The following is a 57671-nucleotide window of genomic DNA, read 5'->3' on the forward strand; positions in this document are numbered from 1 at the left end:
AGATGTTTTTCTATTTAAAGACAAAATCTATATAAAAGTTTTAGAAATTCCATATTATAGTTGCTTTTATTCTATATATCTATATAATATATCAATACGATATATTATATAGATATATAGTGATAAAAACTAAAAAGGAATGATAAGAGTGATAAAATTTATGATTTTAGGTTTTCTAACCTATAAAGAGTCAACAGGATATGACATAAAGCAAGCAATGATTCAGAGTACTTCAAACTTTATGAATGCAAGTTTTGGAAGTATTTATCCTGCACTAAATAAATTAGAAAATGATGGATTAATAAGCTCAACAAAGGTTATAGAAAATGGGAAATACAAAAAGATATATACTATTAATGAAATTGGAGAGGATATATTTATTAAATGGCTAGAAGAGCCTATAGACTTTATGAGATCCTATGAAGATATCCTTGTTAAAATATTTTTTTATGAAAAACTTCCAAAGGAAAAGGCTTCAAAGCTTATAGAACAACTGATCGAAGATATTAATGGAAAATTAGAAGAACTCAGAAAACTTGAAACTGAAATTAAGCACAAAGCAGGGTATTTTGAGGTATCAACACTTTACTTTGGAATAGATCATCTAAAATTTATGGTTGGTTGGTACGAAAAATTTTTAGATGATTTAAATAAAGATGGGAGGTAGTTGTAAATGAAAGCATTAATACTTAACGGTGCATTAAAAGAAGACAAAAGCATGGCAACAATAAATAAATTTACTGAAGAGATACTTATTGAACAAGGCTATGAAGTAGAATCTATATTGCTCCATGAAAAGAAAATAGGAGAATGTATAGGCTGCTTTGGTTGTTGGATAAAATCTCCTGGAGTTTGTGTAATAGACGATTATGGACGGATACTTACAGAAACTATTATTAACAGAGATATTGTAATTTATCTTACTCCTGTCGTATATGGAGGATATTCATCTGAGTTGAAAAAAGCTGTAGATAGAATCATTCCCCTACTTCTTCCCTTTTTTAAAAAAATTAATGGAGAAGTACATCATAAAGAACGGTATAAAAGCTATCCAGATGTAATTGTATTAGGAATAATGCCACATGAAGATAATGAGATGGAAGAAATATTTAATAGTCTTATTAAGAGAAATAGCTTAAATTGGTACAATTCTTTTAGTGGAGGCACCATAAAGAATATTTTAGGAAAGGATATTAAATACCAATTAAAAGAAAAATTAAATGTTATGGAGGTAAGAACATGTTAAGGGAAAAAAAGGCTTTGCTATTGATAGGAAGCCCTAAATTAAAGAAAAGCGCCTCTGAATCCTTGGGAAGCTATTTGCTTGAAGGCTTATATAAAAATGGGTATAAATGTAACAAGCTCCATATAATTTCTATACTTAAAAATGATGTAGAAGAACTTTTTGATAATGTTAATGATGCTGATATACTTATAGTTTCTTCTCCTTTATATGTAGATAGTTTGCCATCACCATTAATTAAGGCTTTTGAGCTTATAGGTGACAATAGAAAGGAAAGGGAAAGTGTAAAAAAACAAAGTATGATATCTATTGTAAATAGTGGGTTCCCTGAATCTTTTCATAATGATACTGCCCTTAAGATATGTAAAAATTTTGCAGATAAAGCTGATTTTGATTGGCTTGGGGGACTTGCTATGGGAGGTGGTCCTGCAATAAATGGTATGCCCATTAAAGATTTAGGTGGTATGACTAGAAATATAGTGAAAGCCCTAGATATGACTATAGAATCAATAACTAATAATAAAAGCATCCCTTTGGAAGCTACTGATATGATGTCAAGTAAATTAATACCTATATGGCTATACACATTAATTGCCAATAGAAGTTGGAAAACTCAGGCTAAAAAATTTAATGTACATAAAAGCCTATACGCAAAGCCCTATATAAAGGGATAAAGAATATCACAGCTCTATTTTGATAGTTAAACCTTAAGTGTGTTACACTTCTTATACCAAGTCATATATTGACAGTGTTGCAGCTTTAATTATGGTATAATACTGTTGCCACTATAGATATATAAAGTATTATAGGTGATAAAGTTTGTGATATAAAAGAATATAAACTAAATTTTGATAGGGGGAAATGCATATGGTATGGTCTATTTTTCAGTATGAAAATAGTTTTATTACAACTACAAGGGAAGAAATTAATGGAGTTCCATGCTTAAAGTTTAGACCTAAGGGATATAAAGGTTTATTGCCAACAGTGATTTATTATCATGGATGGCATTCGAGTAAGGATTTTAAAAGATTTCAAGCATTAGTAATTGCTAGCCATGGATATCAAGTAATTGTACCTGACGCTCTATATCATGGAGATAGAGATCCTATAGACCATGATGATCCACAGAATTTAGATAGATATTTATGGGAAATAATATTTCAAAGTGTTAAGGAATCCAAGAGGTTTATCGAGCTAATTGTCAATAATCATGAAGCAGATCCCACAAGGATTGGAATTATAGGTAACTCAATGGGAGCAATTAGTGCTGGAGGAGTTTTTATTAATAATCCTGATTTGAAATGCCTTGTTGGACTTAATGGAACTTTTGCATGGCAAGAAGCTATTAAAAGAAATGATTTACCAACAACTAGCCAAGATAATAAAGAACTAATAGAATACTATGATCCTATGAACAACGGAGATAAAATAAAAGAAAGAGCTATTTTAATGTTACATGGTGATGATGATACTTCATTACCGATTGATAATCAAAGGTTATTTTTCAAAAAAATGCTTCCGCTATACATTAAAAATCCAAATAAATTTGAATTTATAGAAGTTCCTAAATTAAATCATTACACAACCACAGGAATGCTGGAAAAGGCAATAATATGGTTTAAAGAACATCTATAAACTTGGCTATTTATATAATTTTGTATAGATACAAAACAATAATAAAAAAGGGATTATAAGGATGAAGAAAACTGACTGAGGTTTTCGGCAAGACTCTGGGATGAGTCCGTAAGCCATCATTTCACTATCTATAGTATTTACAATGAGTATAGTATCTGGAAATTCACTTATGAAATAATTTTAAAGGAGTGAAATAAAGGATTATGAACAAGAAAAAGGGTAAAATTATTGGAATAACATTGGGTTGCATAGTGATTTTGTTAGGTGGAATCTTTTTGTATGGATATTATAACATGCCTCTTATTGAAGTACACAAACCTAAACCTTATCAGCCTAGTGGAGAAGTAATTTTAAGCAAAGAACTAAATGAGCTAGAGGTAAAGGCGGATGTAGAACAGATGATAGAAATTATGGAAAGTACACATCCGATTTTTTTAGAGGGAGAAACGGAAAAATATAAAGAAGCTAAAGATAGGTTTGTACATGAGACAAATAGAAATATGACAGTAGATGAATTTAGATTTTCTGTTAGCAGATACTTATCCTCCATCCAGGATGGACACACAGGACTGAGTTGGAGAGAAATGAAGTTTTTGGACATAAATTGGAGATATTTAGATGGTCAATTGATTCTATTTGATGATAATAATAAATCAACAAGTAAAATTGTAACAAAGATCAATGGTGTTGACATTCACAATATAATTAATACAGTAAAAGAACTTTTCCCTGCAGAAAACTATGTAGCTGAAAGCATAAATTATAGTATTTACTCAAAGAGCGAGGAAGTATTAGAATATTCAGGGGTTGATTGTACAAAAGATATAGTTGTAACCGTCATGAGTGGAACTTCCGAAGAAGATATACAAACAAAATTACACTATAGGGATAACATATATCCTATGGATTATGAAATCTCAAGTCAAAAAATAGATGATAATACTATATATGTAAAGTTTGAGATTTGTGAATTGAATGAAGATCTAAATAAGGTTACAGAAGATTTAAAACAGGCTATTGATGCTGGTATAGAAAATGTAATCATAGATGTAAGGGATAATCCGGGCGGAGCTTCAAGAGCGAGTAATATGCTTCTGGATTCGGTGAAAATAAAACCGGGTCACTTTGGATCTATAATAAGGTTTTCGCCATTAGCGCAGGAGCGATATGGTTACTTGAGAAAAAGCGGGTTTATATCATATGACAGGAGTAATGATGTAGTACGGAATGAAGATATAAATCTATATATACTTACAAACGAGCAAACTTTTAGCTCGGCTCAATGGCTTGCTACATGGGTGAAGGACGGAGAGCTAGGTACTATCGTAGGACGTCCCAGTAGAAATATGCCTTCTTCCTTTGGGGACGTGTTACAATTTCAATTAAAAAACTCAAAGTTGGATGGTCAAATTTCATATAAGAAATGGACTAGGCCGGATGAAACCAAAGATGGCGAACGAGTTTTAGAACCGGATGTCTATGTGGATTATTCAGAAGACGCATTAAGTAAAACCATAGAACTGATTAAATCAAAGTAGAAAAAATAAAAGAAATATTATAAGTGAATAAAGCTATGTTAAAATCCTCTATTGCAAATAATGTTAGCAATTTGCAATAGAGGATTTTACTATATTTACTATATTTTATATGCCAAATAGTATAATATAAAAATATAATAGTTACAAATTGTGAGGTGAAATTATGTACAAAATACTTATAGTGGAAGATGATGATGCCCTTTGTAGTAAAATAAAAGATAGAATTTTAAAATGGGGTTATCATACGATTTCGATTGGAAATTTTGAAAATATTTTAGAGGAATTCGCCAAATATAATCCTCATTTAGTGATTATGGACATAAATTTGCCCTATTTTGATGGATTTTATTGGTGTAACAAGATTAGAGCTATATCTAAAGTCCCTATTATATTTCTATCATCCAGAGATAACAATATGGATATAGTAATGGCGATTAATATGGGAGGAGATGACTTTGTTACAAAGCCATTTTCTATGGATGTTTTATTAGCAAAAATTCAGGCTATAGTTAGGAGAACCTATTCCTATGGAGAAAATGAAGGACAAATAATAGAATGTGAAGGAGCCATTTTAAATATAAACGATGGAACAATGACCTTTAATAATGAAAAAGTAGAGCTTACTAAAAATGAGTTTAGAATATTGTATTTGCTTATGAAAAATAGAGGAAAAATAATATCAAGGACGAGAATTATGAGGGTTTTGTGGGAAAATGAGTATTTTATAAGTGAGAACACATTAACAGTAAATGTAAATAGACTTAGGAAAAAACTTGAAGATATAGGATTAAAGAATTTCATAATCACTAAAAAATCTCAAGGATATATGATACAATGAGTTTTTTAAAATATATAAAAGATTTATTTTGGATAATCCTATATTTTTTAATAGTAGTTCTGATTATAGATTTAATACTTATAAGTAGTGTAAATATAAATAAATCTATAAGTGATATTTTATATATGAATATACTTATATTTTTTGTCTCCTTAATATTTTTATTGATAGGGTATGTAAAATGGAGAAAGGATTATAAGAATTTAAGAAACGCCATTTATAAGGGGGAATCTATTGATATATTAGATTGCCAAGGTGATAAACTAGAACAAGAACTTATACGAAATATAATAAACTTTAAAAATGAAGAAAAATTAAAAGAAGTAAAAAAGTTAAAGGAGGATTTAGAAGAGATCAATGATTATATAACAAAATGGGCCCATGAAATTAAAATACCTATATCTGTGTGTGATCTCATAGTTGATAAAATTGGGGAAGAAGAAGATTTATATAATATTTCAGAGGAGTTAAGACAGGAACTAGAAAGGATAAAATTTCTTACTAATCAAGTTCTATATATCAGCAGAGTTTCAAGTTATTCAGAGGATCTTACAATAGAAGAAGTAAATCTAAAGGCTTTAGTAACAAATGTGATTAAAAACAATATGAATTTTTTTATAAATAAAAATATAGAGTTAGAAATGCAGAATTTAGATTTTAATATATTAACGGATAAGAAATGGGCTTCCTATATATTAGAGCAAATAATAAATAATGCTTGTAAATACGTGGGTTTACAAGGTAAGATTCAAATTTATGCAGAGGAAAATGAAGAAAGTATAAGACTTTTTATAAAGGATAATGGAATGGGCATACCTCAAAAAGATGTAGGAAGAATTTTTGATAGAGGCTTTACAGGAGATAATGGACGGAAAACCACAAAATCTACGGGAATGGGCCTTTATATATGTAACAAAATAGCTTCAAAATTAAATCATAAAATAGAAGTATTTTCTAAGCAATCACAATATACAGAGTTTGTAATAACTTTTTATAATATATCAGATTATTTCAATGTGACAAATATGTAATATGAAGGTTCATATTGTCACCATAAGTGATGGAATATATATAATGAAAATATTAAAATAATAATAAGCAGTAAAGTTAAATTCTCTCTTAAACTAAGAGAGAATTTTTATTGTGAATACAACAAGGTTCCCGGGACCCATCAGCAATCTTTGATTGCGTTGATGGGTGGGTTTCTTATTATAATGTATAATTAAAAAACGGGGGTTATAATATGAATTTAGTACTTGAAACTAAAAACTTAAAAAAAGAATATGGTTCAAAGGGAATGGTTTTTACAGCTGTAGATAATATAGACCTTAATGTCTACAAAGGTGAATTTCTAGGGATTATGGGACCATCAGGAGCGGGGAAAACTACACTTTTAAATATGTTATCCACTATTGATAGACCTACCTCTGGAGAAATATATTATGAGGGTAGCAATATTGGACAGATGAAAAACAGAGAACTTTCTATATTTAGACGAAATAATGTAGGTTTTATATTTCAAGATTTCAATCTATTAGATAGCATGTCCGTTGAAGACAATATAGCACTACCCCTTGCTCTTTCAAAGGTCGATAGCAAAGAAATAAAAGATAAAGTAAAAGATTTGAGCAAGTTTTTTGGATTAGATGATCAGCTTAGGAAATATCCCTATCAATTGTCAGGAGGACAAAAACAAAGAGTAGCAGCGGCAAGGGCCCTTATAACTTCTCCATCTGTAGTATTTGCCGATGAGCCTACTGGAGCTTTAGATTCAAAGTCTTCTTCAGAGCTATTACGATGTTTTTCTAGGATGAATCAAGAATTTAATACAACTGTTATTATGGTAACTCATGATGCCTTTGCGGCAAGCTATTGTAAGAGGATTTTAGTAATAAAGGATGGAAAAATCCATGCCAAGTTAGATAAGGATGAAACAAGAAAAGAATTCTTTAAGAGGATTCTTGATCTGCTGGCATCTATGGGAGGTGGAGTGGATGAACTCATTTAAAATAATTTTTATGAATTTTAAGCAAAATATAAAGACTTCTCTACTATATTTATGTGCAATGATATTTTCTGTAGCCTCTTATTATAACTTTTTATCCATGCGGCACAATCCTCAATTTTTAGAAGCCCAGGAAGTATCGAGTTATGTGCAAAGTGCCTCCTTTAGTGCTTCTATGCTTATGGTAATGTTTTTAATATTTTTTATAGTATATTCCAGTAACTTTTTCTTAAATCAAAGAAAAAAAGAAATAGGCGTATATGCTTTTATGGGTATCGACAATTATAAAATAGCCTTTATATTTGCCTCAGAAGGATTATTGCTTGGTACATTATCAGTAATTATAGGTCTAGCTATCGGTATCGTATTTAGTAAATTATTTATGATGATGATTGCGAAAATAGCACTTTTAAATATTACTATTGAGTTTTTTATATCTAAAAAAGCTGTTTTTAGTACTATAATTGTCTATTCAGTTATTTTAGGTATTACCTTTTTAAAAGGATATTTTCAGGTCATCAGAACTAATTTAATAGATTTGTTAAACTCATTAAAAAAAGAAGAAGAATTGCCTAAGATTAATTACTTTAAGGGAATAGCATCAATAATTATAATCGGTATAGGATATTATATTGCAATAAATTATGAAATACTAGGTTTTGGTAATACATTAATGGTTACAATTCTTCTTACTATTTGGGGAACCTATTGGATGTTTAATTCTTTTTTCTCCATAGTTATAAGGTATTTTATAAATAAGAAAAGTTTTTTATATAGGGGCACAAACATTATAAGCATATCTAATATAGCTTTTAGAATAAAAAATAATTACAAAACCCTTGCGGCGGTAGCCATTTTAATTACAACAAGTATAACTTCCTTTGCCACAGTAAGCTCCCTTAGATACTTTGCAGATCATAATCATAAAGTAGAAGTCCCTTATACCGTCAGCTATGTTTCTGATGATGAAGATATTATAGAAAAGGTAGATAATATAATAGAAGCATCAAGTCATAATGTACAGCTTACGGAAAGGGTTAATTTTTTATATGTACCAATAACTGAAAACTTACAAAGTGCTGATCAGGTTGTAGTAGTAAAGCTATCGGATTTTCAAAATATAATATTGGATTTAGAAGTAGAAAATAAGGAAAAAATAATACCTAAATTTAATCTTTCAAAGGGTGAGGCAGGTTATGTGCATAAACCTGGGACAGCAATAAGTATCCTAGATCTAAATAATATTAGAATAGGAGATATGGATTTTAATATAAGAACTGATATTAAAGTTCCGCTTTTGGGCGCAGGAATACCTTATCCTTGTATAGTTGTTGATGATGATGATTACTTACAACTAAAATCCTCTTTTGAGGAGAAACAGTTTAATGGGATTATACTAGATAATGAAGAGAATACTAAGGATTTAACTATGGAATTAGCAAATGCAGTACATCCTGGGGAAATCAGCTTATATACTTATTATGTGGCCGGAGCAACATTTTATGATATGGTGGGGATTGTTTATTTTGTAGGAGGCTTTTTAGCCCTTGTATTTATATTTGCTACTGGAAGTATTATCTATTTTAAGATTTTAAGTGAGTCCTTTAGAGATAGAAACAAATACCAAATACTTAAAAAAGTAGGTACTACAGATTTAGAAATATCTAATTCAGTTTCAAAACAGGTTGGTATATTTTTTATATTACCTTTAATAATAGGCTCAATTCATAGTATAGTTGCTATTTCAGTATTGGGTAAAGTAATGGAGTATAGTTTTATTTTACCAACAGCTATAAGTATAGTTATATTTGCATTAGTATATGGAGTGTTTTATTTATTTACTACAAGGAAATTTATAACAGTAGTTAAGTAATATCTTAGAGAGTTATTTATATTTCCGTTTTTATAGTTTTGGGAGCATTTATAGATTTGTTTACATAGATCTATAAATGCTCCCAAAAATCTAGGTATTACATAATTTATATCTATTTTTCAAGTATATCCTTAAGCTCCATCAGATTAGAAATCTCATAGGTAGGTTTTATTCCAGTTTTATTTGCAATTTTATTAGGATTAAACCAGCAGGTATCTATACCAAAATTTATTCCACCTTGTATATCAGATGTTAAGCTGTCTCCTACCATCAATACCTTGCTCTTGTCAATATGCTTTATATTGTTTAAAGTGTGTTCAAATATTTTAGGATCTGGCTTTGATACTTCAACCTCCTCGGATACTACTATATCCTCAAAGAATTTTGCTATAATAGATTTTCTTATTCTATTATCCTGAACATCTGTAAGACCATTAGTAATTATAGTAAGCCTATAATCTTTATGCAGGCTTTCCACAAGATTTATAGTATCGTCATATAAAAAAGATGCATTAGATAAATGCTTCATATATGATTTTGCAAATGCAGTCTCATCAAATCCAGCATTTAATTTATCTGACAATCTTTTAAATCTTTCTACCTTTAATTTCTTCTGAGTAATAAGTCCATCCTCAAACTCCTTCCATATGGCCATATTTATATCCGTGTATATTTTTAAATGATGATTTTCATCATATTCTATATCAAATTCAAGCATAGTATTTTTAAAAGCATCTCTTTCAGATTTTTTAAAATCGAATAAAGTCTCATCTGCATCAAATATTATAATCTCGTACTTCATAATAATCTCCTCCATATAGCCAGTTTTTTAATTATAGCAAACAAACTTCTTTATAAGAAGGCTCTAGACTGTTGAATAATTCAACAAGTTTAGGCATTTTCGCTTAATTTAAGATTTTCTTATCTTTCTTTAACCTATTAACCGACATTCCAAACAATCCAAAATACTCTACCAAGCTAGATATTACAAGTTGGCTAAATAAACTTACCTCTATAGCAAGTATAATACCATTTATAAGAGCTAGGCTTTTATACGTATATAAATCTCTCCTATGCTTTACAATACTTTATAAATAAGATATTATATTTATATAAATTTGCACATGACATATGTCATGTTAAGGAGGATTTATGAAAAAAATTTTGAACAATGACCTTTTAAACCATTATATTGTTAAGCATAATATAGAAAACATATTTGATAAAGATATATTAGAATATGCACAACTTCATTTTTATCAAAAGAATGAATATATATTAGAGGCAGAGTCTAATCTTGAATACTACTATCTGCTTGTAGACGGGAAAATCAAAATTTCTTATCTTTTTGAAAACGGTAAATCAATGCTTTTAAAGTTTTATAAAGAATTTAATTCAATAGGAGATTTAGAGCTTTTAAAAAACATTCCTATACTCTGTAACATTGATGCAATAGAAGATACTTATTTGATAGCAATACCTTCAGATATACTTAGAACAAAATTTTTAGATAATCTAAAGTTTTTACACCATTTAATAGACTCTTTAAGCGAAAAGCTTTATGCAACCATTAATAATAGTTCATATAACTTTGTATATCCGCTTATAAATAGACTGTCCAGCTATTTAGTTGAGCATATAACAGATAAAAACTATATAATTTTAAGTTCATCATTCTTAGAAATTGCTCAATTCTTAGGAACAACCTATAGGCACTTAAATAGAACCTTTAAAGAGCTTGAATCAAAATCAATTATAAAATGCGACAATAAAACAATATATATATTAGATGAGAGTAGACTTCGAGAATTATCTAAAAACTTGTATATAAAATCCCTATAATGTTAGAACATCGTAAAAAATATGAGTAAACAATTTTACGAAGATGTAGTTGTAAACAATGACAAGATAGTATGTGAAGATGATATTTTTATAAATAGCATACGAAATTATATATAATAAATTGATTTATTAGTAAAGCAGCTGCCCGACTACCTGTAAAAGTTAGTCGGGCAGTTCTTATATACAGAGAGTCTTATCTACCTGAAAAGTATATAAAATGCAGTTGAAATTATTTAGATACTTATAATTCTTGTAAAAAGTTAATTTTTGAAAAAAGTTAACTCAATTATTTTGAGATTATAGAGTTATATTCCCGTAGTGAGTAAAATCTAATGTCACCATAGCTTCTCTAAAATGAATTTCATAAAGAGCTAACTGACTTCCAACTTGTTCTATTGTCATTTCATAATCAGGAATTTTTTTACCAAATTCATCTTTTAAATCATATATTGTTAAATTACTTTTTTGAATTATTGCCTCAGTAACTCGAACGTGTTCATTCCCCTTAGTCGGAACAGTAGTAAATGCTACTGTATTGTTTTTAGAAAATTCGCCTACCTTTGGATTATCTCCAAAGGTTGAAAAATACACTACCCCTTTCTTTCTAGTATCATAATAGAAATTTACAATCCTAACATTTGGGATATTGTCTATGCAAGTTGCTAAAGCTATCTCACCTTGCTCTACCATAATCCTATTAAATTCTCGTAAAAAATCCATTTTTGTTCCTCCTTATAAATTTATTATGTCATAGAATACATTTTGTAATTTTAATATAGCACACAAACCTTGACACCATTATGTCAAGGTTATAAAATGAATGCATAAATAATTTTAAGGAGCTATGCAATTGAAAATAGATAGATTAATGTCCATAATTATGGTGTTGCTGAATTGTGAAAAAATCAGTGCAACAAAACTTGCTGAAATGTTTGAGGTTACACCTAGAACTATATATAGGGATATAGAAACAATATCTTTAGCAGGTATACCAATTATTACTCACACTGGTGTTAATGGCGGTATTAGCATAACACCTGAATATAAAGTGGATAAAAAATTTTTTACTACTTCAGATATTTCAACACTTTTAATGGGACTTGGAAGTATTTCAACAACTCTATCTCATAAAGAAATTATAGGTACACTAGAAAAAGTAAAAAGCTTACTTCCAAAAGAACAATTTAGGGATGTTGAATTAAAATCAAACCAAATAACCATTGACCTTACCACATGGATGGGTAATAAGAATTTCCAACCAAATCTTGAAAAAATAAAAAAAGCTCTAAATGACAGTAAGTATCTATTATTTGAGTATTATGGTTGTGGCAGAGAAAAAAGCAATCGTTGCATCGAACCTTATAAATTGGTATTAAAAGAAGGAAATTGGTATTTACAAGGTTACTGCACTTTGAGGAAAGATTTTCGTGTTTTTAAACTATCTCGAATTTCAAATCTTGAAATCTTAGATTCTACATTTGTACCACGAGAATTTCACGCAAAACCGTTGGATGGAACCGGGTGGATAGATAAAAGACTTATCACAATTAAGCTTTTAGTTGATTGGTCTCTTAGAGAACAAATCGTTGAACGTTGTGGGGAAGAAAATATCCAGCCTTATGGGAGTAATCAATTTATGGTTGATTTTCCATTTGTAGAAGATGACTTAGGATACAATATTTTGCTGGGGTTTGGAGATAAATGTGAATGTTTAGCCCCTGAAAATGTACGTAGAGAGCTTATCCATCGTATTAAAAAATTATCGAACATTTATGATAAATAATATTTATAAAAGAATATAATAGAAACTTGAATTTCAAAATATAATAGATACATTGTATATGGGAAAGTCTATGATTTTTCATTTATAATATGGCGAAACGTATCATAAATAATGTTAGTTTTTATTTAGGCATTAATTTATCTGTACCTTAAGTTATAATTAAAAAACCGAGATTATCCTCGGCATTTTATTACTCAATTCAGATATAATCCATTAATTAGAGTTACAACACTGTTACTCTCTTTAATGAATATTTTTCAAACTCTTTATCTCTAACAATTTTTTCAAGAATTTCTACTAAATGATATGTCTCTTCGTAAGAAACATATAAGGCAACAGGAGCTAGACGAATAACATTTGGCTCCCGATAATCAGGAATTACTTTATTATCACGTAACGCTAGACTTATACGATAGGCTTCATCATGTTCTAAACAAATATGTCCCCCTCGACGATGATCCTCGCGAGGATTACCAATTGAGTATCCATATTTAGATAATTTATTATCGATTAAATACATTAAATATGCAGTAATATGCAATGATTTAGCACGTATATTTTCTATTCCAACTTCATTAAAGATATTTAGAACTCCATCTAATGGTGCCATTGAAAACATATTATGAGTTCCTAGTAACCATCCATTAGCATCTTTGTCTTGATCGAAATCATGACTTAGAAGAAATTGACTTTCATCCTTATTTCCAAACCAGCCCTTAAGGCCAGCACTTTTATTAAAGTGCTTTCTATTTATATACATGCCAGCAGTTGCTCCAGGTCCAGCATTTAGATATTTATATGAACACCACACTGCGAAATCAGGATCAATTTTTTTAAAGTCATGGGGAACAGATCCGATTGAATGGGCCAAATCCCATCCAATAATAATTCCATGTTTATGGGCCTCTCTAGTAAGTAGTTCCATATCTAAAAGCTGTGCACTACGGTATAGAACTGATGGCAATAAGATTAATGCAACATCATCATCCATTTTTGATATAATATCTTCTTCAGAAATAGTACGCCCATCTCTGCTTTTGATTTCAATTAATACATCTTCAACCTTGTAACCTTTCAGCTCAATAATACTCTTAGTAGCATAAATATCTGTAGGAAAATTTAATTCATCAACAATAATTTTACATTTTTCTTTTATAGGTTTATAAAAAGTAGCCAGCGCTTGATGGATATTTGTAGTAATACTTCCCATTATTATGATTTCATCCACATCTGCATTAATTAAATTTTTTAATTTTTCTGAAATATTTTTTGAGAAATTAAAATAACGGCCATTTTCAACTCCCCAGATTTTGATTGCTTCCTTACGCCAAACATTAAAGACATTCAATAAAGCTTTCTCAGCTTCTTTAGAGCTTAACCCTAGAGAGTTCCCATCCATGTAGATTTCACCTTCGTTTAGATAAAAATATTCTCGGACATGATGTAGCTTATCTAATTTATCCAGTTGTTTAGCAAATTCTAATCCATCCTTAAACTCATATCCCATAACATACTCCTCCTTAATATATTTTTATTTTATACAAAAATACTAACATAGATGAGTAAATTTAAATATAGAGATTTGAACTAGTTTACAGTACATTTCCTTCAAAAAGCAGGTATTTTTTGTTGATAATCTCCAACATGGAGGAATACAGAATTATAGGAGAAGTGACTGTATGAGTACTAAGTCAAAATTCAAGTAGAAATTCTAGTAATACATAGGTTCTATAGCTTTAGTCTAAAGAGGCTTTATTGGTCTACAAGTTAAAGGTGAATGCAAAATTATTGATGTAACAACTTGACTATATTTCATTAGCTCAGACAAAAACTGGTTCATCATTTCTATACTTGGCATGGACGCTCGAACAATATAATTAATATTACCAGTTACACAATGAACTTCAGTTACATATTCATTTGAAAGAAGAATATTAACTATTTTATCGCAAGAAACCTTTAAATCACTAATCTCCATAAAGAAGCTAACCTCATGACCAACTGTATGGGCAGGAACAGATGCTGTAAATTTCGCTAAAATACCTTTTTCAACTAATCTTGTGATTCTTTCACTAACGCTTGGTCTAGAAAGATTAATTAACTTTCCAATGTCCGTAATTGAAATACGAGAGTTATCTTGTAATAATTCAACAATCTTTTTATCTATTTCATCCATAATAAAATCATCCTTTACAGTTGTTTATTAATTATTATTTTAATATAAAAATTTTAAAATAGATAGAATATTCCTCTAGCGTGTAAAACATATTAAGTTACTATTGTATATATTAGATCATATATTTTATAATATAAATAAAAGACCGACTAGTCGTTTTTTATAATAGAACATAAACTTAAAGTCCGACATAAGTTTATACATGAGTATCAAACCAGTTTTTAGGAGGATTATATGCCAAAAATCAGTAAAGAAGCGGCGGAAGCCAGAAAAAATAAAATAATTCAGTGTGCATTTGAAGTTTTTGCAGAAAATGGCTATGCCCAGACCACAATAGATGATATTGTAACCGCATCTGGAATTAGTAAAGGGGGAATCTATAATTATTTTAAGAGTAAGGAGGAGATTTTTTTAGAGATTGCTGAAAGTAGATTTGAACAAAGACATAGATTAATTAAAAGTTTTCCGAAAGATATGTCTAATAGAGATAAAATAATTAATTATATTCATTGGGCTTTAATAGGTTTATTTGAAGATAAGCTTCAGAGAATGGCTCGATTTACATTTGAGTTTTGGTCTGTACTTGCTAGAAATCCTAATATGTCTGATAAGGCAAAGAAAAGATATCATCTCTTTTATGACGATCTATCCAAAATATTAAAACAAGGAGTTGATCATGGTGAATTCCAAGAGGATATTGATATACCATCGATGGTTTATATTATATTATCAACAATGGATGGAATCGGATTTACTAGCTGTATAATGGGAATTGAAATAACCTATGAAGTAGTTGAGAACTATACAGACATGATTTTGAGAAAAATAGAAAAGGGGGATTAATATGATAACATATAATTGCTGTAGTACTGTAGAGTTTGAGAACATATATAATGCATTTCAAATAGGTTTTTCTGATTACATTATAAAAATAGAGATGTCTAAGGAGATATTTCTAAACCGTTTTTTTGGACCTGAAGGTAATCAACTAGAATACTCATATATTGCATTTGATCAAGGTATGCCAATTGGAGTGATTTTAGGAGGGATTAAAAATTATGAAGGTGTCAAAACCCTTCGCTGTGGTGCCCTTTCTATTCATCCTGACTATCGAGGTAAAGGTGTAAGTAAAAAGCTTTTTGAATTACATAGGCAGGTAGCTATGGATAATAATTGTAAACAGATGTTTTTGGAAGTAATTGTAGGAAATGATAGAGCCATAAACTTTTATAGAAATCTAGGCTACGAAAAAATTTACGATATTAATTACTATACATGTCAAAATAATAAAGATATAAATAAAGAGATAGACGATTTAATAGAAATTAAAAATATTTCTTTTAATGCTACTAAGAGCTTATCAAATCAATTAAAGGACACACATATTAATTGGCAAAATGATTTTGATTATATTGAGAGACTGGATGGCTTAGTTCATTATGGAGTTTACAAAGATTCAGAGATTATAGGAGCTTTAAGCTTAAGCACAAATGGGAAAATCTATTTTATTTGGACAAAACCTTCAGAAAGACATAAAGGAATTGCAAGGAATATGATTATAAAAGCATTAATAGAGCTTAATCTAAAGCAGTTAAGTATTAGCTTTTCTAATAACGCTAACTTAGCTGGGTTTGTAAAGCGCAATAATTTTAAAAAAGAAGAAATATCTCAATATGAGATGTATCTAACTCTCTAGAATAATTAGAGTTAAATAGTATTTAAAGGTACTAGAATCAATTATAATATATTATTTTTTATATAAATAACAATAAAGAAGCAGAAACTCTTTTCATATATAGTAAGAAAAGTTCCTGCTTTTTTATAGTTTAAGAACGTATGGTTCTTACAATAAGCTTAAAAATCTCATTAATCCAAATAACAGATGAGGCCATAAGTATTATTTTTGCCCAGAGAATCCAATCTATAGGGACCGTATTGAAAAAATTATTATACAATTCCATAAGTACAATTTGTGCACATCCAGTACCTAGTATGATTTTTATAGCTATACTGTTCTTTGTAAGATTGGGTATTATACTGTTTAACCCAAATTCTCTACAATTAAGAGCATTAAATAATACACTAAATACAAATAGGGCAAACAAAGTAGTTTGCATTTCATTAGCTACAAATTTTCCATTCCTACTAAAGACGCTTGTTGATACACCTAATGGATTAAAAAACATTTGTATTAATAATAGACAAGTAATTAAGCTTGCATTTACAATCATAGTCTTAAGCATAGTTTTTGTTATTATACTGCTATCTCTTTTAATAGGTTTTCTTTTCAATACATTTTTTCTAACGGGTTCTAGACCTAAAGATAGGGCTGGTGGACCGTCCATTATTATATTTACCCATAATAACTGAATAGTAGTAAAGGGCATTTCTTTTCCTAATATCTGTGATAATATTGCGACTAAAAAGGCAACAATATTGACTGTAATCTGAAATTGAATAAACCTTTGAAAGTTTTCATATATTCCTCTTCCCCACTGGATTCCCCTCACTATAGTACTGAAACTATCATCAGCTAAAATTATACTGGCAGCCTTTTTTGCCACCTCTGTACCTGCAATGCCCATGGATATACCAACATCTGCCTTGGATAGTGCTGGAGCATCATTTATACCATCTCCGGTTACAGCTACAACCTCTCCATTATCTTGAAGGGCTTGAACTATTCTCATCTTTGTTTCTGGCTTTGATCTAGCAACTATTGATATTGTCTCTAATTCTTCCCTTAATTGGCTATAGGACAGCGCATCTATAAAGCTAGATTCAACAGCCCTATGATTATTATCCAATAATCCTAGCTCATTTCCTATAGCTACAGCAGTATTAATATTGTCACCAGTTAGCATTTTAGTGGTAATGCCTGCTTCTTTAGCAATATCAATAGCTTCTTTAACATCTGGTCTTAGAGGATCTTTAATACCTACAAATCCAGTGAATATTAGACTTTTTTCAAAGTTATATCCATCGACTGTTACAGCTATTTGTTCATAGACATTGGAGCTTATGGCTACTTCTCTATGTACACTACTCATATTTTTATAGGCAAAACCTAATACTCTCATAGATTGAGTTTGAAGCTTTTTAATCTGCTGAGTAATAAATTCCTTCCTTTTACTCGTAAGCCTTAGTATTTGCCCATCAATATATTCATAATCACAGGATTCTAAAATAACTTCTGGAGCCCCCTTAGACAAAAGCACATGGTTTCTGCCATCTTGAATAATTGTATCCATTCTCTTTGCCTTTGATGTGAAGGGAATTTGATGTAGTATGGATTTTGTTTTGCGGTATTTGTAGTATTGCTTGTCCTTTAAATAAAGCAACAATGCACACTCAGTAGCACTTCCCATGTAATTCCATTGATTGTTTTCGTAGGTTATATCTGCGGTTGAATTTATAATACAGTTATCTACAAAGTAACTTTCATTCCTATCGTATTTTTCAACAAATACTCCATTTATAAATACCTTTTCTACAGCCATTTTATTTTGAGTTAATGTTCCTGTTTTGTCTGAACAAATAACTGAAACCGAACCTATAGTTTCACAAGCTTCTTTTTTTGTAACTAGCGCATTTATTTTAGCCATTTTTTGCATTGTAATTGCAAGGGTCATATTTATCATTGTTGGTAATCCTTCGGGAACAGCTGCAACCATAAGGGCAACGCAAACTACAAAGGCGCCTTTAACAGGTTCTATAGACTTCAAAAAAGGTAATATACCCGATATATCTAAATGTAGCGATTTACTTATTATCATTTTGAAGATCATGAATATAAATAATATACCTGCTATTGAACCGGATATTTTAGCGATTTGTTCACCTAAGTGTCCTAACTTTATTTGTAATGGAGTTTCATTATTGTCATTATCATATAGACTTTGGCCAATTTTACCCATTTGAGTTGAATCTCCAATTGATGTTACCACCATTTTTCCTCTACCATATGCAATTAAAGTACCGCCAAATACCATATTAATTTGTTTTGCAGGTACAGGTTCTTGTATTATCACATTCCCATGGGAATCGATTCTTTCTATTTCTATGACTGTATCCCCACACTTGTTAACATCATCAGACTCACCAGTTAGCATGTCCTCTCTAACCTTAAGTTCTATGGATTCCAAGAGTCTTCCATCAGCGGGAACCATGCTTCCTGTCTCAAGCAATACTATATCTCCTGGAACTAAATTATTTTTTAATACCAGCTTTACTTCCCCATTCCGTATACATTTAACAGTAATGTTATCTGTAATCTTGGACAATGCTTCTGCCGCTTTTTTAGATCTATCCTCTGTTATTATCCCTATTGTAGTACTTAATACTATGGCAAACATTATACCAATTGCATCTATATATTCACCAACCAATGCACTAATAATGGCAGAAATTAAAAGTATAATCATCATAGGATCAAAAAAGCCATCCCATGGAGATCTTTTCTTACCCTTTGAAAATTCGTTAAAACCATACCTTCCTTGTCTTATCTTAACTTCACTTTCATTTAATCCTTGGTTTTCATCGGTCATAAGTCTCTTTAGAACTTCTGATTTTTCTTCATTGAAATACATCATCAAGCCTCCTAATCTTTAATAGTAAACTAATACATGAGATATCGCTTAACTATACAAGGAATTATAATTATATTGAGTAATTATTAAATACTAAAGTCATAAAAGGTTGTCCTTCTTGTAAGTTTTTTTAATAAAGTTTTCTCTATCAACTCTATGTTTGAATCTATATTTTTATGAGTAATTTTTAGTTATAAATAAAAAAAACCACCTTTTTATTGGTGGTTTTATCTTTTGGTATTCCATCAGGGATTCGAACCCTGGACCCCCTGATTAAGAGTCAGGTGCTCTAGCCAGCTGAGCTAATGGAACATAGTATATGTTAACGATTTGACTTTTTGTTAGTGATTTAACTCTTTTATTTTATCATAGGCTGTAATATGAGTAAATAAATATAGAAACATTCTATAATTGGACATCAATATATAGAATGCTTCTATGACAATAGATTAAATAGGAGCAGCAGTTTGATTCGTTTGGGTAAGTTAACTCTTTAATACAAATACTATAGTAAAAACTAAGTTTAAAAAGGAGTTTGAACTGACATGAAAGCTATAGTATATGAGGGAATAAAAAATGTAAGAGTAAGGGATGTTGAGGAGCCTAAAATAGAAAAAAGAGATGATATAATAGTAAGAGTTACTTCTACAGCTATTTGCGGCTCTGATCTACATTTAATTCATGGGTTTGTTCCTAATTTACCTAAGGGATTTGTATTGGGACATGAAACCATGGGCGTAGTTGAGGAAGTCGGAAAAGAAGTAACAAAAGTAAAAAAAGGAGATAGAGTTATAGTTCCTTTCCCAGTTTCTTGTGGGCACTGCTGGTATTGTGAACATGATCTATCAAGTCAATGCGACAACTCAAATGAGAATGGTGAAGCTGGAGGAATGTTTGGATATAGTAATACTTTTGGAGGATATGATGGTGGACAGGCAGAGTTTTTAAGAGTGCCATATGCAAATGTAGGTCCAACCGTTATACCGGAGGATTTAACTGATGAACAAGTACTATTTTTAACAGACATTCTACCTACTTCATTATGGGGAGTAGAAAAGGCCAATGTAAAACCTGGGGACACAGTTATAGTACTAGGATCTGGTCCAGTTGGACTTTTGGCACAAAAATGGGCAATACATAAGGGAGCTAGCAGAGTAATAGCTGTGGATCGTTTAGATTACAGACTAAATCATGCAAAGGATTATAATCAAGTTGAAGTAGTTAATTTCGAAAAGTATGATAATACAGGAGAGTATTTGAAAGAAATTACTAGAGGGGGAGCAGATTCAGTTATAGATTGTGTTGGCATGGATGGAAAGATGTCTAATATAGAAAAGATAGAAAGTATGCTAAAATTACAAGGTGGATCAAAGTCTGCTATTGAAATAGCTACCCAAGCTGTAAGAAAGGGAGGAACTGTTTCATTAGTAGGAGTATACGGTTCAAAATATAATATGTTTCCACTAGGAGATTTTTTTTCTAGAAACATAACTTTGACTATGGGTCAATGTCCTGTACATTCTTATGTAGATCCAATCTTAAAATTAATTAAAGAAGGCAATTTTGATGCTACAGATATAATTACTCATAGACTATCTCTTGATGAAGGAGAACATGGTTATAAAATATTTGATGGAAAAAAAGAGGATTGTATAAAGGTAATACTTAAGCCTTAATATATTTCGATATTTATAATAAGTAATAAGATTCTATTTTTAAAACTCAATCGACTTAAGGAAAAGAGGAGGGCTATATTTGCACTCCTCTTCCTTTTTATAGCTAATTATTCTAGACCTTAATATTTAGTATTTATTTGCTGTTTTAATATAGAATAAAACTATTAAAAACAGCGGTTACATAATAGTATGAAGTATATGTAAGATATTAGGGAAAATATAGTTATATGAATTAAGGATAGTAGACAAAAAGTAAGGAGGTAATATAATATATAAGATAGAAAATAATTATCATATTAAAATAATTATTATATTATAATAGTTATTATCGTTTATTTTATGTTTTAGGAGGAGAGATATGGATTTAGGAAATGTTTCATTATCAATAGCTTTTGGAGCTGGATTTTTGTCCTTTTTTTCACCGTGTATACTTCCGTTAATTCCAGCATATATAATGTATATTACTGGACTTAGTATGGAAAATGAACTTGAGACAAAAAGATTATTCGCACTAAAAAGAACTGTTGGTTTTGTTATAGGATTTACAATTATTTTTATAATAATGGGAACATCTGCTAGTTTCCTAGGAAAAGTCTTTATAAGAAATAAAGAAATGTTTTCTAAGATTAGTGGTATTCTCATAATAGTTTTTGGTTTGAAAATGATGGGTATTATAAATTTAAGGTTTTTAAATATGGAAAAAAGAATTAAAGCACCTAGAAAAATTACTAACTGGTTTAGTTCAATTTTAATGGGTATGGCTTTTGCTGCTGGCTGGACACCGTGTTTTGGTCCTGTATTAGCATCTATACTTGTTTATGCAGGGGGAGCAGCTACTGTTTCAAAGGGGATTTATCTACTATTAATATACTCTATTGGTATGGCAATACCTTTTATATTAACTGCATTATTTATAAATGTATTTAGTAAATTTATTACTAGAGCAGAAAAGTTTATAATATATATTCCTAAAATTAGTGGATTTATTATGATAATTTTTGGAACTCTAGTATTTTTCAATAAGATTGTAAACATAAGTAGATTATTAATATAAGGGGGCCACATAGTGAATAAAAAAAGCATAGGAATAATAATTCTTATTGGAGTATTGCTTGCAGGATTATATTATTTGACAATGGGAAAAAAAGTAGAAGTTATTCCACCACAAGATAATGCTGTTGAGGAAAGAAATGAGGAAGATCAGGCTGCAAGCCAAGAAAAGCAGGTATTTGAAATAGAAGTTGGAAAAGAAGCGCCAAACTTTACTCTTAGAAATTTAGATGGGGAAGAAATATCGTTACAGGACTACAGAGGTAAGATAGTTCTTATAAACTTCTGGGCAACCTGGTGTGTGTACTGCGACATAGAAATGCCAGATTTGCAAAAGCTAGATAAAGAGAATGAGGATTTAGTTGTTTTAGCAGTAGATGTAATGGAAGATAAAGAAGCTGTAGAAAAATATATTAAAGAAGGAGGATATGATTTTGAAGTAGTTTTAGATGAAGATGGGGCCATAGCTAAAACTTATCTAGTCAGTGGATATCCTGCATCATATTTTGTAGATGAAGAAGGTATTTTTCAAGGATCAGTACCAGGGATGATGACATATGAACAGATGAATCAGGCTTTACAGCATATTAGGGAAAACAAATAAATGGAAGCTATGTTTTTTATTCTATAATATCAAGCCACATAAGCCATAGGAGCTAAGGTTTCTATGGCTCACAAATTTACTTAATATACACTTTTAATTAAGAGTGTTTTAATAAAAGGGCTTAGGTAATTTGGATTTTACAATCTTTAACCTTTTTTATTGAAAAATAGGTTAAATTGTAATATGATGAATATAGTGTATAATTGTAGTAATACATATATAATATGGGAGGGATAGGAATGAAAAAAATATCAATTGTATCACTATTGTTAGTAGTATCAATGCTTTTTGTTGGATGTACAAGTGACGAATTAAAACTATATCAGGCCTTCGGGAAATCTAAAGATATAACATCTATGGAGAGTAAAACTGACATTAGTTTTACTGTAGATGTTGACAATCTTTCAGAAGAAGATCAAGAAATGGCAAAACAAATAATTAGCATGATTAATGGATTAAAAATTAATGCCGATCAAAAAGCGATTTTAAATCAAGAGCAGACAGCAACTAAGGCAGAAGCAAAAGTAGGAGTAAACTTTGGCGGTATGCAAATGGATATGCAGGTATGGATTGATGCCGATATGTCCGGTGACACACCTAAGATGGTAGAAATAATTAAGATGCCTCAGCTTATGATGTCATCATTATCTCCAGAGGGTGAAAGCAAGGAATACATAGTATACGACATAGGTAAAATGATGAATGCAGGTCAAGAAGAAGTTGATTTCAGCAAGTTTGCTAAGCTTGGAAAAGACATTGAAGCAAAACTAACTGATTTTGTAAAGGAACACTACTTAGACTTTGACCCTGGATTTAAAATGGTAAATTCTAAAGGTAAAAAGACTGTTGATGGTGAGTCATTATCTATATATGAATTAAAGTTAGATGATGCAGCTTTTAAAAAGCTTATTAGATATTCAGTAAACGATCTATTAGACAATAAAGATGCTGTTGAATTTATAAAAGATTATATGAATTCAGTAATAGATATTGTAGAGATGGAAGAAAGTGAAAAACTATTAGCTAAAGACGAATTTAATCAAGGATTAAATAAGTTTGAAGAAGAGGTTCCAGAATTCAAGAAGAAATTTAATGAATTTATGGATAGCTTTGATAAAGTGAAGGTTTTAGGAGATAATGGTATTACTATAGAGTATGGTATAAATAAAGATGGATATATTACCCATGAAGAAGGTGTAATCGACCTAAACATTGACTTAGGTTCTATAGAAAAAGCTTTTATTAATACTGATGTAGTTGGAGAATCTATGTTAGGTGAAAAAGCACCTATAATAAAATTAGGTATGAAGTTTAAAACAAATATTTATAATATTAATAATAAGAATATAAATATTACAATGCCTGATGTAAATGCTGAAAATGCTTTATATTTTAACGATTTAATAAAGTAATCGAGTAATTTTTTACAAAACTTAATTTAATAATCATTATATAAAAAGCAGGAACTCTTCTTAATATTATAGGAGAGTTCCTGTTTTTTATTAGAAAAATTTTTAAAAAGCAAATGTTTCTTACCACAACCTTGAAAGCTCAATTAATATAATAATTGATAGAATTATAGGTATTATTTTTATAAACTATTATTTGAATTACCTAGTCTAATTTTTATTTCAGCAACGATTAGAATAGTCAATGGTAATATGATTTGAAATGGTATTGAATAATATAAATTAGTTGTTTCTACCCAATCAAACATTTCCATGGTATTATTATAAACAATAAATGATAGATTTAACATTAAAAGACATATTGGCGCTGCTACTAATTTATAATCATCAAAATTAAAAAGTTTTGAAACACCAATACTTGTTGCAAATAGGCAAACACTTAGCTTTGCAATACTTGATAATATTAATGTTATAGATACTACTACTTCAATACGCTGCAAAAAGTCCCCTATATTTATTATAGATACAGCGGAATAAGATGGAAAATAAAGGTAGTTTATATTTACGATTCCTAAAACTAAAATATTTCTCAGTGCTACAAGCAGTAAGATAACACCACTCATAATTAAGCTTAATGAATACACTTTAAAGCACTTGTTTTGTTGTTCTAATGAGCTAAAAATAACTGTAAATATTACTGTTTCAGCAAAGGGGAATGTAAACAGAGTGTAAGCACCTTGAAAAACAGGTTTAAATCCATTATATAGCACTGGTTTTAAATTATTAAAGTTCATTTTTGGTGCGGATAGACAAATTGTTAAAATAATTATAAATATTATTATGGGAAGAACAAATTCCGACCATCGTCCCAACACCTCTATGCCACTTTTAACCATATAAGTAACTAATAATCCAATGAATACAGCAACAAAGAACTGGGGTGTTTCAGCAAAGGAAACAACTTGGATAAACTCAGTAATATTTCTTATAATTAAAGCTCCTAGATGAAAAAAGTACCAAATAAAAATAAGAGTTATAGCTTTTCCAACAATACTTCCAAATATTTCTTCAACAATATCAAATAAATTCTTACCAGGAAAAAGCTTAATAAGTCTTGAGTATACAAAGCACATTGGTAAGCTTATCGCTACAGCAATTAAGATAGAAATCCAAGCATCCTGCTGAGCTTTGTTGGCAGCACCAGCTACTAAAGTAGTTCCTATTAAAAATATAAACATTATACTTACACCTTGTTTAGTTGAAATTATTTCTTTTTTCATGGTTTCTACTCCTTAATTAATAAAAAATATTACTTATCTATTATATAATTCTACAGTCCAAAGATTAAGGCTATAAGTTTTTTTATAGCTAATGCAGGACTAGGGATTTTTATGTTAGCACTTATCAATACAAAAATTATATAAGAAGAAAACCACATTATGAAATATACTAATAATAATTTTCGTTTATTATCCTTATAAATTGGAACAATGTCAACAAGTATAAATAAGATATATAGGAGAGAGTACAATATAAGCATTCCCATATTTAGTCACCTACTTGTATTGGTTTAGATAGAAGACCACTACCTCTAATATCTATTTCTGTATTTATATCAACTTCTAGCGTTTTAAAAATTTCATTCCATTCATCCTCAATGTTCTTCCATAATGAAGGCATTTCTTTCATAACAATACTTCCAAATCCGAAAATATCTGTATCAAAATCTTCTTGAACCTTTTTTATTATATTTTCAATATTTTTATTTAAGTATTTTTCTGTTTCTTTTTTGAGTCTGTTTTTGTTTTTTTCAATCATATAGTTTATAGGTATATCTTCTTGTGCTACAGCAACTTCTGTATTGATATCTATCTTCATTAGTAGTTTTCCATTTGAGTAAACTGGTTGTACTTTTGTTTTACTCTTAAATATTTCTAATGTTATTTTATCCTTTGGATGTCCTTCATCTGGAGATACTATTAATAATCCTCCTTGTATTTTATTTTTTACAAAAAGAAAGAATTTTGTATCTTGTTCATTTAAAAATCCAATAAGCTTATCTTTTCTAAGTACAGCTATCCCAGAAAGATTTGCAGTTCTTTTTCCGTCATTTAATGTAACGCCAATAGCAGGTAAATATGAGGAAGTTCCTTTACCTGACATAGTATCTACTAACTCAATTATATCTACTCTTACAGATTTCGATAAAGCATTATTCCCCATAAGCATATATTCCATTTCAAAAGCACGTATATCAGTTGTTACACTTTGTTGTTCTAATAATTCCCAAGCCGTTTTTTCTCTAGAAACAAATATACCCATATCTGTTCTTGGTTCAATGTCTCTAGATATCCAATCTATAATTGATACTATACCTTCTTTTGCTACATCTTGACTTACTATAATAGCCTTTGCGTGGCTCCAATATAATCTTTTAGCTGAAATAAGGATCATATTTCTAACAGCATCAAAAATCGTATCTCCTTCAGCTTGAATTCTTCTAGCTTTAACATTTCCTTCAGTTAAGCTTCCTTGTACATCAACTATTTCAGCAGTAAGTAGAAATTTATCACCTTTAGGACTTTGGTCAACTGCTAAACCGGAAACTATTGCTATCCTATCGACTTCTCTATAATTCCAGCATCCAGAAAGTAAAATTACAACGCTAATCATAACAGTGCAAAATAGAACAAAACGCTTGTTCATTATTTTATGCCTCCAGAGGATTCTCTTTTAATATTTTTATATGCTAAAAATTTGGGGCGATATTCCATATACCACCATGGTGCCCTTATAGCTGTATCTTTTAAATCTTGTAAGTGTAATGAAGTTAAATTAGCCATATAGGGGACACCGAAAGAACGCAACCTAAATAAATTAATCAATAATGCAGAAGCCCCAAACACATATCCATATAGTCCTAACATTGCTGAAAGAAGCAAGAAAGAAAATCGTAGTATAATAGCTGCACCTTTAATTCCTGATATCATAAGACCTGTTATCGCTGTTATTGCTACTACAATTACAATAGGGGCACCAAAAAATCTAGCTTCCACTGCTGCTTGTCCTAATACTAAAGCTCCTACAATACTTAAAGCTTCACCCATATGTGTAGGCATACGTGTTCCAGATTCTCTCAATACTTCAAATATGATTAATAGAACTAGCAGTTCAACTACTGTTGGGAAGGGCACTCCTTGTCTTGCCGCAGCTATACTTAAAAGAAGTTGTGTTGGTATCATTTCTTGATGAAAGCTTACTAATGCTAAATATATGGCTGGGGTACTTATTGTAATAAGAAAACTTATTACTCTTAAAAATCTTCCAATAGAAGCAAAAGTAAAGTTTATATAGTAATCTTCATTGGACTGAAAATATTCAACAAATAAATATGGGAGTGTTAATACAACAGGTGTTCCGTCAAGAATAAGAGCAATACGTCCCTCTAATAGCTTAGCTACAACAACATCTGGTCTTTCTGTATTACCTATTGTATCAAACATTGACAATGGAGAGTCTTTGATAAATTCTTGTATATAGTTTACATCTAATACTCCATCTATACTGAAACTATCTAATCTTTTATATAGTTCATTAAGTATTTTTTTATTTACGACTCCTTCAATATAACATATACATGCCTTTGTACGGCTTTGTTGTCCAAGCACAGTAAATTCAAATTTAAGATTATTAGTTTGTAGTTTTCTTCTTATCATTGAAATATTGGTTATAATATATTCTGTAAATCCTTCGCGTGGGCCACGCAAAACCTTTTCTGAAACCGGCTCTTCAATAGATCTAGTTTCATATTTTTTTGTCTGAATTATTAATGATTCTGATGAGCCTTCAACAAAAAGTATCGTATCGCCACTAACAATACTTTCTATAATTTTGGCTATATCCTTTGTCCTTGTTACATTATCTGCAGCAATTATTTGATGGTGCAGCTGATTAATTGCATCAGATCCTTTTTCGATAATAGAGTTTGTAATAATAGGTTCAATAATATTTTCATTGATAACCGTACTATTCACCATTCCCTCAACAAAAAATATGCAGCACCTTAAACTAGGATTATATTGATTTTTAAATAGTCTGTTTACTAATGTGCCATCATTACTAAATATTTCTTTGATTGTTTCTATATTTTCTTTCAATGAATTAGACAATTTATAGTTTTCTAATTTAGACATATTTAAAACCACCTTGTATTAATAATAGTTATAGTAAATAGTTTCAACAAAATTAGTAGATAATATTCAGCGACTAGTTATCCATTGGTCAAAAGAAATTATATATTGGAAGTTCATAGTGTAATTAAAGTTGTAATTATTAATTCGAAAGATGGGTTTATAAAAAAGCTACCTAATTCAATTAAATAAGGGCTAAGTCTATAACAAGTAAAGTATATGATTAGTAAACAAATTAATAGGTAATTTTAAAAAACCAGTATAGTAATTTAATATTAAATTACTATACTGGTCTTTATAGTCAGGTGCTCTATAATTTATTTTCATCTAATTGTTTCTTATCTATAATCAGATTATATGTTAACCCTGCAACTACTAGTAAACCTCCAATTATTTTACCCTTTGATATTAGGCTTAAAGTATAGTAGTCAATTATTATTCCAGCCAAGAGTTGCCCTATGAAAATAATCAAAGTTAAGTAGAATGTAGATACTTTAGGGGTAACTATATTTGACATTGCTACAACTACCACACCAACTAAACCACCTAAATAAGCCCAAAATGGTATGGTTTTTAGAATTTGAGGTGCTAGGCTAAAGGTTTCTGTACTTAACAATAAAAATATGCTTGAAAACAATAATCCTATAACATAATTAAAAAAGGTTCCTTGAAATACCCCTATCTTATCTGCTAAATTTGAGTTTATAATTCTAGCAATAACTATTGAAACCCCTGCTCCAATGGCAAATAAAGCATATATCATGTCTTATCCTCCTAATATAGATTCATAATAACTATTCCTAAAGATATTAAAATTAGACCTAATACCTTTTCTTTTTTAAATTTTACAACTTCCATTCCAAGCAAACCATAGTTATCTATAACTACTGAAGCAAATGATTGACCTAACAAGCCTAAGGCTAAAGTTAATGACACTCCAAGGTGATTAAAGCTTATATTGTTAAATAATACGGTAAAGACTCCAATAGCTCCAGCACTATAAAGATGTAAGGGAATATCCTTATAGTAATTAAATTTAGTTTTATTTACTATTAAAATAAAACTTATTCCAATAAGTCCTATTATGTGAATTATTACTGTTGATGAATAATTACCTATATTACTAGCAAGAACACCATTAAAAACTAACATTATTGCAATTAACACACCTATTAATCCTGAGTATAGCTTATACATAAAATACCTCCCTAAATTATCTAGTCTTAATATTAGCATATATAGAGCAAACTAGATTATGACATATGTCATAGTATGTGTGCTATAATTATATAAAACTATAAAATTTTTAGGAGATAGGATGAAGTGAAAAAGATCAAAGATAATAAGAAATTAAACTATTATATTTCAAAATACAGCATAGACCAAATATTTAGCATTGATATGATACCATATATGGAGCTTTTTCTTTTTAAAAGAAATGAACATATTTGTAAGTCGGATGAAAAAATAGAGCATCTATTTTTCTTTGTAGAAGGCAAAGCTAAGGTTTATACATTATTAAGTAATGGTAAGTCATTATTATTGTGTTTTAATAAACCCTTTAAAGTAATTGGGGATATTGAATTTATACATTATAATATAGCAGATTCTAATGTTCAGGTTATAGAAGATACCTATTGTGTAGGCATACCACTTGAAAATATAAGGGAGTATGTAATTGATGATCCAAAGTTCTTGAGATATATGTGTAGTTGTTTAGGTGAGAAATTAACTAGACTATCAAATTATAGTTCTATCAATTTGTTATACCCTTTAGAGAATAGATTATCGAGCTATATATTAGCCATTTCATCTAGTACACAAAAGCAAGAACAAAATAATATTATTTTTGATGGTAACTTAACAGAAATGTCGGAGCTATTAGGGACAAGCTATAGACATTTGTTAAGAACCTTAAACAAACTTTGTAGTCAGGGAGCTATAAAAAAGAACCAGGATTATTATGAGATTTTAAATATAAGTAAACTAGAGGAACTTGCAGGAGAGTTATATAAGTAGGGATACACGAAAGTAATCTAAATATAGTTAAAGAAGTTTTTATTATTGTATTTTATTAATGTTGATAAATATAAACAATAAAGGTAGTTTATCTGATGACTAACAATTCTAATATTCCATCCCCTATAGACTGGAATATTAGAATTATATGGTCATTAGATAATATGATTAGTGTCCATGTGGAATCTTTGCTTGTAGAACCATTTCTATAATAGTGAAAGGAAAAAATCCCTATAGGAATTTACTAATATTATAAAGATAGCGATAGGCACTACATATTTGATTAAAAAACACCAAAGTCCAGCTAATTTGAACTTAATACCTGAGCTTTCTATCTCTTTAACTGCTTCCTCAGCCTTTAATATCCATCCAACAAATATACAAAGTAGAAATCCACCTGTAGGAAGAAGTATATTTGAAGTTAGCTTGTCGTAAAGGTCAAAAAAGTTAAGATTCCCAATTAAACCTAAATCCTTCCATGCTCCCATTGAAAGAGAAGCAGGTATTCCTAAAATAAAAATTAAAAGCCCTATTATTAATGTGGTGGGTACTCTGCTTTTTTGTTTTTCATCTACAAAATAGGATATAGCTACTTCCAACATAGATATGGAGGATGTTAAGGCTGCAAAAATTACTAGTAAAAAGAAAACAATGCAAAATATAATTCCCATTGGCATAGATGCAAAAACTGCCGGTAGGGTAACAAACATAAGTCCTGGTCCCTCGCTTGCTTCAAAACCTAAGGCAAAAACTGCTGGGATTATGGCTATACCTGCAATTAATGCAACTGCCGTATCTATGGCTGGAATAATAACACCCGTATTTAAGATATTTTCTTTTTTATCTAAATAGCTACCATAGGTAACCATGACGCCCATACCAATACTTAAGGAGAAGAACATTTGTCCTAAGGCATTCATAACTACATCCATAGTTATTTTAGACAAATCTGGTACAAATAAAAACCTAATTCCAGCCATGCTCCCATCTAGAGTTAAGCTTCTTAGAGCTATTATTATTAACATAATAAACAATGCTGGCATCATTACCTTAGAAGCTTTTTCTATTCCTCCGCTAATGCCCTTTAATACGATAGCTACAGTTGATAACATAAAAATAAATTGATATAAAATAAGTTCTTTTGGTGAGTTCATGAGACTATTGAATATTTCTCCAAGAGAATTAGGGTCTGTAATATTTAATGCGCCTGAAATAGCACTTTTAAAATAATATAAAACCCATCCTCCTACGGTTGAATAAAAAGCTAATATAAAGAAACCACAAATTACTCCTAATGTGCCAACAAAGGACCATCTGCTATCTATACTTTTATAGGCTCCAAAAACAGAGAGTTGAGTTTTTCTGCCTAGTGTAATGGCGGCTAACATAAGTGGGGCTCCTATAATAATTAAAAAGACAATATATATAGCTACAAAGGCGCCTCCTCCATTGGTGCCAACGCTATAAGGAAATTTCCAGATGTTACCTAACCCTACCGCTGAGCCTGCAGCGGCTAATATAAATCCTAACTTTGAAGACCATTTGTCCCTCATAAAAAATACCTCCTTTTAATAATTAATAAAAAAAGCCTCACCTCTACATACATATGTAGAGGCGAAGCTGATTCGCGGTACCACTCTATTTGATCTTAAAAAGAATAAGACCATCTTAATTTCTAGTCTGCTAAAAGCTAAACTATAGTCTTGGTAAGGGGGACAACCCTTTGCTCCTACTTGAATACCTTTTAGAGCAAAAACTCTAGAGTGAACATACACATTGTCTTATAATACTGGCTCTCACCTATTCCAGTTCTCTGTAGTTACAGTTTCAATGCTTCTTTCTCTGTCATCGTTGATTAAATATTCATTTCGATTAATTATTAGTTATTATATTTTTAAAACAGATAAATGTCAATATTTTTTTAAACAGCATCTATGGTGGCAGACTACTTTAGGGTTTTATAAGGCATAAATCAGTTCTATTATTACTACCTAATTTAGAGACTGGAGCGTTGACATAGCAACAGCATAATTTTGTAAGAAATTTGTAAGGATTATAATAGTAGATTTTTAGAAAGTATATGTTATTATAACTACAAGAGATATCTCAGAAGGGTTTAGGGGTGAAATGCATATGTATAATATACTTGTTGTTGATGATGAAAAAGAAATAACAGATGCAATAGAGGTTTATTTAAAAAACCAAAACTACAATGTTTTTAAGGCATACGATGGGGTAGAGGCTTTAGAAATATTTGACAGGGAAGAAATACATCTAGTGCTTATAGATATTATGATGCCAAGGCTAGATGGTACAAAAGCTACAATCAAAATAAGAGATAAGAGCTCAGTGCCTATTATTTTTCTATCTGCAAAGTCTGAAGATATGGATAAAATACTAGGACTTAATATAGGGGCAGATGATTATATAACTAAGCCATTCAATCCTATGGAGTTACTTGCAAGGGTTAATTCGAATCTGAGAAGATATACAAATTATTCAAATAACAATGTAGTACCGAAAGAAAATATGATAAAAATAGGTGGTATAGAGCTTAGGGATGATAGCAAGGAACTAGTTGTAGATGGCGAAAAAGTTAAAATTACCCCTTTAGAATATAGAATTCTATATTTACTTATGAACAATCCTAACAGAGTATTTTCTATAGAGGAAATATACGAGAAGGTATGGAAAGAGCCAGCCTATAATCCAGATACGGTAACAGTTCATATAAGGAGAATTCGTGAAAAAATTGAAATTAATCCAGGAGAGCCAAAATATTTAAAGGTGGTGTGGGGAGTTGGATACAAATTTGAACAACCAAAACGATAATGATGAAATTATATATGAGAAAAAAGATAAGAGGAGTTTTATAGCTTCTTCACTAGCTACAGTGCTTATTATATTAATATTTGCTGCGGCTTCAGTGGTAAGCTATCTGCCTATAAGAAATAGTTATTTTCCTGTAGAAGATAATGCAAAATCTTATTTAGAAAGTAGTAATTTTGTTTATAATCTATCACGCTTAACAAGGAATCTTCAGCACTCTATAAACAAAGCTGATGAAGGCTATGAGAGTAGATATGTAGATTTAAAAAGTGTTAAGTATAAGATTAATAGTACAGTTAATCAGGATTTAGATCCCGTTGATGAATTAGAGGATACAGAGAATACACAATCTGAGGAATATACAGTAGAAAGAAACTCCTTAAGTAATATGGCAGATATTTCAGATGCCCAGCTTGAAAAAGAAATAAAAAATAGTCTTTTTTATATGAAAGCTACATTTGATGAAAATGGGGATCCCAAAATAGAAACATCCTCAGGAAGTAAGTTCAATAAAGGCATTTTTGTAGATATGTTGAATCATTCAGATGATGAAATTAAAAAAGAATATGCTAATTTAGAAGTATTATATATTGTTCCAGAGGATTTTGAAGCATATAATGATGTGTTTACTGTGGATATGAAGGACACTCATGCATTTCCAGACTATGCAATGCTTATTTCAGTAATAGGAGCGGTAAGTATTATAATTTTAATAATATCGGCCTTTGCAGTGCCCTATTCTGCACAAAGCAAGAGGACTATTTGTAGAATATTTAATAAAATGTTTTTAGAATTTAAGGTCTTTACATGGATTGGATTTGTATTACTATGTGCTGGCACAGGATCTATGATTGATGGCTATAATTACTATGGATATGGCATTGGGAGTTTCATATATGATGCAGACCCATACTTTTATGTAGTTGGGATAATTCTAACATTTATATTATATCTTCTTGTTTATTTAAGTACTGTATATTTAAAGTATATTTATTATACAGGATTCAAAAAGGGTCTAATCGATAACAGCTTTTTTGGAAAAATATTTTTATATTTTGTAAGAAGTGTAAAAGGAGTATTAAAAAAGTTGACACGAATAGATTTAAGGGAAGATAACTATAGAAAGTTAGTATTAGTAGTAGGAATAAATCTATTAGCAATATTAATCTTAGGTTCAGGTAGGTTTTTAGGATTTATTTTAGCGATAGCCTACAGCTTATTTATATTTAAATATTTGCTAAAAGTATTTGCTAAAGCAAAAGATTTAAATGATGCTAGTGCCAAAGTTGCTGAGGGTAATTTTAATATTAGTCTTGATGAGAATATGGGAATATTAAGCCCTATGGCTAAAAACTTGAATAATATTAATAAAGGATTTCGATTAGCTGTAGATAAAGAAATAAAGAGTCAAAGGATGAAATCAGAGCTTATTTCAAATGTATCCCATGATCTTAAAACTCCGCTTACATCTATTATTACCTATGTAGACTTATTAAAAAATGAAGATATCGACCTAGATACCCAAAAAGAGTATATTAGTATACTTGATAGGAAATCACAGAGGTTAAAGGTATTAATAGAGGATTTATTTGAGGCAAGTAGGGCTTCTAGTGGTAATATTGAGCTTTATTTAGAAAAGGTAGATGCAGTTGCCCTCTTTAGACAAACATTAGGAGAATTAGAAGAAAAAATAAATGATAGTAACCTTCAATTTAAAATAAACACACCAGAAAATAAAGTGATGTGTAATTTAGACGGTAGAAGAACCTATAGAGTATTCGAAAACATTTTGACTAATATATTAAAATATGCAATGGAAAGCTCAAGAGTATATATAGATATTATAGAAAACGAGTATGAGGTAAGCTTTATATTTAAAAATATTTCTGCTTATGAGATGAATTTTGATGCATCTGAAATTACAGAACGTTTTACAAGAGGGGATGAATCCAGAAATACCGAAGGATCAGGACTTGGACTTTCGATAGCTAAAAGCTTTGTAGAACTTCAAAATGGAAAGTTAGAAATAACTGTAGATGGAGATTTATTTAAATTAATTGTTACATTTCCAAAGGCATAGGAATTGCATAAAGTATCTAGTTATGTAAAGTACATGGTTTGCATAACTAGATCTTTATTATTAAATTATTTGATTTTTTTGAAATACTATTGCAAAATATGTAAATAGTAATATAATAAATATATATTATAAGAAAGGGAGTATGTTGATGTCCGAGGTTGTTTTTAACTAAGTAATTGAATAACGGGTCTTAAAGAATTTTAAATTTGCCTATTTATGTAGGTTTATTTGTTGTGGATTTTTTAGGACTTAAACTTAGTAAAAACGCGGTTCACAGTCTCCTTATAATATGTGAAGATAATAATCCGTGCTTTGTCACGGTATTTTTATGCCATTTTATTGTATGAATAAGCTTATTTAATAATATCTAATTATTTATTTGATATATAGGTTTAGTGTACAATTATTAAAGGAAGTTTTAGGCTATAGGTGAGCTCTAGTTACCTATAGCCTTTTTATTGCTTAGGAGAGTATAAATTTTTAGTTATTGAGAGATTTTTAAAGAAGTACAAGGTCAGTAATATTTTAAGCACTTGAAATTTTGAAGCTTAAGCTTTAAAATTGAGTGCGCCATGAGTCGATGCGATAGCATCAGACGAATTTTTTTACTAAGTTAAGATCCCTAAAAATCCTCTAGAAGTTTTTAAAAAAGAAATGGAGGAAATGAAATTGAACAGTAAAACAATTGAACTATTAGAATATAACAAAATAAAAGAAATATTAAAGGGATATGCCTTATCCAATATAGCTAAGGAGAGGGTTGAAAGGTTAGAACCTTTATTAGATCAAGCAAGCATCGAAACGGCTATGAAGGAAACTACAGAGGCTAGAGCTATTGTAAACATAAGCTCAAGTATACCTATTAATAGCTTGTCAGGAATAGATATTGTAAGAGATAAGTTCACTAAAGGCATGGTTCTTTCACCGGAAGATTTAGAAATGTTAGCAGGGCTACTAAAAGAAATAAAAAGACTAAAAATTTTTATGAAAGATAAGAATTATGTTGCACCTACTATTAGTCTTTATGCATTATCTACCTATGAACTAGATGAAGTAAGAGAAGAAATTGAAAAAGCTATTGTTAGAGGAAGAGTAGATGATAGGGCTAGCTCAAAGCTTTTTAAAGTAAGAAAGGATATAGCTATTTTAGAAAACAAGATAAAAATTAAGCTGGAAGACTTTTTACGGAATGACAGATATAAATCATATATTCAAGATTCACTAGTTAGTCAAAAGAATAATAGATATGTAATTCCTATAAAAACCGAGCATAAGAAACAGATAGAAGGAAGTATTCATGATAAATCTCAAAGTGGATCAACGGTCTTTATTGAACCAGAAGAAGTTAAGAAAATGCAGGACAAATTAGAAATGTATAGGTTCGAGGAAGAAAAGGAGGTCTATAGAATTTTATCAACTCTATCAGTCCTTGTATGTGAAAAGGAAAGGGAAATTAATATTAACATCGAAGTAATGAGTAATTATGACTTTATATTCGCTAAAGGTAAGTATAGTAAGCTTATAGATGGTAGAAGTGTAGATTTTAATAATAGAAACTATATCAATATTAAGGGGGCTAAACATCCACTAATTGGCAGAGTAGCAGTACCCTTGGACTTTGAAGTTGGCAAAAATTATAAAGGTGTAATTATAACAGGGCCCAATACTGGTGGTAAAACCGTTACTTTAAAAACAGTAGGACTATTAACTATGATGGCTCAATCAGGACTGCATGTTCCTGTGGATGAAGGCAGTGAAATAGCTATATTTGCTGATGTGTTAACAGACATTGGAGATGGTCAAAGTATAGAACAGAGTCTAAGTACTTTCTCTTCACATATTAAAAATATAATCACTATTTTAAATTGTGCAGACGAACATACCTTGGTAATATTAGATGAACTGGGAGCAGGCACAGATCCAGGTGAAGGAATGGGTATAGCTGTTGCAGTATTAGAGGAGTTATATAATAAAGGTGCTATTATATGCGCTACAACTCATTATAGTGAAATAAAAGAATTTGCTCAAAATCATGAAGGCTTTATAAATGGTTCTATGGCATTTGATATTAATACTTTAAAACCATTATATAAGCTTAATATAGGTAAACCGGGAGAGAGTAATGCATTTTTAATTGCCCTAAGACTTGGTATGGATGAAAAGTTAATAGGGAGAGCCCATACAATTACCTATAAAGAGCAAAAGGATTATTCTCAATATAAAGACCAATATGAAGTTATTATTAAAGATGAAGTAGAGGTAAAAAAGCATTTAGAACAGGTTGAGAAGATAAAAATAGGCATTAATAAAAGTAAAGAGGCTGAAAAGAGTAATAAAAAAGAAATGTTCAATGTAGGAGATTGTGTTTTTGTAAGCTCTATGAACAGAACAGGAATTATATGTGAAGGTGAAAATGCTAAGGGTGAGTACGGTGTTATGATTATGCAAAAAAAGATTAAGATAAACAAAAAACGCCTATCACTCTATATAGAGAAAAAAGAACTCTATCCAGAGAATTATGATTTTGACATTGTGCTTAAAACCAAAGATTATCGGAAGAAAGATAAATTAATTAATAAAGGACATGGAAAGGGGATTTCTATAGAGCTGGAGGAAAGAGATAAATAATTAATTAAAAGCTGGTGCAATATAGGCTATAGAGCTGTTTTCTTTATTACATGAAATTAAAATATCGTATAAAATACCTTAATAACTGTATAAACGTTCTAGTATATTCGTATATTTTTTAAAATTTTATATAAAACATTTGGTTTTTTGAAAAAATTTAATGTATAATAAGTATTATAATATATAACGGTTATAAAATTTAAACAAAAAGGAGCTAATGAATATGAAGCATGTTTATACAGGAAAAACAAAGGACGTATATGCTTTAGAAGACGGAAATTATCTACTTAAGTTTAAAGACGATGTAACAGGAGAAGACGGTAAGTTTGATCCGGGAGCGAACACAGTTGGGTTAACCATAGATGGAGCAGGCAAAGCAGGGCTTCGATTAACAAAGTTTTTCTTTGAAATATTAAGGGAAAAGAATATACCTACCCACTATATTGATGCGAACATTGAAGAAGCAACTATGACGGTAAAACCTGCTACTGTATTTGGTAATGGAGTTGAGGTTATTTGCCGTTACAGAGCAGTAGGAAGCTTTCTACGTCGTTATGGTATGTATGCTACAGAAGGTCAACCATTAGATGGCTTTGTGGAAGTTACACTTAAGGATGATATCCGTCAAGACCCGCCTATTTCAGAAGATGCTCTTCATATGCTAGGTATTTTATCTAGAGAGGAGTACAAAGTGCTGAAAGATCTTACTAAGGAAATAGGAAATATAGTTAAGGAAGAACTGGCTAAAAAAGGAATAGATCTATATGATATAAAGTTTGAATTTGGTAGAGTAGGAGGAGATGCCCACGTCGCTTTAATAGATGAAATCTCTGGTGGGAATATGAGGGCATATAAGGATGGAGAGTATATAGAGCCATTAGAATTAGAGAGATTAATGATAGTAGAGTAAAAAAATATAAATAATAGGCTCCATTATGGTAAAATTAAAGATATAAAGCCATAATGGAGCTTTTTTATAGTCTAGGAAAGTATAAATTTTTTAATTGCATAAGAAAGAAGATGAAACTAGTGAATAAAACTGTACTTATAACTGGAGGTTCAAAGGGAATTGGATCAGCAATAACAAAGCTATTCGCGCAGAACAATTATAATGTAATAATAAACTATTTAAAGTCTGAAAAAGAAGCTCTTGATTTACAGTTGAGCCTTTTAAAAGAAGGATACAATGCTTTGGCATACAGAGCGGATATTACAAAAAGAGATGAAGTTGAAGCTATGATTAATGAAGGTATAAAAAAATTTGGGACTATAGATGTAATAGTAAATAATGCTGGTATTTCTGAGCAAAAGTTATTTACTGATATTACAGAGCAGGAATGGGATAATATGATGAATGTACATATTAAAGGCATGTTTAATTGTTCTCAATGTGCCCTTCCACATATGATTAGTAGGAAACAAGGCAAAATAATAAATATATCTTCTATATGGGGTATGGTAGGTGCTTCTTGTGAAGTCCACTATTCTACAGCAAAAGCAGGAATAATTGGTTTTACAAAAGCTTTAGCCAAGGAATTGGGACCTTCGAATATTCAGGTAAATTGTGTTGCACCTGGTATTATTGAGACGGATATGAATAGCTTTCTTGATGAAAAAGAAAAGGAATGTTTAGTTGAATGTACACCTCTATTAAGATTTGGTAAGCCAGAAGAAGTTGCTCAAAGTGTTCTTTATCTAGCATCGGATAAAGCGGATTTTATAACAGGGCAGGTTATCGGTGTTAACGGAGGATTTGTTATATAATTTTAAAGCTATAGCTTTTGTAACTTATTTGTTTTTATTGATTATAAAAATACTATGTGTTATTATGTTGGTATAAAATAAAACTAAATTAGAATTAAACACTGGGAGAGCTGGAAAGGCCAGCTGAGAGAAAGACCCTATAATGTCTTTGATCCCTAAGAACCTGATCTGGATAATACCAGCGTAGGAAAGTGTATTTGTATTGGGCATTTTATTATATGCGTAATTAAGCACAAATCCTACAATTGGGTTTGTGCTTTTTTTATTAGTATAAGAAAGTATACTTTTTTGCTATAGTGAGCTAATTAAGAAAGCAGAAAGCTGGAAGTATTTTAAGCACTTGAAATTTTTAACGAATGTTAAAAATTGAGTGCGCCATGGGGCATTGCGTTAGCAATAGCGGAATTTTTCTGTTTTTTGCAAAAAGGAGAGTGATGAAATGGATTCAAAAAAATTAACTACAGCATCTTTATTAACGGCAATTGGGGTTGTAAGTGCTCACATTATTTATTTTCCTATAGGAGTATCAAAGGCTTTCCCGGTTCAACATGGCATTAATCTTCTAACGGCTGTATTGTTTGGACCAGGCTATGCAGTAGCAGTTGCATTTGTAATTTCTCTCATAAGAAATTTACTAGGTACTGGATCATTGCTTGCTTTTCCAGGAAGCATGATAGGTGCATTCTTAGCTGGGATTTTGTATAAAAGAACAAAGAAATCTTTTTATGCTATGGTTGGGGAGGTATTCGGCACTGGTATTATAGGTGCAATAGTTTCTTATCCAGTTGCAAAATATTTTATAGGAAAAGAGGCTGCAATGTTTGGATTTGTAGTGCCTTTTGTTTTAAGCTCCTTAGTAGGTGTAATTATAGGATATTTTATTTTTAAAATGCTTTTAAAAACAGGTTTTGTTAATAGAGATATAGAGAAAAGGAGTGCATTTAAATGAAAAAACTATTAACTATAGCAGGTTCAGATAGCTGTGGAGGAGCTGGAATACAGGCAGACTTAAAAACATTTTCAGCTCATGGAGTATTTGGAATGAGTGTTATTACAGCAGTAACTGTCCAAAACACTCAAGGAGTTTTTGGCGTACAGGATATTTCACCGGATATTATTCAAAGACAAATAGAAGTTATTTTTGATGATATTTCTGTAGATGCAGTTAAAATTGGTATGGTTTCTAAAACAGAAACAATAAAGACAATTGCAGAAACATTAAGTAAATATTCAATTCAAAATTTAGTAGTTGACCCTGTAATGGTTTCTAAAAGTGGGTTTCACCTATTACAACTGGAAGCTAAAGAAGCTCTAATAACCCATCTATTACCTATGGCAACGGTAGTAACTCCTAATCTACCAGAGGCTGAAGTTATTACAGGGCTAGAAATAAATACTTTAGAGGATATGAAAAAAGCAGCACATATAATCTATAAAATGGGACCTAAATATGTATTAGTTAAGGGTGGACATTTAGAAGATGAAGCTGTAGATATATTATACGATGGAACAGTATTTACTTATTATAATTCACCTAGAATAGACACTAAAAACACCCACGGTACAGGTTGCACATTATCATCTGCAATCGCATCTAACCTAGGTAAGGGACTTTCCATTGTCGAAGCTATAGAAAAGGCAAAAAACTATATAACCATTGCAATCGAAAATTCTTTCTCTATAGGTAAAGGCGTAGGACCTACGCACCATTTCTATGAGTTATACAAAAAAGCTGGACTTTTATAAGATAGATTACTTTCAAAGTGTAGGGGGTTAATTATGAAGTTATATGGATATCTTTATGAAATTCTTGAAAATGTAAAAAAGAATAAACCACTTGTACATCACATTACAAATTATGTTACAGTTAATGATTGTGCAAATATTGTACTAGCTTTAGGAGGAAGTCCTGTAATGGCAGATGACCCAAAGGAAGTTGAGGAAATGGTATCAATTGCATCTGCACTGGTATTAAATATAGGCACATTAAATGAAAGAACTATAGAATCCTTTATATTAGCAGGTAAAAAAGCCAACACATTAAATATTCCAGTAATATTAGATCCTGTAGGAGTAGGTGCAACAACTCTAAGAAATAAAGCAGTAGAGAGAATTTTAAGGGAAGTAAAACTATCTGTGCTTAGGGGTAATATGTCGGAAATTAAAAATATTTATGGGATAGAAGCCTTAACTAGAGGAGTAGATTCTATAGATAATCCATTAGATGGAGGAAAAGAAATAGCTATAGAGCTTTCAAAAAGGTTGGGGTGTACTGTTGCAATAACAGGAGCAGTAGATATTATTTCTGATGGAGAAAAGGTCTATTATATCAATAATGGCCATGAAATATTATCTAGCATAACAGGCACAGGATGCATGAGCTCATCTTTAATAGGTGTTTGTTGTGGTACAGGAGAAGAAAGCCTATATGGGACAATTGCAGGAATTATGATAATGGGTATTGCAGGAGAGAAAGCACATAAACGATTAAAAGAACAGGAAGGATTAGGAAGCTTTAAAGTTTACTTAATTGATGCAATAAGCAAATTTGAGGCAGAAGATATTAAAGAAGGGGGAAAGATTAATGAAATCCAATAGAAATATTAATTATGGGCTTTATTTAGTATCCGATAGAGATGTTTTAGATGGAAGAGACTTTATAAGGAGCTTGGAAGAAGCTATTTTAGGTGGTGTAACGCTTATCCAGCTTAGAGAAAAAAATGCTACTTCTTCAGAGTTTTATAGCCTTGCAGTTAAGGTTAAAGAGCTCGCATCTAAATATAATATTCCTCTAATAATTAATGATAGGATAGACATTGCTCTAGCAGTAGATGCCGATGGGGTTCATGTGGGGCAGGATGATATGCCAGCAAATGTTGTAAGAGATATTCTAGGAAAAGATAAAATTGTAGGAGTCTCTACTGCAACATTAGAAGAAGCCCTAAAGGCTACAGAAGATGGGGCTGACTATATAGGGGTAGGGGCATTGTTTCCTACAGATACTAAAACGGATACTCGTATTGTAACATTAGACCAGCTTAAAAATATTAAAGAAAATATAAGCATTCCAGTAGTTGGAATAGGTGGTATTAATGAAAACAATATAAAATCCGTAAGCGACACAGGTATAGACGGAGTTGCTATAGTTTCTGCTATATTAGGTAAGGAAGATATTAGGGAAGCAGCAGTAAAATTATATAATGATTTTGCGCGAAAATAAATAAAAGTTTAGTTCAAATGGGTCTTAGAACCCTCGGCTATGAAATAAATACAAATGCAGGAGGTATAGATTAATGATTTCATATTTCAATATAATGGCTTTATTGGCATTAACAGTTGTTACTTTTACTATTATAGGTGTTCTATATAGTAGAGGGAAAATAGAAACCATGGATGATTTTCTAACTGCTAGGGGCAGTACAGGATCGAAAATATTATCTGCCACATTTCTAGCCTCATTCCTTGGGGTATTTATATTATTTACACCGCCAGAAGCAGGGTCAATTGGTGGAATTATAACTATTATAGGCTATGCAATAGGTGTAGCTAGTCTTTATTTTGCATTTTTAGTTATAAGCCCTAAAATTAAAGCTTATTTACCAGAAGGAAGCACATTAAATGATTATGCTTTAAAAAGATACGGATTTAAGATGTATATACTAACAGTATTATTATCTATATTTTACATGTTTGTACATTTAGTGGCAGAGCTTACGGCAATAGGCTTGGTGGCATATGAGCTGGCGGAAGTACCCCTACTTTATACCGCTTTATTTATTGGAATTGGAACATTAATATATACAGCCTATGGTGGACTTAGAGCATCCATGTTTACAGATATGATTCAAATGGTTTTAGTGGTAATATTATTAGTAGTAGTGACTATTGGAGTTATATATTATGGTGGAGGAATTGGAGAAATCCTAGGTAAGGCTACTACAAATGCGCCTCATTTATTTGATTTTAAAAACTGGGGTGGAATTGAATATGGTCTAACACTTTGCATTGGAGTATTTGCAGCTAACCTATTTCATCAGGGCTATTGGCAAAGAGTATATGCAGGTAAAGATGATAAAACACTTAGAACATCCTTAATTACTTGCATATTAATTGCTCTTCCTATAATGATGCTAACTGGATTGTTAGGAATTGTATCAACTGGACTTGGGGTTGCAGAAAGTCCGTCAGTTGCACTGTTCTCACTAGTTTACAAACTTTTCCCTAGTGGACTAATAATAGCTGTTTTTATGCTAGCCTTAGTTTTAGTAATGAGTACGGTAGACACACTTTTAAATGCAATGGTTGCCACATTTACAATAGATAGCCAAAGGATATTTAAAAATATTAAAAAGGAATCTTTATTAACCTTTGCTAGGGTTATGACGGTGGTACTAATTTTACCTGCAATCTTAATAGCATCAAAGGGATACAGTGTTCTTTACCTTTTCTTTGTTGCAGACCTAGTATGTGCTGGAGTATTTTTCCCATTGTTCTTTGGACTCTTCAATCCTCATTTAACAGAAAGGATCGCGCTAGCAGCAGCTGTACTAGGAGTAGTTTCAGGAGTACCATTCTTTGTAGCTAACAAGCTATTAATAGCATTTGCACTGCCAGTTATTACTTCAGCTACTATATGTATAATTGGTTCTATAATTACCAAACAATCTAATGTTTCAAAGAACAGCCTAGCTCCTGCTAAAGATCACTAAAGTTAAGTGTAGAAAGGTTTTTAGCTTCCTTAAGATAAAATATATAAATAAAGCCAGCTCTTTGAAGTGTACTCCAAATGTTAGATATGAAAAACTAATATTTGGAGGTACACTTTTATTAGGAGCTGGTTTTATTTATAACACATAGGAAATTATGTACTTTCTAAAGCTGTGTATAAGTCATAATTTCCGTAACGTATTCAACAAAATCAACATTGAGAATCTTTGAAAAAGATTTTGTTATATTGATATAGAAAAGTAATAGTGGGTACATATATTAATTAATACTATTTGCACTAAATAAAGATTGGAGAGAGGGAATTGAATCAATATTTAAATCTACATACTATATTTTTAATTTTTATAGTTTATTCATTTTTAGGGTGGTGCCTAGAAGTTATATTTCATATTTATACCGATAAGAAGCTGATTAACAGAGGATTTTTACATGGACCTATTTGTCCTATTTATGGTACTGGATCAGTATTAATGATATTATTTTTAACACCACTACAAGACAATATTTTCTATTTATTTATGGGTGGATTCATTGTAGCTACTATTTTAGAATATATAACAGGCTATGTTTTAGAGATAGTATTTGATACAAAATGGTGGGATTACACTAATGAAAAGTTTAATTTAAAAGGATATGTGTGCTTAAGATTTTCGATCATGTGGGGAGTTGCATCAGTATTTTTAATGAGGGCTTTAAATTATAAAATACAAGAAATCATATATTCAATACCTAGCTTTATGATAGAGCCATTATATAATATAATCCTAGTTATTTTTGTTGTAGACGTTACTTTAACAATTAACTCTTTAATTGAGTTTAGAGCAATACTAAAAGAGCTTAAAGTAATTAAAGGGGAGCTAAGTCAAAAACTTAAAGAAAAAGATGGTTTATTAATACAGCGTAGAGACAAGGTATATATGAGATTGAAAAAACGACATATTAGTTTTTTAAGAATGTATCCTACCTTAACCAAAGATAAGTTTAGTGACTTAATTAGCGAAATAAAATCTAGGATAGAGGAAAGAAAGATATAAAGAAATATTTAATTACAAAATGGCTTTTATTAATTGCTAGAATATAGTATGTTATTATGTTAATGAAAATCAAAAACAAACAAAAATTAAGCACAGACTTTACAATTAGGTGTGTGCTTTTCTGATCTTGAAAATAGGCGAAATAAACAATTTTTCTATAGAAGATATTAAGGAAAGATGTTAGGAAATATCATCACTTTCCTTTAATATATTTAAAAGCATGTTATCTTCTACAACTTTATGATGATTTCTTATTATATATAAAGATTCTTCATCTAAATTAAGGGGTTTTAGGATTTTCATAGCTTTTGTTGGATGATTATAATATATATCTATTTTTTTTATATTTGCATATTTTTTTATAGTTCCTTTAGATAGCTTATCTATAATCACTAATATTGACTTGTCGATAATGTTAATATTCCCATCTGTTTTCCCTATATCATGTAGCAAACATATTTTTATAAACCAGTTCATATCTATTCCTAATATTTTTTTATCATTAATGATTTTAATGGCATTTTTAGCAACTCTTATGCTATGATGCTGTTCTCCTACAGATAATTTTTTAAACAGAGCTAATTCTTTTTTATTTAAATATCCAATTACAAATTCTTCATCAATCTTTTTAAAAATACTTGTAAAATACCAATAGAATTGTTTAATCCTGTATATTTTATACACCTTCCTCCATATAGTTTAATTATATTTTAATACAGTTTTAGAGTATTAACAAATTATAATAAACTAAAAGACCCACGAGTATTGTCGTCTCTATCGCCTAATATTGAAAATGCAATTATAGTACCTGTTAATACAGTTACAAATAATAATAAGGCACCAATAATTATGTGATAATAAGGAATAGTTGGATATATTATATGACTAAAATATATTAACTATAAGTTTTATTAAAACTAACAATATAAATACTATAGTTTCTCTAAATAATAATTGTATACAGTATATTTTATAAAATATAATTTACAAAATATTAAAATATATTATAATTTAAGTATGATGAAAACCAACGGATTTATAGAGAAAAAAATGGAAAGACGCAAAACAATGCCAGAGATCATCGTAGAAAGATTAAAGGAAGCTATTATAAATGGAGAATTGAAGGGAGGCCAGCAGTTAAAGCAAGATGAAATTGCTAAAAGCTTTAATGCAAGTATGATTCCAGTGAGGGAGGCCTTAAGGATATTAGAGGTACAGGGACTTGTGAAATTCTATCCTAATAAGGGTGCAATAGTAAGTGAACTTTCAGTAGAAGAAGTTGAGGAGATATTTGATATTAGAATAATGCTTGAAAAAGGAGCATTAGTATATGCCATAGATAACTTAGACAATAAAGATATAGAGTACGCAGAATATATTTTAAGGAAAATGGATGATCTAGAAGATGAAGAACACTTGAGTGAGCTTAATCTTGAGTTTCATAATGTATTATACAACGCTAGTAAAAAAGAAATATTGTTGGGTCTTATTAGCGATATGCATATTAAGGTTGAAAGATACATGAGGATTTATCTACTTAATATGGGCTTTCACCAAGCGTCTCAATATGAGCATTATGAAATATTAGAAGCATGTAAAAACAAGGATAAGGATCTTGCAACAAGGTTATTAGAACAACATATGGAAAGTGCTAAACAATCTCTAGTTACTTTTTTAAGGAGTTAGGCAAAATTAAATTATAAATTGGGGGAAATATTATGAGTACTGAGCGTATAGCTAGATTAAAGAAAAATTATATTGATACAAAGCCATCAATTTGTGTTGAAAGGGCTATTGCCTTTACTGAATCCCATAAAGCTACTGAAGGAGAGGCAATGATACTTCGAAGAGCAAAGGCTTTTAAAGAAGTATGTAAACAAATTTCTGTATCTATATTTGATGGCGAATTAATAGTAGGAACTCCAGGTATATATAGAAGGTCCGGATTTGTCTGTCCTGAGTTTTCATGGCAATGGGTAGAGAAGGAAATGGATGATTTTGAAAATAGAAGTCAGGATGCATATTTAATAGGCAAGGATCAGAAAGAAATACTTCGAAGAGATATATTCCCATATTGGCAGGGCAAGTCCTTAGAGGAAGCATTCCTTTCTACAATACCAGAGGAAACAAAAAAGATAGCCGTAGATACTGGAATAGTAGATAATGATTCAAAATGGAGAAGTGCTGTAGGAGAAATAACTCCAGATTATCAAGATATTATTTTTAAAAAGGGCTTTGGAGGTATTAAGGATGAAGCTATGGAGAAACTAGCAAATCTTGAACCTCTAACAGGTGATAATATAGATAAAATAAACTTTTATAAATCCGTAGTAGAAAGCTGCAATGGGATAATCACTCTCGCCGAAAGGCATTCTGAAAAGGCAAGGGAAATGGCATTGTTAGAAAATGATGCAAAGAGGAAGGAAGAGTTACTAAAGATATCGGAAATTTGTAATAATATACCTAAAAATCCACCCTCTACTTTCTATGAAGCAATTCAAACCGTTTGGTTTGTTCAATTAGGTTCAATTTTATCTGAAAACTCCTTAGCCCTAAATCTAGGAAGATTCGATCAATATATGTATCCTTTTTATGAAAAGGATTTAAGAGATGGACGTATAACAGAGGAAGAAGCCCAAGAGTTAATAGAAGCTCTTTGGCTGAAGCTTTCTGAGTGGGTATGGGCAATATCAAAAAATACAGCACAATACTTTGCAGGATATAATTCCTTCCAAAACTTAACAGTGGGAGGAAGAAGGCGTGATGGTAGCGATGCTACAAACGATATTTCCTATATGTGTCTTGCGGCTAGTAAAAATGTTAAAACTCATCAGCCGGGATTAAGTGTTAGAATACATCCAGATTGTCCACAGGAGTTTTTAATTGCAGTATGCGATCTAATTAGAGAAGGAACGGGTTTTCCAGCTGTACACAACGATAGAGTAGGTTCTCAAATGCTACTTGCAGCAGGCCTTTCTCCAGAGGATGCAAGGGATTGGAGCAATTGTGGCTGCGTTGTACCTCACTTTAGAAAGGTTGGGGAATGGACATCAGCTGTTAATATTAATTTTGCAGGGGCCCTAGAATATGCACTAAACAATGGTAAAAGTCGTATAACAGGAGAGCAGATGGGCCTTGAAATAGAAAAGAAAAACTTTAATAGTATTGAAGATGTGAAGGCTGCATTTTACAAGCAGCTATCTAACTTAATAAAACATGCAGTAGTTTCAACAGTTGTGGCACAGCAGATTCATACAGAGATGGTTCCAAGACCATTCTTATCTACTTTAGTAGATGGTTGCATGGAAAAAGGTATAGATTTAAGTAGAGGTGGAGCTTTATATAATGTAGGCCCAGTTTTAACAGGAATTGGGGTTGCAGACGTGGCGAACTCTCTAGCTGCAATAAAGGCTTTAGTATTTGATGAGAAAAAGATTTCAATAGATGAACTAAACAAAGCCTTAGATAGAAACTGGGAAGGATATGAAGACTTAAGAAAACAAGCCCTAGAATGCCCTAAATATGGGAATGATATTGATAAAGTAGATTACCTTGCAGTTGAGATTTCCGATTTCTATAATAGGGAGATTAAAAAATACAAGGACTACTTTGGTTCACCATTTAACTCCGCTTTTATGGGAATTTCAAATTATATCCCAACAGGAAGTGTAATAGGAGCCACACCAGATGGAAGATATGCCAAATCTCCACTTACAGAGGGGGTATCTCCCCATGCAGGTACAGACCTTACAAGTCCTACAGCTGCAATGAGGTCGGCTGCGAAAATTAATCACGATATTCATACAGGAGGTACACTTTTAAATGTAAAGCTTTCTCCAGAATTATTAAAGACTGATAAGAGCTTAGTTAACTTAGCTTCACTTATTAGGGCATACTTTGAACTAGGAGCATTCCATGTTCAGTTTAATGTTATATCCACAGAGACCTTAAGAAAGGCTCAAGAGAATCCAGAGGAATATAAAGATCTCCTTGTAAGGGTGGCAGGTTATAGCACCCAGTTTGTTAACTTATCAAGAGAAGTTCAAGATGCAATTATTGAGAGGACCACATACGAGAACATATAATTCTCACTAAACCATAGTGTAAGATTTAGAGTATATTTAATAGGATAGAAGGCGATAAAATGCAAAATTTAAATCACAATATTATGGGTTATGTATTTCAAACTCAACGTTGGAGTTTACATGATGGAGATGGTATAAGAACAACCATATTTTTAAATGGTTGTCCCCTAAGATGTAGCTGGTGCCACAATCCAGAATCCTGGACCAATAATTCTATACAGCCTATTTCAGTAGAAGATCTTATGAAAACTATTAAAAGAGATGCAGTTTTCTATAGAGCATCGGGCGGAGGAGTAACCTTTTCTGGTGGAGAGCCAACATATCAAACTGAGTTTTTAAGAGAACTAGTTAAAAACTGCATGCTCCTTGGAATAGATACAGCTATAGAAACAAGTGGATACTTTTCTTGGGATAAAACAAAGGATATACTAGAAGCATTAGACTTTGTATTTGTGGATATTAAACATATGGATAGCCAAGTCCATAAAAAGTATACGGGAGTAGATAATAAGCTTATATTGGAAAACATAATTAAAATAAGTAATATGGGCAAAAAGCCTGTAATAAGAATACCATTAATACCAGATGTAAACGATAATGATGAAAACATTAATCAAACAAGTGAGTTTATTTTAAAAAACCTGGAAGTGAGAGGAGTAGAAGTGCTTCCATACCACGATTACGGACTATATAAGTATAAAGACTTAGGTCTAGACTCTAAATATGAGTTTATAACGCCTACAAAAGAAAAAATAGAGAAAGTAAAATCTAGAATTAAAAAGCACGGTATAAATATAATTAATTATTAGATGGGGAGATTGTATATCTCCTCTTTTTTATTGAAAAAACCTTGACTAGTAAATTTTTTAGTGGTAATATTAAATGTATTTAGCCGACTAACTAAATGGAGGGATATAAATGGACTTTCATGATCCAGATTCGTTACAACATATTTTTTATCAAGTAATACGCCTTCATCATCAAAGAAGCCATATGCTCTTAGATAAAGTAGGGGTATATCCAGGTCAACCTTTTCTGTTATTTGCCCTATACCATAGAAATGGTCAGAGCCAGAAAGATTTAGCTAATAAACTTAATATTAAGGCGTCTACAATTGCTACAATGGTTAAAAGAATGGAAAAAGTGGGGCTTATCGAGCGTAGGCAGGACTTTGAAGACCAGCGAGTTTCAAGGGTGTATATTACTGAAAAAGGAATGGAAGTATGTAAAGAAGTTGATAAAATTAGAAAAGTTATAGAAATAGAATCCTTTAGTAATTTCACAGAGGAAGAGCAAATGCTGCTTCGTAGATTATTAATGCAAATGCGAGATAATCTTAAAAAAGTATGCCATAATAGTTAGCTGACTAATTATTAAGTTCCATTTACTATAAGAGATAACCTTGCTTATATAGATTAAAGCCTACGGTGATAATCTAAAGTATAAAACATTAAAAAGGATAAACTGATATATGTTTTACGACAGGAGATGATAATAATGCTTAAACTATTTAAATTTTTAAAACCCTATCGTCTGTCGGTTATGGCAGCTTTAGGACTAATATTTCTACAAGCCATTTCGGAATTATACCTACCTACATTAATGGCAAACATTGTTGACATAGGTGTAGTCGATGGAGATACAGCCTATATATTTAAAGTAGGTATTTTGATGATACTAATTGCTATAGGAGGAACTCTATGTGCAATTGTATCTAGCTATTTGTCAGCAAAAACTTCCACAGCCTTTGGCAGGGATCTTCGAGGTCAAGTTTTTAAAAGAGCAGAAGATTTTTCTCTTAATGAATTTGACAAAATAGGGGCATCATCTCTCATTACTAGAACCACAAACGATATTACACAAATACAACAGGTAGTGATGATGTCTCTTAGAATGATGGCAAGAGCACCGATGATGGCTATTGGTGGTATTATTATGGCAGTTTCTAAAAATGCAAAACTATCATTAGTTATTGTATTTGTTATACCTATAATTTTATTAGGAATACTTGCTGTAGCTAAAAAAGGGGTGCCGCTATTTAAAGTAATGCAGACCAAGCTTGATAAGTTAAATCAAGTGCTAAGAGAAAACCTTATGGGAGTTAGAGTAATTAGAGCTTTTAATAGAATAGATCACGAAAAGAAGCGATTTAAAGAAGCAAACTATGATCTTACAAGTACAGCCATTAAGGTTAATAAGTTAATGTCAGCATTAATGCCAACTATGTCTTTAATACTTAACTTTACAACAATAGCTGTAATATGGTTTGGTGCTATAAAAATTGACAGCGGAGCTATGCAAGTAGGGGACTTAATGGCATTCATTCAATATGTAACGCAAATTATGTTTGCTTTAATTATGGTTTCTATGATGTTTGTAATGATACCTCGTGCTTCTGCATCTGCAGTGAGAATTAATGAGGTACTTGATACGATTCCAGAAATAAAGGATCCAGCAAAATCTAGTATTACTGATGCAACAAGTACAAGTGGATTGGTAGAGTTTAAAAATGTAATATTTAGTTACCCTGGTGCAGAAGAGCCAGCTATAAATGATATTTCATTTACCGCAAGACCTGGTAAAGTTACAGCCATTATTGGAGGTACTGGATCAGGAAAATCAACATTATTAAATCTTATTCCTAGATTTTATGATATAGATAGCGGAAGTATTTTACTAGATGGAGTAGATATAAGGCAAATGGAACAAAAAAACCTTCGTAACAAAATAGGTTTTGTTCCTCAGAAGGCAGTGCTTTTCACAGGAACAATTGCAGAAAATATTAGATATGGAAAAGAAGATGCAACAGATGAAGAGGTAAGGTTGGCAGCAGAAATAGCTCAAGCTACCGAGTTTATATCAAATATGAAGGATGGATTTGATTCTGTTATTGCACAGGGTGGAACCAATGTTTCTGGTGGACAAAAACAGAGACTTTCTATTGCAAGAGCTTTAGTAAGAAGACCAGAAATATATTTATTTGACGATAGTTTTTCTGCCCTCGACTTTAAAACCGATGCAAAATTACGTGGTGCTTTAAAAGGTGAAACCACTAATTCTACACTAATCATAGTTGCACAAAGGGTAAGTACTATTATAGATGCAGATCAAATAATAGTTTTGGATAAGGGTAAAATTGCAGGAGTAGGAAATCATGAAGAACTCTTGAAAACCTGTGACGTTTATAGGGAGATTGTATATTCTCAGCTTTCAGAGGAGGAGATTGCCTAATGAAAGATAATAGACAACAAAAACCAACGATAAGGCCAGGTGGTGGTCACGGTAGAGGACCAATTATGGGTATGCCTACCGAAAAGGCAAAAGATTTTAAAGGGACACTTAGAAGATTGTTAAGTTATTTGAAACCATTTAGGCTTCAACTTACTATAGTAATGCTAACTGCAATACTAAGCACAGGATTTAGCATACTTAGTCCGAAGATTATGGGTAAGGCAACAACTAAACTTTTTGAAGGAACAATAAAAAGGATAGAAGGAGTAGCTGGAGCTAGTATAGACTTTGATTATATATTAAGAATACTATTTATTTTAGGGGTATTATACATTGTTAGTGCTGTTTTTAGCTATATACAACAACTAATTATGGCTACAGTTGCACAAAAAACTGTATATAATATGCGTAACGATGTAAATGATAAGCTTTCCAGGCTACCACTTAAGTTTTTTGACTCTCATACCCACGGAGAAATATTAAGCCGAATAACCAATGATGTTGATAATATAAGCAATACTTTGCAACAAAGCATTACCCAGCTTATTACATCATTAATAACCCTTGTAGGTATAGTAGTTATGATGCTTACTATCAGCCCTGTTATGACTTTGATTCTGGTTGTAACACTACCACTATATGTACTAGTAACAAAGTCTGTAGCTAAACGTTCTCAGAAATACTTTTTACAGCAACAAAAGACTTTGGGAGAGCTTAATGGACATATAGAGGAAATGTATACTGGACATAAAATAGTTAAGGCTTTTTCTAGGGAGGAAAAGTCAATAGAGCATTTCGACAAAATTAATGAAACACTCTATGATGCAGGCTGGAAGGCCCAATTTATTTCGGGCGTAATTATGCCCCTTATGTCCTTTGTTAATAATATTGGATATGTTATTATTTCTGTTGTTGGGGGTATTTTAGCAATTAAAAATGCAATTCAAATAGGAGATGTTCAGGCTTTTATACAATATTCAAGACAGTTTACACAGCCAATAGTTCAAACAGCTAATATAGCTAATATTTTGCAATCTACTATAGCGTCAGCGGAGCGTGTTTTTGAACTTCTAGATGAGGTTGAGGAAATTCCAGATAGTGAAGATAGTATGGTTATTAAAATGCCTAAGGGAGAAGTTGCTTTCCAAAATGTAAAGTTTGGATATAAAGAAGAAGAGCCTTTAATAGAAGATATGAATATAGATGTAAAACCAGGTCAAACAATTGCTATTGTAGGACCAACTGGAGCAGGTAAAACTACCCTTGTGAATCTTTTAATGCGTTTTTATGAAATAGGTGAAGGGAAAATTACCGTTGATGGTTTTGATATTAGAGATTTAAATAGAGGACATTTAAGAAGTATATTTGGTATGGTCCTGCAAGACACATGGCTATTTAATGGTACTATAAAAGACAATATAGCCTACGGTAGAAAAGACGCCACTGATGAAGAGATTGTTAAGGCAGCTAAGGCAGCTCATGCGGACTATTTTATTAGAACTCTTCCGGATGGGTACGAAACAATACTTGGAGAAGAGGCATCTAATATCTCTCAAGGTCAAAAACAACTTCTTACAATTGCTCGCGCAATACTTGCTGATCCAGCAATATTAATTTTAGATGAGGCTACAAGTAGTGTAGATACAAGAACAGAAGTTTATATACAAAAAGCTATGAACACACTGATGGAAGGAAGAACAAGCTTTGTAATAGCCCACAGATTGTCTACAATAAGAGATGCAGATCTAATATTAGTTATGAACGAAGGTAGTATTATTGAAAAGGGTAATCATAAAGAGCTCTTAGCTCGGCAAGGTTTTTATGCAGATCTGTATAATAGTCAGTTTACTGGTGGAAAAAAATTAGCTTAACAATAAGTAAAAAATAATCTGACCATACATATGGCCAGATTATTTTTTATAGTCTAGGAAAATATAATTTTCTACCTATACACTTATTTCTTATGCTTTTATAACTTTGCTAACACTCTCCATAAATTCTAAGTATTCTTCCTTAGTCATTTTAGGAGTAAAGTTTTCTAATATGGAATTTCCAATGCTTGCATTGTTAAATAATAAGTCAACTACAGTGAGAGCCATTGCTTTTGCAGGAACAATGTAAGCCAATTCCTCATCAATTATTTCATACTCTCTAGAGTGAAGGCTTCCTTTTATTCCTCCTATCATTGGATGAAGGGTTGGCATCAACTGAGATACGTCACCAAAGTCAAATGAACCTGTAAAATCACCACCATCTAGTACTTGCTCTTCATTAATTCCAATGTTTACTAAATTGTCTTTAAACAACCGGTCTAATTCTTTATATCTTAATATAGGCAAATATCCTGGAATCTCAGTAATTTCGATTTGTGCCCCTACAGCAGAAGCACCAGCTATTAAGGCACGATTAACCTTACTGTTGGCATCAAGCATTCCATTGATTGTTCTAGCTCTTACATAGGATTCCATTTTAACATCTGCAGGAACAACGTTAACAATATCTCCACCCTTAGTTATGATAGGATGGAATCTTACCTTGTCACTTTCTTTAAAAGTTTCTCTTTGAGCATGTACATTATTTAAAGCAAGCATTGCAGCATTTAAAGCATTTATACCTTCTTCAGGGGCAGAGCCAGCGTGGGATTCCTTACCAATGAAATTAATCTTCTTGCCTATAAAACCATTACTTACAGGACCAACTAAGGCTTTATTATCTCCCATATCTAGAGCATGAAACATCATAGAAATGTCTACATTATCAAAATAGCCACGATAAATAAGCTCTTGTTTTCCACCAAAGTATTTTATTTTCTCATCTTTTCTTAATTTATCTCTATACTCAAGCTCTATAAACTCTTCAGCAGGAGTTGCTATAAACTCTATTTTACCATCTAAGCTATCAATCGCACCTGATAAAATAAGTCCTACTGCTGCTCCAAGCATTCCGGCTATTTGAATATTATGACCGCATGCATGAGTAGCTCCTATTTCGTTAGCATCTTTATGGTCTATACAAGAGATAGCATCCAGCTCTGCTAAAATAGCTATTCTAGGTCCTGATTTATGGGAATTTACTTCTGCTCTACAGCCTGTAATTGCAATGTTTTCTTCTACATCCAGTTTTAATTCATTTTTCATGAACTCAACTACAGCTTTAGTAGATTCAAACTCTTTATATCCGTACTCAGGACTCGAATATATTTTTTTACCGATTTTAATAATTTTTTCCCTATTACTATCAATGGTTTCTACGACCTGTTTTTTTAATTGATCCTTATCCATTTTTTTACCTCCTAAATTTTACCTTGAAGTTTTAATACTAAATGTGCAATACTTGCACAGGCAAAGAAAACAGTTGTAAATACAACGACAGATATTATTACAATCTTCCAAGACATCTCTTTTAGGTCATCTATTTTGTTACCTACAGAAATTCCTGCAAAAGCTAGAATAGGAGTGGTAATACTTAGAAAATTAATATTATTTGTTTGTTCTAGAAAAACCTTAGATGTAGGACTAGCTGGCAAGCTTAGCAATAATCCTATAATTGTAGCCCAACCAAAGGCTGGAAAAATAGATTTTGGAAAAATATCCTTAACTAATAAGGCACTCATAGCGGCTAATATTAAGAGTACCATACCAGGAAATGCCTTAGTTATAGAAATACCTAAGCCTATCCATTGACCAGCTAGAATCATCATCCCAACAAGAGACATTATCAATAGTTGATAAGAGCTCTTTTTTATTTCAATTTTACTCATTATATTACCTCCTATTTCTTAGAAAATTTAGGTTCAAGAATTTTATAATACCAATTAGCAAATGGAAGAGCAATGAAGATTAAAAAGTTAATGCCTGTAATACCAGAGAGCATATTACTTGTTGCTCCATAAGCTACAACAGTTTCGGCCATTTCTGGAGGAACTACAGCGGCTAATGAAGATGCAGCAGCAGTCATCATGCTTCCACTTCCCACACCAGTAGCCATACCTAGTGCATAGGGATGAAGTCCACTATAAATTGAAACAGAACCCAAAATACTAAAGTAAATTGTACCAAGTACTGTTCCAACTAAATAGGTACCAAGTACACCACTACCTTCTGGTGAATTTATTCCATATTTTTCAGTTATTACACCTAAAGAAGGCTCTCTACTTATACTACTGGTAGCGCCGATAGCCTCTCTTTTTAGCCCTAATAATAGAGCTAAAGGTAAAGCTATTAATGGAGATAAAATATGTCCTAACTCTTGAGCCAAAAATGCAGGACCCGCTTGAATTATTTTATCTATATTAGGACCAACCAATGTGCCGTATTTAATGCCAAGAATGATAAGAGCAATACCGACTACTTCTCCAGCTAAGTTGATTTCTTTTTCATTTATAAGCTTTTTTAAAAAAGAAAGCTTTTTGCCTAAAAGATCTGGAGTTATTAAAATACCTAAAATAACTGCATAAAGCATAGGAAAGAAAACTATAGCAGCTCCTCCTATTTTAATTTCAGTTTGCCCTATAGCTTCACATAAAACAACTATTATTGCTACTATTACAAACAACTTAATAAAAACATTTTTTTGCTTCAAAAAAAGACCTCCCTTTACTAAATAAATTTTTTAGTGTGCTCTTTTCCTATTCAATTAAATATAAAAAATACATGACCTAAATAGGCCTTAAATATTCTTAATATAAATAAAATTAATACAAAATGATTTGTTAACATAAAATATTATTCTTAAAACTTTATTTTGTATAATAAAGTCATATTTTATGCAATAAAAAAACTAAAAACCAATTGGATTTTAGTTTAGAAATGGAACTATGTAA

The 57671-nt window shown here is 31.0% G+C and carries 50 protein-coding genes, 1 tRNA gene, 1 riboswitch and 1 other annotated feature; of the genes, 35 read left to right on the forward strand and 16 right to left on the reverse strand.

Annotated features, from left to right (window positions below):
• Positions 1–148: 148 nt before the first annotated feature.
• The 9 genes from KQI88_RS08225 to KQI88_RS08265 all read left to right on the forward strand — a co-directional run bounded on the left by KQI88_RS08225 (position 149) and on the right by KQI88_RS08265 (position 9132).
• Entirely contained in the window at positions 149–667 is a 519-nt protein-coding gene (locus KQI88_RS08225; RefSeq protein ID WP_216416134.1) for a PadR family transcriptional regulator, read from the forward strand.
• A gap of 6 nt (positions 668–673) precedes the next feature.
• On the forward strand, positions 674–1246 hold the full coding sequence (locus tag KQI88_RS08230) for a flavodoxin family protein (RefSeq protein ID WP_216416136.1): 573 nt from the start codon (positions 674–676) through the stop codon (positions 1244–1246).
• Positions 1240–1917: an NAD(P)H-dependent oxidoreductase gene (locus tag KQI88_RS08235; protein WP_216416138.1), complete on the forward strand. Its 678-nt coding sequence runs from the start codon at positions 1240–1242 to the stop codon at positions 1915–1917. Before KQI88_RS08230 ends, KQI88_RS08235 begins: the two co-directional genes overlap by 7 nt.
• Before the next feature lie 193 nt (positions 1918–2110).
• Positions 2111–2878 (forward strand): alpha/beta hydrolase family protein, encoded by a 768-nt coding sequence (locus KQI88_RS08240; RefSeq protein WP_216416140.1) that lies wholly within the window; start codon positions 2111–2113, stop codon positions 2876–2878.
• A gap of 203 nt (positions 2879–3081) precedes the next feature.
• A complete protein-coding gene (locus KQI88_RS08245; protein ID WP_216416142.1) occupies positions 3082–4416 on the forward strand; it encodes a S41 family peptidase in 1335 nt (444 codons plus the stop codon).
• Between the two features lie 163 nt (positions 4417–4579).
• The gene (locus KQI88_RS08250; RefSeq protein ID WP_216416143.1) at positions 4580–5254 is read left to right on the forward strand and encodes a response regulator transcription factor; all 675 of its coding nucleotides are present in this window, start codon (positions 4580–4582) and stop codon (positions 5252–5254) included.
• Positions 5251–6285 (forward strand): sensor histidine kinase, encoded by a 1035-nt coding sequence (locus KQI88_RS08255; RefSeq protein ID WP_216416145.1) that lies wholly within the window; start codon positions 5251–5253, stop codon positions 6283–6285. The genes KQI88_RS08250 and KQI88_RS08255 overlap by 4 nt, the downstream gene beginning before the upstream one ends.
• A 212-nt stretch (positions 6286–6497) precedes the next feature.
• Positions 6498–7262: an ABC transporter ATP-binding protein gene (locus KQI88_RS08260; RefSeq protein ID WP_216416146.1), complete on the forward strand. Its 765-nt coding sequence runs from the start codon at positions 6498–6500 to the stop codon at positions 7260–7262.
• On the forward strand, positions 7249–9132 hold the full coding sequence (locus KQI88_RS08265) for an FtsX-like permease family protein (RefSeq protein ID WP_216416148.1): 1884 nt from the start codon (positions 7249–7251) through the stop codon (positions 9130–9132). The genes KQI88_RS08260 and KQI88_RS08265 overlap by 14 nt, the downstream gene beginning before the upstream one ends.
• A 112-nt stretch (positions 9133–9244) precedes the next feature.
• Here the strand turns inward: KQI88_RS08265 and KQI88_RS08270 are convergent, their stop codons facing one another.
• Positions 9245–9934: a YjjG family noncanonical pyrimidine nucleotidase gene (locus KQI88_RS08270; protein WP_216416150.1), complete on the reverse strand. Its 690-nt coding sequence runs from the start codon at positions 9932–9934 to the stop codon at positions 9245–9247.
• A gap of 350 nt (positions 9935–10284) precedes the next feature.
• Between KQI88_RS08270 and KQI88_RS08275 the strand changes: the two genes are divergently transcribed.
• Positions 10285–10974 carry a cyclic nucleotide-binding domain-containing protein gene (locus KQI88_RS08275; RefSeq protein ID WP_216416152.1) on the forward strand — a complete coding sequence of 230 codons (690 nt, stop codon included), beginning with the start codon at positions 10285–10287 and terminating at the stop codon, positions 10972–10974.
• Between the two features lie 297 nt (positions 10975–11271).
• Here the strand turns inward: KQI88_RS08275 and KQI88_RS08280 are convergent, their stop codons facing one another.
• Positions 11272–11694: a pyridoxamine 5'-phosphate oxidase family protein gene (locus tag KQI88_RS08280; RefSeq protein WP_216416154.1), complete on the reverse strand. Its 423-nt coding sequence runs from the start codon at positions 11692–11694 to the stop codon at positions 11272–11274.
• 130 nt (positions 11695–11824) lie between these two features.
• On the opposite strand from KQI88_RS08280, the gene KQI88_RS08285 reads away from it, so the two are divergent.
• The gene (locus KQI88_RS08285) at positions 11825–12757 is read left to right on the forward strand and encodes a helix-turn-helix transcriptional regulator (protein WP_216416156.1); all 933 of its coding nucleotides are present in this window, start codon (positions 11825–11827) and stop codon (positions 12755–12757) included.
• Between the two features lie 223 nt (positions 12758–12980).
• Here the strand turns inward: KQI88_RS08285 and kynU are convergent, their stop codons facing one another.
• Both kynU and KQI88_RS08295 read right to left on the reverse strand, forming a co-directional pair.
• Entirely contained in the window at positions 12981–14264 is a 1284-nt protein-coding gene (gene kynU, locus KQI88_RS08290; protein ID WP_216416158.1) for a kynureninase, read from the reverse strand.
• 234 nt (positions 14265–14498) lie between these two features.
• Positions 14499–14933: an Lrp/AsnC family transcriptional regulator gene (locus tag KQI88_RS08295; protein ID WP_216416160.1), complete on the reverse strand. Its 435-nt coding sequence runs from the start codon at positions 14931–14933 to the stop codon at positions 14499–14501.
• A gap of 234 nt (positions 14934–15167) precedes the next feature.
• Here KQI88_RS08295 and KQI88_RS08300 point away from each other — a divergent pair, with 234 nt between their 5' ends.
• Together KQI88_RS08300 and KQI88_RS08305 are read left to right on the forward strand one after the other, a co-directional pair.
• On the forward strand, positions 15168–15776 hold the full coding sequence (locus KQI88_RS08300) for a TetR/AcrR family transcriptional regulator (RefSeq protein ID WP_216416162.1): 609 nt from the start codon (positions 15168–15170) through the stop codon (positions 15774–15776).
• A gap of 1 nt (position 15777) precedes the next feature.
• Positions 15778–16629 (forward strand): GNAT family N-acetyltransferase, encoded by an 852-nt coding sequence (locus KQI88_RS08305; RefSeq protein ID WP_216416164.1) that lies wholly within the window; start codon positions 15778–15780, stop codon positions 16627–16629.
• Positions 16630–16759: 130 nt separating this feature from the next.
• On the opposite strand, the gene KQI88_RS08310 is transcribed toward KQI88_RS08305, so the two are convergent.
• Both KQI88_RS08310 and KQI88_RS08315 read right to left on the reverse strand, forming a co-directional pair.
• Complete coding sequence (locus tag KQI88_RS08310; protein ID WP_216416166.1) at positions 16760–19525, reverse strand: calcium-translocating P-type ATPase, PMCA-type; 2766 nt, start codon at positions 19523–19525, stop codon at positions 16760–16762.
• Between the two features lie 232 nt (positions 19526–19757).
• Positions 19758–19834, reverse strand: a tRNA-Lys gene (locus KQI88_RS08315).
• Positions 19835–20067: 233 nt separating this feature from the next.
• Here KQI88_RS08315 and KQI88_RS08320 point away from each other — a divergent pair.
• The 4 genes from KQI88_RS08320 to KQI88_RS08335 all read left to right on the forward strand — a co-directional run bounded on the left by KQI88_RS08320 (position 20068) and on the right by KQI88_RS08335 (position 24264).
• Complete coding sequence (locus KQI88_RS08320) at positions 20068–21198, forward strand: zinc-dependent alcohol dehydrogenase (protein WP_216416168.1); 1131 nt, start codon at positions 20068–20070, stop codon at positions 21196–21198.
• A 358-nt stretch (positions 21199–21556) separates the two neighbouring features.
• Positions 21557–22252 carry a cytochrome c biogenesis CcdA family protein gene (locus tag KQI88_RS08325; RefSeq protein ID WP_216416169.1) on the forward strand — a complete coding sequence of 232 codons (696 nt, stop codon included), beginning with the start codon at positions 21557–21559 and terminating at the stop codon, positions 22250–22252.
• A gap of 12 nt (positions 22253–22264) precedes the next feature.
• Positions 22265–22852, forward strand: coding sequence for a TlpA family protein disulfide reductase (locus KQI88_RS08330; protein WP_216416170.1), 588 nt, complete (start codon positions 22265–22267; stop codon positions 22850–22852).
• A 239-nt stretch (positions 22853–23091) separates the two neighbouring features.
• Positions 23092–24264, forward strand: coding sequence for a hypothetical protein (locus KQI88_RS08335; protein WP_216416172.1), 1173 nt, complete (start codon positions 23092–23094; stop codon positions 24262–24264).
• 179 nt (positions 24265–24443) lie between these two features.
• On the opposite strand, the gene KQI88_RS08340 is transcribed toward KQI88_RS08335, so the two are convergent.
• The 5 genes from KQI88_RS08340 to KQI88_RS08360 form a co-directional block, all read right to left on the reverse strand.
• The gene (locus KQI88_RS08340) at positions 24444–25541 is read right to left on the reverse strand and encodes a GerAB/ArcD/ProY family transporter (protein WP_216416174.1); all 1098 of its coding nucleotides are present in this window, start codon (positions 25539–25541) and stop codon (positions 24444–24446) included.
• A gap of 268 nt (positions 25542–25809) precedes the next feature.
• Complete coding sequence (locus tag KQI88_RS08345) at positions 25810–26967, reverse strand: Ger(x)C family spore germination protein (protein WP_216416176.1); 1158 nt, start codon at positions 26965–26967, stop codon at positions 25810–25812.
• Positions 26967–28454 carry a spore germination protein gene (locus KQI88_RS08350; protein WP_216416178.1) on the reverse strand — a complete coding sequence of 496 codons (1488 nt, stop codon included), beginning with the start codon at positions 28452–28454 and terminating at the stop codon, positions 26967–26969. The genes KQI88_RS08345 and KQI88_RS08350 overlap by 1 nt, the downstream gene beginning before the upstream one ends.
• Before the next feature lie 307 nt (positions 28455–28761).
• A complete protein-coding gene (locus KQI88_RS08355; protein WP_216416180.1) occupies positions 28762–29214 on the reverse strand; it encodes a DMT family transporter in 453 nt (150 codons plus the stop codon).
• A gap of 11 nt (positions 29215–29225) precedes the next feature.
• Entirely contained in the window at positions 29226–29648 is a 423-nt protein-coding gene (locus KQI88_RS08360; protein ID WP_216416182.1) for a DMT family transporter, read from the reverse strand.
• 126 nt (positions 29649–29774) lie between these two features.
• Here KQI88_RS08360 and KQI88_RS08365 point away from each other — a divergent pair, with 126 nt between their 5' ends.
• A complete protein-coding gene (locus KQI88_RS08365; protein ID WP_216416185.1) occupies positions 29775–30470 on the forward strand; it encodes a cyclic nucleotide-binding domain-containing protein in 696 nt (231 codons plus the stop codon).
• 206 nt (positions 30471–30676) lie between these two features.
• On the opposite strand, the gene KQI88_RS08370 is transcribed toward KQI88_RS08365, so the two are convergent.
• Positions 30677–32023 carry a sodium-dependent transporter gene (locus KQI88_RS08370; protein ID WP_216416187.1) on the reverse strand — a complete coding sequence of 449 codons (1347 nt, stop codon included), beginning with the start codon at positions 32021–32023 and terminating at the stop codon, positions 30677–30679.
• Positions 32024–32077: 54 nt separating this feature from the next.
• Positions 32078–32328 (reverse strand) — a binding site (T-box leader).
• Positions 32329–32603: 275 nt separating this feature from the next.
• Between KQI88_RS08370 and KQI88_RS08375 the strand changes: the two genes are divergently transcribed.
• The 11 genes from KQI88_RS08375 to KQI88_RS08425 all read left to right on the forward strand — a co-directional run bounded on the left by KQI88_RS08375 (position 32604) and on the right by KQI88_RS08425 (position 45533).
• A complete protein-coding gene (locus KQI88_RS08375; RefSeq protein ID WP_330656145.1) occupies positions 32604–33302 on the forward strand; it encodes a response regulator transcription factor in 699 nt (232 codons plus the stop codon).
• The gene (locus KQI88_RS08380) at positions 33271–35379 is read left to right on the forward strand and encodes a sensor histidine kinase (protein WP_246579206.1); all 2109 of its coding nucleotides are present in this window, start codon (positions 33271–33273) and stop codon (positions 35377–35379) included. The genes KQI88_RS08375 and KQI88_RS08380 overlap by 32 nt, the downstream gene beginning before the upstream one ends.
• Positions 35380–36048: 669 nt before the next feature.
• The gene (locus KQI88_RS08385) at positions 36049–38007 is read left to right on the forward strand and encodes an endonuclease MutS2 (RefSeq protein WP_216416190.1); all 1959 of its coding nucleotides are present in this window, start codon (positions 36049–36051) and stop codon (positions 38005–38007) included.
• 223 nt (positions 38008–38230) lie between these two features.
• Positions 38231–38917: a phosphoribosylaminoimidazolesuccinocarboxamide synthase gene (locus KQI88_RS08390; protein WP_216416193.1), complete on the forward strand. Its 687-nt coding sequence runs from the start codon at positions 38231–38233 to the stop codon at positions 38915–38917.
• A gap of 110 nt (positions 38918–39027) precedes the next feature.
• Positions 39028–39771, forward strand: coding sequence for an elongation factor P 5-aminopentanone reductase (ymfI, locus tag KQI88_RS08395; protein WP_216416195.1), 744 nt, complete (start codon positions 39028–39030; stop codon positions 39769–39771).
• Positions 39772–39864: 93 nt separating this feature from the next.
• Positions 39865–39978: riboswitch (TPP riboswitch) on the forward strand.
• Positions 39979–40210: 232 nt separating this feature from the next.
• On the forward strand, positions 40211–40720 hold the full coding sequence (thiW, locus tag KQI88_RS08400; protein WP_216416197.1) for an energy coupling factor transporter S component ThiW: 510 nt from the start codon (positions 40211–40213) through the stop codon (positions 40718–40720).
• A complete protein-coding gene (gene thiD / locus KQI88_RS08405; RefSeq protein WP_216416199.1) occupies positions 40717–41517 on the forward strand; it encodes a bifunctional hydroxymethylpyrimidine kinase/phosphomethylpyrimidine kinase in 801 nt (266 codons plus the stop codon). The genes thiW and thiD overlap by 4 nt, the downstream gene beginning before the upstream one ends.
• Before the next feature lie 33 nt (positions 41518–41550).
• Positions 41551–42369, forward strand: coding sequence for a hydroxyethylthiazole kinase (gene thiM / locus KQI88_RS08410; protein ID WP_216416201.1), 819 nt, complete (start codon positions 41551–41553; stop codon positions 42367–42369).
• Positions 42356–42991 (forward strand): thiamine phosphate synthase, encoded by a 636-nt coding sequence (gene thiE, locus KQI88_RS08415; RefSeq protein ID WP_216416204.1) that lies wholly within the window; start codon positions 42356–42358, stop codon positions 42989–42991. Before thiM ends, thiE begins: the two co-directional genes overlap by 14 nt.
• A 73-nt stretch (positions 42992–43064) precedes the next feature.
• On the forward strand, positions 43065–44480 hold the full coding sequence (locus tag KQI88_RS08420) for a sodium:solute symporter family transporter (protein ID WP_216416206.1): 1416 nt from the start codon (positions 43065–43067) through the stop codon (positions 44478–44480).
• Between the two features lie 321 nt (positions 44481–44801).
• The gene (locus KQI88_RS08425; RefSeq protein WP_216416208.1) at positions 44802–45533 is read left to right on the forward strand and encodes a putative ABC transporter permease; all 732 of its coding nucleotides are present in this window, start codon (positions 44802–44804) and stop codon (positions 45531–45533) included.
• Positions 45534–45713: 180 nt separating this feature from the next.
• Here the strand turns inward: KQI88_RS08425 and KQI88_RS08430 are convergent, their stop codons facing one another.
• The gene (locus tag KQI88_RS08430) at positions 45714–46217 is read right to left on the reverse strand and encodes an HDIG domain-containing metalloprotein (RefSeq protein ID WP_330656148.1); all 504 of its coding nucleotides are present in this window, start codon (positions 46215–46217) and stop codon (positions 45714–45716) included.
• 366 nt (positions 46218–46583) lie between these two features.
• Here KQI88_RS08430 and KQI88_RS08435 point away from each other — a divergent pair, with 366 nt between their 5' ends.
• From KQI88_RS08435 to KQI88_RS08460, 6 genes are all read left to right on the forward strand, one after another.
• On the forward strand, positions 46584–47219 hold the full coding sequence (locus tag KQI88_RS08435; RefSeq protein WP_216416210.1) for a GntR family transcriptional regulator: 636 nt from the start codon (positions 46584–46586) through the stop codon (positions 47217–47219).
• A 32-nt stretch (positions 47220–47251) separates the two neighbouring features.
• On the forward strand, positions 47252–49618 hold the full coding sequence (locus KQI88_RS08440; protein WP_216416212.1) for a glycyl radical protein: 2367 nt from the start codon (positions 47252–47254) through the stop codon (positions 49616–49618).
• Positions 49619–49677: 59 nt separating this feature from the next.
• Positions 49678–50427, forward strand: coding sequence for a glycyl-radical enzyme activating protein (locus KQI88_RS08445; protein WP_246579207.1), 750 nt, complete (start codon positions 49678–49680; stop codon positions 50425–50427).
• Positions 50428–50536: 109 nt separating this feature from the next.
• Positions 50537–50980, forward strand: coding sequence for a MarR family winged helix-turn-helix transcriptional regulator (locus KQI88_RS08450; protein WP_216416214.1), 444 nt, complete (start codon positions 50537–50539; stop codon positions 50978–50980).
• 135 nt (positions 50981–51115) lie between these two features.
• On the forward strand, positions 51116–52849 hold the full coding sequence (locus KQI88_RS08455; protein WP_216416216.1) for an ABC transporter ATP-binding protein: 1734 nt from the start codon (positions 51116–51118) through the stop codon (positions 52847–52849).
• Complete coding sequence (locus KQI88_RS08460) at positions 52849–54720, forward strand: ABC transporter ATP-binding protein (protein WP_216416217.1); 1872 nt, start codon at positions 52849–52851, stop codon at positions 54718–54720. Before KQI88_RS08455 ends, KQI88_RS08460 begins: the two co-directional genes overlap by 1 nt.
• Positions 54721–54810: 90 nt before the next feature.
• Here the strand turns inward: KQI88_RS08460 and KQI88_RS08465 are convergent, their stop codons facing one another.
• From KQI88_RS08465 to KQI88_RS08475, 3 genes are read right to left on the reverse strand one after another with little or no spacing between them, the layout of a single operon-like run.
• The gene (locus tag KQI88_RS08465) at positions 54811–56130 is read right to left on the reverse strand and encodes an amidohydrolase (RefSeq protein WP_216416219.1); all 1320 of its coding nucleotides are present in this window, start codon (positions 56128–56130) and stop codon (positions 54811–54813) included.
• Between the two features lie 11 nt (positions 56131–56141).
• Positions 56142–56609 (reverse strand): hypothetical protein, encoded by a 468-nt coding sequence (locus tag KQI88_RS08470; protein ID WP_246579208.1) that lies wholly within the window; start codon positions 56607–56609, stop codon positions 56142–56144.
• Between the two features lie 11 nt (positions 56610–56620).
• A complete protein-coding gene (locus tag KQI88_RS08475; protein ID WP_246579209.1) occupies positions 56621–57430 on the reverse strand; it encodes a DUF3100 domain-containing protein in 810 nt (269 codons plus the stop codon).
• Positions 57431–57671: the final 241 nt, after the last annotated feature.

This window comes from Alkaliphilus flagellatus, from assembly GCF_018919215.1.
GTDB classification, from domain to species: Bacteria; Bacillota; Clostridia; order Peptostreptococcales; family Natronincolaceae; genus Alkaliphilus_B; species Alkaliphilus_B flagellatus.

Bases quoted from the DNA above. Each gene is read 5' to 3' on its own strand.
- thiD (WP_216416199.1), top strand. From the start codon at position 40,717: ATGAAAAAACTATTAACTATAGCAGGTTCAGATAGCTGTGGAGGAGCT.
- KQI88_RS08355 (WP_216416180.1), bottom strand. From the start codon at position 29,214: ATGATATATGCTTTATTTGCCATTGGAGCAGGGGTTTCAATAGTTATT.
- kynU (WP_216416158.1), bottom strand. From the start codon at position 14,264: ATGGGATATGAGTTTAAGGATGGATTAGAATTTGCTAAACAACTGGAT.
- KQI88_RS08325 (WP_216416169.1), top strand. From the start codon at position 21,557: ATGGATTTAGGAAATGTTTCATTATCAATAGCTTTTGGAGCTGGATTT.
- KQI88_RS08250 (WP_216416143.1), top strand. From the start codon at position 4,580: ATGTACAAAATACTTATAGTGGAAGATGATGATGCCCTTTGTAGTAAA.
- KQI88_RS08320 (WP_216416168.1), top strand. From the start codon at position 20,068: ATGAAAGCTATAGTATATGAGGGAATAAAAAATGTAAGAGTAAGGGAT.
- KQI88_RS08390 (WP_216416193.1), top strand. From the start codon at position 38,231: ATGAAGCATGTTTATACAGGAAAAACAAAGGACGTATATGCTTTAGAA.
- KQI88_RS08305 (WP_216416164.1), top strand. From the start codon at position 15,778: ATGATAACATATAATTGCTGTAGTACTGTAGAGTTTGAGAACATATAT.
- KQI88_RS08340 (WP_216416174.1), bottom strand. From the start codon at position 25,541: ATGAAAAAAGAAATAATTTCAACTAAACAAGGTGTAAGTATAATGTTT.
- KQI88_RS08275 (WP_216416152.1), top strand. From the start codon at position 10,285: ATGAAAAAAATTTTGAACAATGACCTTTTAAACCATTATATTGTTAAG.
- KQI88_RS08300 (WP_216416162.1), top strand. From the start codon at position 15,168: ATGCCAAAAATCAGTAAAGAAGCGGCGGAAGCCAGAAAAAATAAAATA.
- ymfI (WP_216416195.1), top strand. From the start codon at position 39,028: ATGAAACTAGTGAATAAAACTGTACTTATAACTGGAGGTTCAAAGGGA.
- KQI88_RS08420 (WP_216416206.1), top strand. From the start codon at position 43,065: ATGATTTCATATTTCAATATAATGGCTTTATTGGCATTAACAGTTGTT.
- thiW (WP_216416197.1), top strand. From the start codon at position 40,211: ATGGATTCAAAAAAATTAACTACAGCATCTTTATTAACGGCAATTGGG.
- KQI88_RS08360 (WP_216416182.1), bottom strand. From the start codon at position 29,648: ATGTATAAGCTATACTCAGGATTAATAGGTGTGTTAATTGCAATAATG.
- KQI88_RS08310 (WP_216416166.1), bottom strand. From the start codon at position 19,525: ATGATGTATTTCAATGAAGAAAAATCAGAAGTTCTAAAGAGACTTATG.
- KQI88_RS08255 (WP_216416145.1), top strand. From the start codon at position 5,251: ATGAGTTTTTTAAAATATATAAAAGATTTATTTTGGATAATCCTATAT.
- KQI88_RS08470 (WP_246579208.1), bottom strand. From the start codon at position 56,609: ATGAGTAAAATTGAAATAAAAAAGAGCTCTTATCAACTATTGATAATG.
- thiE (WP_216416204.1), top strand. From the start codon at position 42,356: ATGAAATCCAATAGAAATATTAATTATGGGCTTTATTTAGTATCCGAT.
- KQI88_RS08445 (WP_246579207.1), top strand. From the start codon at position 49,678: ATGCAAAATTTAAATCACAATATTATGGGTTATGTATTTCAAACTCAA.
- KQI88_RS08370 (WP_216416187.1), bottom strand. From the start codon at position 32,023: ATGAGGGACAAATGGTCTTCAAAGTTAGGATTTATATTAGCCGCTGCA.
- KQI88_RS08345 (WP_216416176.1), bottom strand. From the start codon at position 26,967: ATGAACAAGCGTTTTGTTCTATTTTGCACTGTTATGATTAGCGTTGTA.
- KQI88_RS08440 (WP_216416212.1), top strand. From the start codon at position 47,252: ATGAGTACTGAGCGTATAGCTAGATTAAAGAAAAATTATATTGATACA.
- KQI88_RS08235 (WP_216416138.1), top strand. From the start codon at position 1,240: ATGTTAAGGGAAAAAAAGGCTTTGCTATTGATAGGAAGCCCTAAATTA.
- KQI88_RS08230 (WP_216416136.1), top strand. From the start codon at position 674: ATGAAAGCATTAATACTTAACGGTGCATTAAAAGAAGACAAAAGCATG.
- KQI88_RS08240 (WP_216416140.1), top strand. From the start codon at position 2,111: ATGGTATGGTCTATTTTTCAGTATGAAAATAGTTTTATTACAACTACA.
- KQI88_RS08375 (WP_330656145.1), top strand. From the start codon at position 32,604: ATGTATAATATACTTGTTGTTGATGATGAAAAAGAAATAACAGATGCA.
- KQI88_RS08295 (WP_216416160.1), bottom strand. From the start codon at position 14,933: ATGGATGAAATAGATAAAAAGATTGTTGAATTATTACAAGATAACTCT.
- KQI88_RS08265 (WP_216416148.1), top strand. From the start codon at position 7,249: ATGAACTCATTTAAAATAATTTTTATGAATTTTAAGCAAAATATAAAG.
- KQI88_RS08280 (WP_216416154.1), bottom strand. From the start codon at position 11,694: ATGGATTTTTTACGAGAATTTAATAGGATTATGGTAGAGCAAGGTGAG.
- KQI88_RS08460 (WP_216416217.1), top strand. From the start codon at position 52,849: ATGAAAGATAATAGACAACAAAAACCAACGATAAGGCCAGGTGGTGGT.
- thiM (WP_216416201.1), top strand. From the start codon at position 41,551: ATGAAGTTATATGGATATCTTTATGAAATTCTTGAAAATGTAAAAAAG.
- KQI88_RS08270 (WP_216416150.1), bottom strand. From the start codon at position 9,934: ATGAAGTACGAGATTATAATATTTGATGCAGATGAGACTTTATTCGAT.
- KQI88_RS08435 (WP_216416210.1), top strand. From the start codon at position 46,584: ATGGAAAGACGCAAAACAATGCCAGAGATCATCGTAGAAAGATTAAAG.
- KQI88_RS08335 (WP_216416172.1), top strand. From the start codon at position 23,092: ATGAAAAAAATATCAATTGTATCACTATTGTTAGTAGTATCAATGCTT.
- KQI88_RS08450 (WP_216416214.1), top strand. From the start codon at position 50,537: ATGGACTTTCATGATCCAGATTCGTTACAACATATTTTTTATCAAGTA.
- KQI88_RS08260 (WP_216416146.1), top strand. From the start codon at position 6,498: ATGAATTTAGTACTTGAAACTAAAAACTTAAAAAAAGAATATGGTTCA.
- KQI88_RS08455 (WP_216416216.1), top strand. From the start codon at position 51,116: ATGCTTAAACTATTTAAATTTTTAAAACCCTATCGTCTGTCGGTTATG.
- KQI88_RS08350 (WP_216416178.1), bottom strand. From the start codon at position 28,454: ATGTCTAAATTAGAAAACTATAAATTGTCTAATTCATTGAAAGAAAAT.
- KQI88_RS08465 (WP_216416219.1), bottom strand. From the start codon at position 56,130: ATGGATAAGGATCAATTAAAAAAACAGGTCGTAGAAACCATTGATAGT.
- KQI88_RS08245 (WP_216416142.1), top strand. From the start codon at position 3,082: ATGAACAAGAAAAAGGGTAAAATTATTGGAATAACATTGGGTTGCATA.